52 protein-coding genes and 3 pseudogenes (1 of these 55 running past the window's edge) are annotated in these 57671 nt (G+C 70.4%); 27 read left to right on the top strand and 28 right to left on the bottom strand.

The features are described from left to right. On the top strand, positions 1-455 hold the 3' portion of the coding sequence (locus AC51EU_RS00860; RefSeq protein WP_496264618.1) for a DUF4232 domain-containing protein. Its footprint begins 205 nt before the window's first position; 455 of the gene's 660 nt are visible here — the last part of the coding sequence; its start codon lies beyond the left edge, outside the window; its stop codon occupies positions 453-455. A gap of 257 nt (positions 456-712) precedes the next feature. Next, positions 713-874, top strand: coding sequence for a hypothetical protein (locus tag AC51EU_RS00855; protein ID WP_496264617.1), 162 nt, complete (start codon positions 713-715; stop codon positions 872-874). 682 nt (positions 875-1556) lie between these two features. Here the strand turns inward: AC51EU_RS00855 and AC51EU_RS00850 are convergent. Together AC51EU_RS00850 and AC51EU_RS00845 are read right to left on the bottom strand one after the other, a co-directional pair. Beyond that, positions 1557-2414: an alpha/beta fold hydrolase gene (locus AC51EU_RS00850; RefSeq protein ID WP_496264616.1), complete on the bottom strand. Its 858-nt coding sequence runs from the start codon at positions 2412-2414 to the stop codon at positions 1557-1559. Positions 2415-2696: 282 nt separating this feature from the next. Further along, on the bottom strand, positions 2697-3059 hold the full coding sequence (locus AC51EU_RS00845; protein WP_496264615.1) for a winged helix-turn-helix transcriptional regulator: 363 nt from the start codon (positions 3057-3059) through the stop codon (positions 2697-2699). 62 nt (positions 3060-3121) lie between these two features. Here AC51EU_RS00845 and AC51EU_RS00840 point away from each other — a divergent pair, with 62 nt between their 5' ends. The 3 genes and pseudogenes from AC51EU_RS00840 to AC51EU_RS00830 all read left to right on the top strand — a co-directional run bounded on the left by AC51EU_RS00840 (position 3122) and on the right by AC51EU_RS00830 (position 6913). Next, positions 3122-4726, top strand: coding sequence for an MFS transporter (locus tag AC51EU_RS00840; protein WP_496264614.1), 1605 nt, complete (start codon positions 3122-3124; stop codon positions 4724-4726). A gap of 582 nt (positions 4727-5308) precedes the next feature. Then, a pseudogene (locus AC51EU_RS00835) lies at positions 5309-5410 on the top strand (IS5/IS1182 family transposase); the annotation flags it as partial. Between the two features lie 681 nt (positions 5411-6091). Beyond that, positions 6092-6913, top strand: coding sequence for an alpha/beta fold hydrolase (locus AC51EU_RS00830; protein ID WP_496264613.1), 822 nt, complete (start codon positions 6092-6094; stop codon positions 6911-6913). Between the two features lie 54 nt (positions 6914-6967). On the opposite strand, the gene AC51EU_RS00825 is transcribed toward AC51EU_RS00830, so the two are convergent. After that, positions 6968-8260: a 3-deoxy-7-phosphoheptulonate synthase gene (locus tag AC51EU_RS00825; RefSeq protein ID WP_496264612.1), complete on the bottom strand. Its 1293-nt coding sequence runs from the start codon at positions 8258-8260 to the stop codon at positions 6968-6970. Positions 8261-8660: 400 nt separating this feature from the next. Between AC51EU_RS00825 and AC51EU_RS00820 the strand changes: the two genes are divergently transcribed. Continuing rightward, positions 8661-9476 (top strand): mycofactocin-coupled SDR family oxidoreductase, encoded by an 816-nt coding sequence (locus AC51EU_RS00820; protein WP_496264611.1) that lies wholly within the window; start codon positions 8661-8663, stop codon positions 9474-9476. Here AC51EU_RS00820 and AC51EU_RS00815 read toward each other — a convergent pair. Continuing rightward, entirely contained in the window at positions 9463-10110 is a 648-nt protein-coding gene (locus tag AC51EU_RS00815) for an HAD family hydrolase (protein WP_496264610.1), read from the bottom strand. The two genes, AC51EU_RS00820 and AC51EU_RS00815, sit on opposite strands and share 14 nt — an antisense overlap. Before the next feature lie 57 nt (positions 10111-10167). Between AC51EU_RS00815 and AC51EU_RS00810 the strand changes: the two genes are divergently transcribed. After that, entirely contained in the window at positions 10168-11025 is an 858-nt protein-coding gene (locus AC51EU_RS00810) for a MaoC/PaaZ C-terminal domain-containing protein (protein ID WP_496264609.1), read from the top strand. A 17-nt stretch (positions 11026-11042) separates the two neighbouring features. Here AC51EU_RS00810 and AC51EU_RS00805 read toward each other — a convergent pair whose 3' ends face one another. Beyond that, on the bottom strand, positions 11043-12029 hold the full coding sequence (locus AC51EU_RS00805) for a GDP-L-fucose synthase family protein (protein WP_496264608.1): 987 nt from the start codon (positions 12027-12029) through the stop codon (positions 11043-11045). A gap of 9 nt (positions 12030-12038) precedes the next feature. After that, positions 12039-13343, bottom strand: coding sequence for an acyltransferase domain-containing protein (locus tag AC51EU_RS00800; protein ID WP_496264607.1), 1305 nt, complete (start codon positions 13341-13343; stop codon positions 12039-12041). Between the two features lie 117 nt (positions 13344-13460). Here AC51EU_RS00800 and AC51EU_RS00795 point away from each other — a divergent pair, with 117 nt between their 5' ends. Next, positions 13461-14012 (top strand): AAA family ATPase, encoded by a 552-nt coding sequence (locus tag AC51EU_RS00795; protein ID WP_496264606.1) that lies wholly within the window; start codon positions 13461-13463, stop codon positions 14010-14012. A gap of 63 nt (positions 14013-14075) precedes the next feature. Here AC51EU_RS00795 and AC51EU_RS00790 read toward each other — a convergent pair whose 3' ends face one another. From AC51EU_RS00790 to AC51EU_RS00705, 18 genes are all read right to left on the bottom strand, one after another. Further along, positions 14076-15191, bottom strand: coding sequence for a hypothetical protein (locus AC51EU_RS00790; RefSeq protein WP_496264605.1), 1116 nt, complete (start codon positions 15189-15191; stop codon positions 14076-14078). Positions 15192-15195: 4 nt separating this feature from the next. After that, positions 15196-16443: an MFS transporter gene (locus tag AC51EU_RS00785; RefSeq protein WP_496264604.1), complete on the bottom strand. Its 1248-nt coding sequence runs from the start codon at positions 16441-16443 to the stop codon at positions 15196-15198. 141 nt (positions 16444-16584) lie between these two features. Continuing rightward, positions 16585-17667 carry an inositol-3-phosphate synthase gene (locus tag AC51EU_RS00780; RefSeq protein WP_496264603.1) on the bottom strand — a complete coding sequence of 361 codons (1083 nt, stop codon included), beginning with the start codon at positions 17665-17667 and terminating at the stop codon, positions 16585-16587. A gap of 70 nt (positions 17668-17737) precedes the next feature. Then, positions 17738-18715 carry a Myo-inositol dehydrogenase Hyg17 gene (gene hyg17, locus AC51EU_RS00775; protein WP_496264645.1) on the bottom strand — a complete coding sequence of 326 codons (978 nt, stop codon included), beginning with the start codon at positions 18713-18715 and terminating at the stop codon, positions 17738-17740. A gap of 8 nt (positions 18716-18723) precedes the next feature. Then, a complete protein-coding gene (locus tag AC51EU_RS00770) occupies positions 18724-20019 on the bottom strand; it encodes a glycosyltransferase (RefSeq protein WP_496264602.1) in 1296 nt (431 codons plus the stop codon). A 31-nt stretch (positions 20020-20050) separates the two neighbouring features. Then, a complete protein-coding gene (fabG, locus tag AC51EU_RS00765) occupies positions 20051-20791 on the bottom strand; it encodes a 3-oxoacyl-ACP reductase FabG (protein WP_496264601.1) in 741 nt (246 codons plus the stop codon). After that, complete coding sequence (locus AC51EU_RS00760) at positions 20788-21822, bottom strand: cysteine peptidase family C39 domain-containing protein (protein WP_496264600.1); 1035 nt, start codon at positions 21820-21822, stop codon at positions 20788-20790. Before AC51EU_RS00760 ends, fabG begins: the two co-directional genes overlap by 4 nt. After that, positions 21819-22067 carry an acyl carrier protein gene (locus AC51EU_RS00755; RefSeq protein WP_496264599.1) on the bottom strand — a complete coding sequence of 83 codons (249 nt, stop codon included), beginning with the start codon at positions 22065-22067 and terminating at the stop codon, positions 21819-21821. Before AC51EU_RS00755 ends, AC51EU_RS00760 begins: the two co-directional genes overlap by 4 nt. 120 nt (positions 22068-22187) lie before the next feature. Continuing rightward, a complete protein-coding gene (locus tag AC51EU_RS00750) occupies positions 22188-23537 on the bottom strand; it encodes a class I adenylate-forming enzyme family protein (protein ID WP_496264598.1) in 1350 nt (449 codons plus the stop codon). 2 nt (positions 23538-23539) lie between these two features. Then, positions 23540-24289: a 3-oxoacyl-ACP synthase gene (locus AC51EU_RS00745; protein WP_496264597.1), complete on the bottom strand. Its 750-nt coding sequence runs from the start codon at positions 24287-24289 to the stop codon at positions 23540-23542. Further along, positions 24289-25422, bottom strand: coding sequence for a beta-ketoacyl synthase N-terminal-like domain-containing protein (locus AC51EU_RS00740; protein ID WP_496264596.1), 1134 nt, complete (start codon positions 25420-25422; stop codon positions 24289-24291). Before AC51EU_RS00740 ends, AC51EU_RS00745 begins: the two co-directional genes overlap by 1 nt. Next, positions 25419-25676, bottom strand: a complete 258-nt coding sequence (locus tag AC51EU_RS00735) for an acyl carrier protein (RefSeq protein WP_496264595.1) — start codon at positions 25674-25676, stop codon at positions 25419-25421. The genes AC51EU_RS00740 and AC51EU_RS00735 overlap by 4 nt, the downstream gene beginning before the upstream one ends. A gap of 1 nt (position 25677) precedes the next feature. Further along, complete coding sequence (locus AC51EU_RS00730) at positions 25678-26913, bottom strand: aspartate aminotransferase family protein (RefSeq protein ID WP_496264594.1); 1236 nt, start codon at positions 26911-26913, stop codon at positions 25678-25680. Positions 26914-26977: 64 nt separating this feature from the next. After that, a complete protein-coding gene (locus AC51EU_RS00725) occupies positions 26978-28717 on the bottom strand; it encodes an N-acyl-D-amino-acid deacylase family protein (protein ID WP_496264593.1) in 1740 nt (579 codons plus the stop codon). Positions 28718-28722: 5 nt separating this feature from the next. Next, positions 28723-29460 carry an FkbM family methyltransferase gene (locus tag AC51EU_RS00720; protein WP_496264592.1) on the bottom strand — a complete coding sequence of 246 codons (738 nt, stop codon included), beginning with the start codon at positions 29458-29460 and terminating at the stop codon, positions 28723-28725. Between the two features lie 262 nt (positions 29461-29722). Then, positions 29723-30787 carry a GDP-mannose 4,6-dehydratase gene (gene gmd, locus AC51EU_RS00715; protein WP_496264644.1) on the bottom strand — a complete coding sequence of 355 codons (1065 nt, stop codon included), beginning with the start codon at positions 30785-30787 and terminating at the stop codon, positions 29723-29725. 40 nt (positions 30788-30827) lie between these two features. After that, positions 30828-31337 (bottom strand): hypothetical protein, encoded by a 510-nt coding sequence (locus tag AC51EU_RS00710; protein ID WP_496264591.1) that lies wholly within the window; start codon positions 31335-31337, stop codon positions 30828-30830. Between the two features lie 333 nt (positions 31338-31670). Next, positions 31671-32474 (bottom strand): ParB/RepB/Spo0J family partition protein, encoded by an 804-nt coding sequence (locus tag AC51EU_RS00705; RefSeq protein ID WP_496264643.1) that lies wholly within the window; start codon positions 32472-32474, stop codon positions 31671-31673. Positions 32475-33054: 580 nt separating this feature from the next. On the opposite strand from AC51EU_RS00705, the gene AC51EU_RS00700 reads away from it, so the two are divergent. From AC51EU_RS00700 to AC51EU_RS00680, 5 genes and pseudogenes are all read left to right on the top strand, one after another. Next, positions 33055-34266 (top strand): 4-hydroxybenzoate 3-monooxygenase, encoded by a 1212-nt coding sequence (locus tag AC51EU_RS00700; RefSeq protein ID WP_496264590.1) that lies wholly within the window; start codon positions 33055-33057, stop codon positions 34264-34266. Between the two features lie 389 nt (positions 34267-34655). Continuing rightward, entirely contained in the window at positions 34656-35948 is a 1293-nt protein-coding gene (locus AC51EU_RS00695) for a helix-turn-helix domain-containing protein (protein ID WP_496264589.1), read from the top strand. A gap of 514 nt (positions 35949-36462) precedes the next feature. Continuing rightward, positions 36463-36789, top strand: coding sequence for an MFS transporter (locus AC51EU_RS00690; protein WP_496264588.1), 327 nt, complete (start codon positions 36463-36465; stop codon positions 36787-36789). Between the two features lie 328 nt (positions 36790-37117). Next, positions 37118-37652 (top strand): annotated as a pseudogene (locus AC51EU_RS00685) (AfsR/SARP family transcriptional regulator); the annotation flags it as partial. A 107-nt stretch (positions 37653-37759) separates the two neighbouring features. Next, positions 37760-38365 (top strand): hypothetical protein, encoded by a 606-nt coding sequence (locus tag AC51EU_RS00680; RefSeq protein ID WP_496264587.1) that lies wholly within the window; start codon positions 37760-37762, stop codon positions 38363-38365. Positions 38366-38702: 337 nt separating this feature from the next. Here the strand turns inward: AC51EU_RS00680 and AC51EU_RS00675 are convergent, their stop codons facing one another. Beyond that, the gene (locus AC51EU_RS00675; protein WP_496264586.1) at positions 38703-40277 is read right to left on the bottom strand and encodes an FAD-dependent monooxygenase; all 1575 of its coding nucleotides are present in this window, start codon (positions 40275-40277) and stop codon (positions 38703-38705) included. Between the two features lie 98 nt (positions 40278-40375). Between AC51EU_RS00675 and AC51EU_RS00670 the strand changes: the two genes are divergently transcribed. The 3 genes from AC51EU_RS00670 (at position 40376) to AC51EU_RS00660 (ending at position 43513) form a co-directional block, all read left to right on the top strand. Further along, positions 40376-41041: a TetR/AcrR family transcriptional regulator gene (locus AC51EU_RS00670; RefSeq protein WP_496264585.1), complete on the top strand. Its 666-nt coding sequence runs from the start codon at positions 40376-40378 to the stop codon at positions 41039-41041. Between the two features lie 691 nt (positions 41042-41732). Continuing rightward, positions 41733-42539, top strand: a complete 807-nt coding sequence (locus tag AC51EU_RS00665; protein WP_496264584.1) for a DUF6042 family protein — start codon at positions 41733-41735, stop codon at positions 42537-42539. Positions 42540-43021: 482 nt separating this feature from the next. Then, positions 43022-43513, top strand: coding sequence for a hypothetical protein (locus AC51EU_RS00660; protein ID WP_496264583.1), 492 nt, complete (start codon positions 43022-43024; stop codon positions 43511-43513). Positions 43514-44043: 530 nt separating this feature from the next. Here AC51EU_RS00660 and AC51EU_RS00655 read toward each other — a convergent pair. After that, positions 44044-45072: a helix-turn-helix domain-containing protein gene (locus AC51EU_RS00655; protein WP_496264582.1), complete on the bottom strand. Its 1029-nt coding sequence runs from the start codon at positions 45070-45072 to the stop codon at positions 44044-44046. Positions 45073-45778: 706 nt separating this feature from the next. Here AC51EU_RS00655 and AC51EU_RS00650 point away from each other — a divergent pair. The 9 genes and pseudogenes from AC51EU_RS00650 (at position 45779) to AC51EU_RS00610 (ending at position 52429) form a co-directional block, all read left to right on the top strand. Beyond that, complete coding sequence (locus AC51EU_RS00650; RefSeq protein WP_496264581.1) at positions 45779-47170, top strand: helix-turn-helix domain-containing protein; 1392 nt, start codon at positions 45779-45781, stop codon at positions 47168-47170. Positions 47171-47220: 50 nt separating this feature from the next. Next, complete coding sequence (locus AC51EU_RS00645) at positions 47221-47721, top strand: hypothetical protein (protein ID WP_496264580.1); 501 nt, start codon at positions 47221-47223, stop codon at positions 47719-47721. A 64-nt stretch (positions 47722-47785) separates the two neighbouring features. Continuing rightward, positions 47786-48055, top strand: a pseudogene (locus AC51EU_RS00640) (transposase); the annotation flags it as partial. Positions 48056-48168: 113 nt separating this feature from the next. Then, positions 48169-49797 (top strand): ISAzo13 family transposase, encoded by a 1629-nt coding sequence (locus AC51EU_RS00635; protein ID WP_496264579.1) that lies wholly within the window; start codon positions 48169-48171, stop codon positions 49795-49797. A gap of 241 nt (positions 49798-50038) precedes the next feature. Continuing rightward, positions 50039-50632, top strand: a complete 594-nt coding sequence (locus AC51EU_RS00630) for a nitroreductase family protein (protein WP_496264578.1) — start codon at positions 50039-50041, stop codon at positions 50630-50632. Further along, the gene (locus AC51EU_RS00625) at positions 50589-50951 is read left to right on the top strand and encodes a DUF6092 family protein (RefSeq protein WP_496264577.1); all 363 of its coding nucleotides are present in this window, start codon (positions 50589-50591) and stop codon (positions 50949-50951) included. Before AC51EU_RS00630 ends, AC51EU_RS00625 begins: the two co-directional genes overlap by 44 nt. Positions 50952-50979: 28 nt before the next feature. After that, positions 50980-51711: a tRNA-dependent cyclodipeptide synthase gene (locus AC51EU_RS00620; RefSeq protein WP_496264576.1), complete on the top strand. Its 732-nt coding sequence runs from the start codon at positions 50980-50982 to the stop codon at positions 51709-51711. Between the two features lie 135 nt (positions 51712-51846). After that, positions 51847-52242: a hypothetical protein gene (locus AC51EU_RS00615; protein ID WP_496264575.1), complete on the top strand. Its 396-nt coding sequence runs from the start codon at positions 51847-51849 to the stop codon at positions 52240-52242. 4 nt (positions 52243-52246) lie between these two features. Next, a complete protein-coding gene (locus tag AC51EU_RS00610; RefSeq protein WP_496264574.1) occupies positions 52247-52429 on the top strand; it encodes a hypothetical protein in 183 nt (60 codons plus the stop codon). 135 nt (positions 52430-52564) lie between these two features. On the opposite strand, the gene AC51EU_RS00605 is transcribed toward AC51EU_RS00610, so the two are convergent. Next, positions 52565-52675, bottom strand: coding sequence for a helicase associated domain-containing protein (locus AC51EU_RS00605; RefSeq protein ID WP_496264573.1), 111 nt, complete (start codon positions 52673-52675; stop codon positions 52565-52567). Between the two features lie 271 nt (positions 52676-52946). Between AC51EU_RS00605 and AC51EU_RS00600 the strand changes: the two genes are divergently transcribed. Together AC51EU_RS00600 and AC51EU_RS00595 are read left to right on the top strand one after the other, a co-directional pair. Continuing rightward, positions 52947-55757, top strand: a complete 2811-nt coding sequence (locus AC51EU_RS00600) for a DnaB-like helicase C-terminal domain-containing protein (protein ID WP_496264572.1) — start codon at positions 52947-52949, stop codon at positions 55755-55757. Beyond that, positions 55758-56378, top strand: coding sequence for a hypothetical protein (locus AC51EU_RS00595; RefSeq protein WP_496264571.1), 621 nt, complete (start codon positions 55758-55760; stop codon positions 56376-56378). Positions 56379-56454: 76 nt separating this feature from the next. Here the strand turns inward: AC51EU_RS00595 and AC51EU_RS00590 are convergent, their stop codons facing one another. Then, on the bottom strand, positions 56455-56826 hold the full coding sequence (locus AC51EU_RS00590; protein WP_496264570.1) for a hypothetical protein: 372 nt from the start codon (positions 56824-56826) through the stop codon (positions 56455-56457). Positions 56827-57671 lie beyond the last annotated feature (845 nt).

Raw genomic sequence — 57671 nt, 5'->3', positions numbered from 1 at the left:
AGGTCGCGAGCAAGGGCACGACGGCCGGCGCCGCGCAGTGCCGCGGCGACGAGATGCTGGTCACGGCGGTGCACCGGTTCGCCGGGCAGCAGGGCGACCATCTGCTGGTCACGGCGTCGAACGAGGGAAGCAAGCCGTGCTGGGTCACCTCGTACCCGGCCGTGAAGCTCGGCGACGACATCGACGGCCCCGCGCTGCCGCACTCGAAGAAGGACAACCCGGGCGGCGACAAGCACATCACGCTCCGGCCCGGCGGCAAGGCGTACAGCGCGGTGAACCTCTTCGACTACGGCTCGAAGAACCACACGGCGAAGTCGTTCGCCATCGCGCTGCGCGGCGCGGACGGACACGTCGGTCCCTTCTACTCCGTCGACGCCAAGGGCGACAAGCCGCAGTTCAGGTGGAACGAGGCCGATGTACTGAACTGGAACACCAAGAAGCCGTACGACTTCTGACGGCCGTGAGACGGCGAGTCCGGGACGTGCGGCACGGCGCGTCCCGAACTCCGTCGTCATGACTTCGGTGTGCCGGCAATCGTGTCCGGCTCGTCCGACGAGATGAAGACCCGCTCGTGAACGGCCGGCACTCAGCAGCTGGACAACGGCGACCGGAACCGCCCGCAAACCCCCGGCCCGTACCCACGCACGACGCGCCGCACCGGGACGGCAAGGACACGCTCGGCCCCCGTGAGGCCGATGTGAAGCCCGGCGGCTTGCCGAAGAAGCTGCTCCTGTGGACCGGACTGGCCCTCTGCATCGCCTTCACCGCCTGGGTGGCCTGGGGTCTCCTCCAGCTCGACCACGACATCGACCACCCCCGCGAAGGCGGCTTCTCCGGCTGGCAGTGCGACGCCGACCGCGAGTGCGGTTCCTGACGATCAAGGGCCGGTCACTCCACTGAGCAATGCCCCTCGCCGAAGCGTACGGGCCACCGGGCAGCGACTGAGGCTGCTCATCGCATCCGCCCGCCGGGACGCCGCAAGGGTGAACCGAGTGGCATACCGGCGGTGTCCGCCTGCTGCTGTCCCTGCCCGGCGGACGGGGACGGCAGGGGCTCGGGGGCGACCTGGGCCGTCGGCGGGCTGTCCGTCTGCTTCAACGTCGCGCTGCTCACCGCCGGCTTCTACGACTTCGGCTTCTACGACTACGGGATCGGTGCCGTCCCTGCGTCAAGCAGTACGATGACACCCGCAGAATCCTCCGCAACAAACGAGCGCGAGAGGTATATGCGGCAACGCGGCCTCAAGCGGAGAATCGCCAACGGCGGAGGCAAGCCCATCGCCAACGGCGGCGACCCCAGCCTGGTCAACCTCCGCCCCTGCGCGCAGCCCGCAATCATCGGAAGCAGGCCCGGTGGCCGATCAGTAAGTCTTTTCTCGAACAGGTCCGGGTCTCTGTAGTGCAGGACAGGGCAGTCGGTTTGTTCGACTGAGACCGACTGCCCGGTCAGCCGCCATCGGGCGGCGCCATGTCCGCGCGCTGGGCCCGGCACCGGCAGGCGGTGGACCCCGGCATCTGGTGGGGCAAGGGCCGCGCGGGACGGTATTCGGTACCGGGTCAGCCCCAGAACTCCCGCAGGGCGGCGTTGACGGCCGCGGGCTCCTGGGTGTGCGGGTAGTACCCGGGTACCCGCAGGAGACGACCCCCGAGGGAGTCCGTGAGGGACTCGGCCACGGCCATGAGGGGAGTCCCCACGTGCTCACGGTACGCGGCCGGCGCGTCCTCCCAGGTTCCGCAGATCACCATGACCGGCAGGGCGGCGCCCCGGACCACCTCCAGCGGGATCTCCGCCTCCCAGATGGGCCGCTCCTTCATGGAGGTGGCAACGGCACGCAGCCGGCGCGGCGTGGGCTCGGGCATGGCCATCCCCAATCCCTCGGTGGACGCACGCAGATACTGCTCCGGCGTGACACCGTCCGGGATGCCCGGGGCACCGTCGCGCACCCGGTCGAGGAGGTCGGCGACGACCGGATGGTGCGCGGCCGCGGTGAAGGCAGAGGGCTGGATGAGGGCGAGGGAGCGGACCAGGTCGGGCCGGCGCGCGGCGGCAATGAGCGCGGTGACGGCGCCGTTCCCGTGCCCCACAAGGTGCGCGCCGCCGTGCCCCGCGGCGCAGGCCCCGTCGCCAAGCACCTCCACGACGTCTTCGGCGTCGACATCGAAGTCGCTGCGCACGGTGTCCGGGCTGTCACCGTAACCCCGGCGGTCCATCAGAAGCAGCCGCCGACTGTCCGCGAGGGGCCGCTGCCCGGCAAACCCATACATGGAGTCGCTGCCCCAGGTGAAGATGTTGTGGATGAAGAGGGCGGGGGCAGCAGCGGCCGCCGGGGCCACAGGAGCCCCCGAAACTGTCGGCACCCGGCCTCCCGTGCCCCGATCGCGGTCGTCCCACACGGTCACGCGCACGGCTGCCATAGCCGTCCTCCCGAAGCTGAGGTACATCAACTCCCTTGAGAATAAGTCTCGATACACGGCTGCCGTGTGGATGACTGGCCCTTCACGGGCACACCCGGTCGTTGGGGTGCTCGTTCACCGTGCCTGCCGGTCCTCTAGGGTCGGTTCCACGACACGGACCACGCCGCCGCGTCCGCTCGAACAACACATTCCATCGGAGATTGCCGGATCAGTTCCCTCAATTCCCCCGGGTCGCCGACATGTTTTCGGAATATCGAGCTTTGCGGGAACGCTCCGCACCGTTCAACGGTGCTCTACAAGCCGCATATTTCCTGGCCGGGATACGGGGCAGGACTTGCTGCCGGACCCATGAGCGGCTTCTTTGGAGCCAGCCTCAACCGTGAATCCATCGGTCAGTGTGTACTCGACCCGCGGCGGAACTTCACGGTATACGGTCCGCGTCACCAGGCCGTCAGCCTCCAGTTCCCTCAGCTGACGGGTCGGCATGCGCTGGGTGATGGTCGGCATTGCCCGTCTCAGTTCACCGAAGCGACGTGTTCCCGAGACCAGTTGCTTCAGAATGGCCAGCTTCCAGCGGCCCCCGAGAACCTCCATGGCGAACTCGATGGCACAGTAATCCGGCGCATCATCGATACGGGAACGCACAGCTGACCTGTATTGGTATACGGAATGGTACTAGGGAACATGAAAGACCGTACTTGCAGACCATGTCGGTACGCACGGAAACTGAGAATATGATGAAAAGGGAAGTGTTGGCCCCGGTGCGCGCGTCAAAGAAGGTGCCAGGGAAGCCGCCTGAGAACTCGCCGGGACAACGGTGGCTGGTACTGGCTGTGGTGTCGGGCAGCCTGTTCCTGTGCGGTATCGACCTCACCGTGCTGCACGTCGCCGTACCGAACATGAGCCGGGATCTCCGGCCCAGCGCCGCCCAGTTGCTGTGGATCGTCGACGTGTACTCGCTGGTGCTTGCCGCCCTGCTCGTGACCTGCGGCACGCTGGGGGACCGCATCGGTCGGCGTCGCATGGTTCTGAGTGGTTTCTTCACCTTCGGCCTAGCCTCGGCCGCGTGTGCCTTCTCAACGTCGACCGCACAGCTCATCGCCGCGCGCGCTGCGCTCGGCGCGGGGGCGGCGATGATCATGGCCTCGACGGTCGCGATCATCAGGGTCGTGTTCACGGACGACCGCGAACGGGCTCTCGCCATCGGTGCGTGGACCTCCGCACACAGCGCGGGAGCAACGATCGGACCACTGATCGGCGGGCTGGTCACCGAGAGGTGGGGATGGGGCGCCGTCTTCCTGGTAAACGTCCCCGTGATCGTCGTCATCCTGGCCGTCGGTGTCCGCGTCATCCCGGAGTCGAGGAACCCCGCCCCGCGCCGCTGGGACCTGGCCAGCGTGGTGCTGTCCGTCGCCGGTCTGGCGGGCGTGGTATACGCACTCAAGCAGGCCGGTGAGCACGCGGGGGTGAACACCACGATCCTCGTCGCGGCCATCGGCGGAATCGCACTGCTGTATGCCTTCATCCGCCGTCAGCGACGCCTCGCAGAGCCGCTGCTGGACTTCTCCCTGTTCGGCGAACGCCGCTTCAGCACCGCCACCCTATGTGTCATCGGCTGCTTCGGCAGCTACGTCGCCCTGCTCTTCTTCCTCACCCAATGGCTGCAACAGGTGGGCGGTTACTCGCCACTGCACGCCGGCCTGTCGTTGATGCCCCTGGCCGCCGCCAATGCTGTCGGCGCGATCACCGCGCCCTGGGCGGCGAACCGGTGGGGCAACCGTTGGGCTCTCACCGGCGCGCTCTCCCTCTTCGCCGCCGCTTATGCGGCCATCGCCGCCGTCGGCGACACCGCCCACTACGGCATGCTTCTCCTACCTCTGCTCGGGGCGGGATACGGCGCCGGCATCGTGATGACCCTGGGCGCCGACACCATTATGAGTGCCGCACAGCCCGAACGCTCCGGAGAGGCGGCCGCCATCCAGGAGACGTCCTTCGAACTGGGCGCGGCCCTCGGCGTCGCCGTCCTCGGAGCCGTCCTGGCTGCCGTCTATCGCACCAGCCTGCCCGTGGTACCGGGCCTCGGACCAGACGAACGCGCCACTGCCGAACAATCATTTGTCGCAGCCGAGGATCTCGTGACACGCCTGCCGTCCCGCGCCGCGGACGCCGTGTTGTACGCGGCCCGACAGGCATACGATCGCGGTTTCACGGCCGTGGCGGTGATCGCAGCGGTCGGCCTCGTCGCCACCACGTTCATGGCGGCCATCTTGCTGCGCCCACGTAAGGCGGGGAAAAGCCCTGCCGGGGATTGACGGATGTGCTGGTCAGGCAGGCGCCTCGGCTGCCGAGACAGATGCCGGCATCACAATGCGCCAAGGCGGCGCTGCCCGCGTACGGACCCACCCAGTCGCGATAACGACTTGGGGAGCGATAAGAGTGCCCCGCTGTGTGGGCCCAGGGCCGGGCTGGCCGGCAGATACGGACTCGAAGCCGGCTATCCGCGTCATCGCTCAAGTCGTCGAAGTGGTTGTTTTTGCAGGCGAGTTGGCGTGATCTGGTGATCATCGAAGGCAGCCGTGGCAGCGTGGCTCCCGGTGTGCCCGGGCTGGGGGAGGAGAGCGGGAAGGGGCGCAGGGGCTGGTGCTGATCGTCGTCGCCCTGGTCGTGTTCGTGGTCTGCAGGCGGTGCAGGTACCCCGGCACCTGGGCGCACGCCTTCAGCGCATGGTAAGCGGCCGAGTGCGAGGACCTGGACGCCGCCCGCCGGCAGGTGAAGGGCCTGCGGGTGGCTGCCGGCCGGGAACGGCGTGCTGCCGAGCGGGCCGTCGACAGCGCGGCACGCAAGGAACAGGAGCGGGTCACCGCGGCCCTGCGCAACCCCGGCCTGCCGTCACGCTCACCGGCGGCAACCGCCACGACGTCACCCAACCCCTGCCCCTGTTGGACGCCATCCCACCGATCCGGGGCATGCGTGGACGCCCCCGCCGCAGGCCCCGGCGCCGGGTCCCTGGGATTCGGCGGGCGTTCGACGGTGATGGCGGTCCCGGTCGGGCGTCCTTGCGGCCGGGGTTCCGGGAGCGAGCAGTCGCGTGGGCGGGAGCTGGGCGGTGGTCTTGAAGAGCGGTCTTCGGTCCGGTTACATCTGTTCCTTGAGTTGACCACGACAGGTCCTCGCCCGAGGATACGGGGGACGGAAGTGCTCTGTGAGTGGCGCTTTTCCGAGGCCGGACGGAAGGTGTGGGGGAGCCTGGTGAATGCCCGCGACGTGCGGGCAGTTCCGTCCCTCCCCAGCACGGCATCACGGCAGCGTGGTGTCCCGCCGCGATGGTCCTGTGCCGGGCCTGCAGGGCGTTCGGGGCCGTTGCACGTGTTCGGGTACGGAGGCCCGCTCGCGTCTGCGGCGGGCGGTCTGCGTGGCTGTTTCCAGTCCGGTGGGGTGCCGTGCCTGTTGTCCGGCTGCTGTCGCGGACGCGGCTGTGGCTCAGGCTTCCGCCGCGATGCCGCCCCTGTGGTCGCGGGGTGGCAGGTGCCGGGTGGTGCTGGTCGGCGGGCGGCTGCGTTCCGACTCGACCGCGTCTTCGGCGGCATGCCTGTGAGGAGTTCCTTACCGTCTGCCCGCTCTTTCACTGCCGGCCCGGTGCGCCGGGCGAGGCGTCATACGACCGGAGGGCACCGCATATGACCTCTTCCGCGCTTTTCCCGGCCGCCCTCGCGCGTACCGTGCGCGGCCACGGCCCCGCAGTGGTCCTCGCTCACGGAGCCGGTGGCAGCGCCGCTGCGAACTGGGGCGGTGTTATCAAGGCTCTCAGCGGACGGTTCACCGTCATTGCTCCCGACCTGCCTGGGTCGGGCGGTACGCCGTGTGCCTCCGCACCGCTGTCCCTGGACGGGCTGGCCGACCAGCACGTGGCCGCCGCCGTGCAGGAGGGGCACGAGCATTTCGCCATGGCCGGCTACTCGCTGGGCGCCGCCGTCGCCGTGCGCGCGGCAACCCGGCACCCGCGGCGCGTGACCGCCCTGGCCCTGGTGGCCGGCACGGCCTACGCGGACCAACGGCTTCGGCTGATCGCGCGGTTGTGGCACGGCCTGATCGACCACCCGGCACTCCTGGACATGTGGGGGTTGGTCTCGGGTTTCCGGGAGGAGGAGCTTGACGCTCTTGCCGGGCAGGGCCTGGACGGGGTGCTCGGCCGCATGCCCGTCCGCCGGGCCCCGGGACTGGCCGATCACATCGAGCTGCTCTCACGCGCCGACGTGCGTGAGGACCTGTCCCGTCTCCGAGTTCCCGTTCTGGTGGTCAGCACCAGCGCCGACACGTTCATCCTGCCGAGCCACCACAGGAAGCTGCGTGACGGCATCGCCGGGGCCCGCTTCGGGGAGTTGCGCTCGGGGCACGTGATCACGGCCCAGCGGATGGCGGAACTGGCCGACCAGCTGGATGCTTTCCTGACCGATGTGGCACAGGACCGCCGTCCCCGGGCCGCCGGCACCTCCTCGTGATGTGAGTGGGGGGTTCGTCGTTGGGTGTGGGTGGGTTGGGGTGTGTGGTGGGTGTTATGTGTGGTTGGGTTTGTTGTGGGGGGGTGGGTGGATCAGTTCTGCTGTGATGTGGGCGAGTTCAAGGGATTGTGATCGGTTGAGGCGGGGGTCGCAGGCGGTTTCGTAGCGGTGGTGGAGGTCGGTGGTGGATATGTGTTGTGTGCCGCCGAGGCATTCGGTGACGTCGTTGTCGGTGAGTTCGAGGTGGAGGCCGCCTGGGTGGGTTCCGAGGGTGTGGTGGATTTCGAAGAAGCCGTGTATTTCGTCGATGATGTCGTCGAAGTGGCGGGTTTTGAGTTGTCCGGATTTGATTGTGTTGCCGTGCATCGGGTCGCACTGCCAGATGACGGTGTGTCCGCGGGCGGTGACTTTTTCTATGATTGCGGGCAGTACGTCCCGTATCCGGGTGCTGCCCATCCGGCTGATGAGGGTGAGTCTGCCTGGTTGGTGGTCGGGGTCGAGGCGTGCGGCGTATTCGATGGCTTCTTCCGGGGTGATGGACGGTCCTATTTTGAGTCCGATGGGGTTGGCGAGGAGTTCGGCGAGTGCGATGTGGGCGCCGTCGAGTTGGCGGGCTCGTTCGCCGATCCACAGGAAGTGTGACGAGAGGTCGTAGAGTGCGGGTTTGCCGGGGTTGTGGTGGTGGGCGCGCAGCAAGGCGCTTTCGTAGTCGAGCAGGAGGGCCTCGTGGCTGACGAAGAGTTCGTCGTCGGTGGGGGCTGCTGTGGGGGGTCCGGTGGTGTGCAGGGAGCGGATGACGGCCATGGCGGCGCGGGAGCGGGTGTAGGCGCGGTACATCCGGCCCGGGTCGGGTAAGCGGGCCTCGGCGGTGGCTTCGAGGGCGTTGATGATGTCTCCGCGGTAGCTGGGCAGGCCCAGTGCGTCCACGGGGGCCGAGCGTGGTTTCGCGTACTGCCCGGCCATCCGGCCCACGGTCACCACCGGCGGCCGCCCCCGGTTTGACAGTACTGCGGCCATGCGGGAGAGGGTGCCGGCGGTGGCTGCTACCTCCCGGGCGGTCGTCCGGGCGAAGGTTTCGGCGCAGTCGCCGCCTTGCAGGAGGAACGCGGCGCCGGTCGCCACCGCGGCCAGGCGTGTCCGCAGCCGGTCGACTTCCGTGACGCGTACCACCGGGTCCGCGTCGGCCAGGACGGCCTGCACCCGGCGTACGGCCTGCAGGTCGTGCCACAGCGGTTGCTGTGCCGCGGGTCGGGCGAGGGCCTCGTCCACCGCGGACCTGAGGTGGTGCGGCAGCGGCGAGGGCCGTGCGGTGCCGGGCTGAGGAGCCGCAGGTGCTTGTCTGGTCAAGGGTCCCCCTCGTGCAGCTCAGCATGACGGTGAATTTAAGGAAGTGCGTCGTTGCGGACCAGGCGGGCAGTGCGAATGGACTGAAGCCGCCCGATGGCGGTGCTTGTGTGGCGGACGCGGAATCGACGCCTTGCCCGAATCTCTCACGGTGGCTGTCCCGGGCGAATCCTATGGGCTTTGCCCGGGACGGCAAATGTTTGAATCCGCGGGCGGTCGGGCGCCGTCCGAAGCCGTGGACAACATAACGCGTTCCGATACCGTGGAGCGGTCGCATCACTACGCGGGCCACTGCGGCCATTTCATTCTGACCGAGACGCAGCCGTGCCGCGGCCGGCCGGGCCGGCGCTCGCATTCTGGCGGCGGACGTCCGGGCGCGCAGGCATCGGGAAAGGACCATGCGGTGAGTGCACTGATGCAGGACAAGACCGTTCTGGTGACCGGAGCGGCGCGCGGACAGGGGCGCCAGCACGTCTTGCGGATGGCGGGCGAGGGCGCGGACGTGATCGCCGTCGACCTGTGCGCGGCGCTGCCCGGCGTGGCCTACGCCTCGGCGGAGCGCTCCGACCTTGACGAAACCGTGGCCCTGGCGCAGGCCACCGGGCGGCGGGTCGTCCCGGTGGTCGCCGACGTCCGCGACCTCGCGGCTTTGCGGGACGGGGTGGACCGGGCCGTCGAATCCCTCGGGCGCCTCGACGCGGTGGTCGCCAACGCGGGCATCTGCATCCCCTGTGCCTGGGACCAGGTCACCGAGGACATCTTCCGCGACACGATGGACATCAACGTGCGCGGCACCTGGAACACGGTGATGGCGGCGGCGCCGCACCTGGTGGAGGCGGGCGGCGGCGCCGTCGTGCTGATGAGCTCCTCGGCGGGCCTGAAGGTACAGCCCTTCATGATCCCCTACACCACCAGCAAGTTCGCCGTGCGCGGAATGGCGAAGGCGTTCGCCGCCGAACTCGCCCGGTTCAACATACGCGTCAACAGCGTGCACCCGACCGGCGTCGACACCACGATGGGCAGCCGCCCCATGCTCACCCAGGTCGCCAAGGCGAGCATGGCCGATCCGCGGCTGCGCGGCATGCTGGTGAACATGCTGCCGGTGCAGGGCATCCCGGCGCAGGACGTCGCGGACGCCGTGCTGTTCCTGGTGTCCGACGCCTCCCGGCACATCACCGCGCACGCCCTGGCCGTCGACGCCGGGGTCAGTGAGTTCTGAGCCCGGCCGCCAGGTCCTCGACGGCCGCCCGCAGCCGGGCCCGCAGCACCACCGGAGTGGTGACGTGCAGCGTGTGCATGCCCAGGCGGCGGGCGGCCGCGACGACCGCGGCCCGGTCGTCGACCATCAGTGCCTCGTGCGGAGCGCTCCCGCAGCGCTCCAGCACCGCGGCGAAGTACCCGGCCGACGGCTTGACCCGGCCCACGCGCCACGAGGAGCACAGCCGGCCGAACAGCCCGTAGTGCCCATACCGCTCGTTCTTGAGGTGGTCCCAGTGCTCGGCCTCGTTGTTGGCCAGGGCGAGCGTCAGCTCCGGATGCTCCCGCGCCACCGCCGCCAGTTCCGTGACGTTGGCGCCGTAGCAGCGGACACTGCCGGCGTACAGGCCGTCCGCCCACTCCCCGTCGAACGCCCCCGCCCGGGGACTGCCCGCCTCCTCCAGCAGACCGCGCAGGACATCATGCACATGAAAAGCACCGCTCTCGTAGAGATGCGCCGAGGCCTTGACGCCCCGCAGCAGCCGGTCCGCGTCGGCGGCGTACCGGCGCGCGACATCCGGGACGAAGGACGTCTCCTCCGTGATGTTGTTGAACAAGACCCCACCCGCGTCGACCAGCAATGTCCGGATCACCACGCAACCCCCGTACCGGGTCTCGGTTCCATGAACGGCAGAGCAGAAAGGCGCAACACCATGGCGCTTTACCACGAAATAATTGGACAGTCCTGGCATTCCGGGACCCGTGGCTGGGCATTTCACGACACCGCCCTCTACGCGATCGGCGTCGGCGCCGGCGCACAGGACCCCACCCGCGAGCTGGAGTTCACCACCGGCCACTGCGGCAACGCACCGGCCGCCGTGCTCCCGACCTTCGCGACCACCTTCGCCTCCCCGCAGGACCGGCCCGCCCTCGGCGACTTCGACGTCTCGCAACTGCTGCACACCGAGCAGTCGCTCACCCTGCACGGCCCGCTGCCCACCGAGGGCACGGCCACCACGACCTCCCGGCTCACCACACTCCTGGACCAAGGCCGCAACGCCCTCGCGGTCATCGACTCCTCCTGCACCGACACCCGCACCGGCCGGCCCCTCGCCGACCTGCGCACCGGACTGACCATCCGCCGCGAAGGCGGCTTCGGCGGCGACCGGGGCGAGCGGGAACCGTGGCAGCGCCCGCAGGGCGAGCCCGACCACACCATCGGCTACCGCACCGCCGCCAACCAGGCGCTCCTCTACCGGCTGAGCGGCGACCTCAACCCCCTGCACTGCGACCCCGCGATCGCCGCGCGCCTCGGCTTCGCCCGCCCGCTGCTGCACGGACTGTGCACCTTCGGATACGCCGGCAGGGCGCTGCTGCACTCCCTGTGCGAAGGAGACACCAGCAGGTTCGGGACCATGTCCGCCTCCTTCACCGCACCGGTACTGCCCGGCCAGGACCTCACCGTACGGATCTGGGACCGCGGACGATCGGCATTGTTCGACGTCCGCTCCCGCCACACGGTCGTGGTCGACCGCGGCAGGTTCTGGCGGCGGACGGCCACCACCGGCTGACCGGGCAGGCCGCCCGCTCACCCCGCCACCGGCCGCCGGCCCGCCTCGCCCAGGTGCGCGGCGTGCTCCGCGTACCACCGCACGGTGCTGTGCAGCCCCCGCCCCAGCGTGATGCGCGGCCGCCACCCCGTGGCACGCAGCCGCGAGACGTCCAGGAGCTTGCGCGGCGTCCCGTCCGGCCTGCTCGTGTCCCACACGATCCGGCCGGTGTAGCCGACCGCGTCGGCCACACGCCGCGCCAGGTCCGCGATGGTGAGGTCCTCACCGACCCCGACGTTGACCGGCGACGGATCGTCGTAGCACGCCAGCAGATGCACACACGCCGCCGCCAGGTCGTCGGCATGGATGAACTCCCGCCGGGGCGTGCCCGTACCCCAGACGACGACCTCCTCGGCACCACTGCCGCGCGCCTCGTGGAACCGCCGGATCAGCGCGGGCAGCACATGGGAGCGGGCCGGATGGAAGGTGTCCCCGGGGCCGTAGACGTTCGTCGGCATCGCGCAGATCCACCGGCGGCCGTACTGCCTGCGGTAGGACTGCACCGCGATCACCCCCGCGATCTTCGCGATGGCATAGGCATTGTTGGTCTCCTCCAACGGGCCGGTCAGCAGCGCCGATTCCGGGATCGGCTGCGGACTGTGCTTCGGATAGATGCACGAAGAACCCAGGAACAGCAGCCGGTCCACCCCCGCCGCGTGCGCGGCCGCGAACAGATTCGTCTGGATACGGAGGTTGTCGTCGAGGAACTCCACCGGCTGCGCGTCATTGGCCGCGATGCCGCCGACCCGCGCGGCCGCGTCGACGACCACGTCGGGCCGCACCGAGGAGACACAGGCCAGGGCCGCCCGCTCGTCGGTCAGGTCCACATCCGCGGAACCGATCCCGACGACCGAGGTGAAACCCTCGGCCCTCAGACGGCGGACCACCGCCGAACCCACGAGACCGGACGAGCCCGCGACCAGCACGGTCGCCGAACGCTCCAGGAAAGGGGGAAGGGGGGACATCGTTGCCTCTCATCCTCGGTCGCAGATCGGTTCCCCGCCCGGCCGCGGCACGCCTGGCCGGCCTTCGGGGGCGGGAAGGACAAGGCCCCGGCACTGCAGGGCCCCCAGCGCACGCAGCAGCGCGACCGGCTCCGGCGTCCCGCGGCGCCCGGAGGCGACCACCAGCGGATCGCTGACCCCCTCGGCCCGCAGCGTGTCCCGGGTCGGCCCAACCAGGACCGGATGCGGACCGATCTCCACGAACGCCCGCACACCCCGGCGGGCCAGCACCGCCACCGCCTCGGTGTACCGCACGGGCCGGCGCAGATTACGCGCCCAGTAGTCCCCGGTGGCCAGGCCCGCCGCGTCCGGCGCGGCATCGACCGTCGAGATCCACGTGATGCGCGGCGCCCGCGGAGCCAGACCGGACAGAGCAGCACGCATGCCGGGCAGCACACCGTCGACGAACGGACTGTGCGAGGCCGCGTCGATCCGGATCAGCCGGCACCGCACCCCCTCGGCCTCAAGCCGTGCCACCAGCGCCCGCGTCGCCCCGTCCTCCCCGGTGACCACCGTCTCCCGCGGCGCACTGTGCGCGGCGACGACCACCGTACCCGCAGCCTCCGCACAGCGCCGCCGCGCGGTGTGCCGGTCCAGACCGACCGTCGCCATCACACCGCCGCCCGCCGCCCGCGCGAGCAAAGCGGAGCGCACCGCGACCACCCGGGCCGCCTCGGCCAGCGTGAGCGCACCCGAGACGTGGGCCGCGGCGGCCTCGCCGAGACTGTGCCCCACGACGAACGACGGCCGCACCCCCTGCGACTCCAGCCAGCGCGCCAGGGCGACCTGCACGGCGAAGATGAGCGGCTGCGTCGTCTCGGGCCCGCCGCTGTCCCCCTCTCCCGCGGCCCGCAAAGGCCCGACCACCCCGCCGGGCAGCAGCGCGTCGAGCTCCCGCAGGACCCGCGCGGCGGCCGGCGCCGTATCGAGCAGGGCCCGCCCCATCCCCGGCCACTGGCTGCCGTGGCCCCCGAAACACCACGCGGCCGGTTCGGCGGCGCCGTCGGCCCGGCCCGACACCCACCGGGGACTGGGCACCCCGCCGGCGAACTCCGCCAGCCCCTCGGCCAGACCCGCCGCATCCGCGGCCGCGACGGCCAGACGTTCCGCGCCGGCCCCGGCCGGAAGCCGCGACGGCGCCACCGAATCAGGCCGGGCACCACGGGCCAGCAACTGCGCGGCCGATTCCGCCGCAGCCGTCAACTTCGCGTGATCATTGGCCGAAAACATCAAGAGGCAAGGTTGTGGGGGCGATACTGAACCGCTGATCGGCATAAGAACTTCCTGCTTTCCGGAAAACGGAACGGACAGGTAGTCGGCAGTTGTTACGATCTCCCGCGCCGGCCGCACCGGCCCGCCACCCGGAAATGACGACGAAGGAGTAGAAGAAGCATGCCGGAAACATCCTTTCAGGGCCAGGTCGTCGATACTGAACCGGCCCCTTGCGTATTTCTCGTCATCGGCATTCCGGGCTCCGGGAAAAGCTCGGTGTCGGCCGGGCTGGCCCGCCGGTTCCCCCTCGCCGCGCACATCGAGGGCGACCACCTCCAGGACCTCATCGTGTCGGGGAACCACCTGCCCAAGCCCGTGGAGGACCTCGAGGCCGACCGCCAGCTCCTGCTGCGCGCCCGCAACGGATCGCTGCTGGCACGCAGCTTCCACGCCGCCGGCGTCGTCCCCGTCCTCGACGACGTGGTCGTCAGGCGCGCACACCTGGAGTTCTACCGCGAGCACCTCAAGGACCTGCCACTGCGCCTGATCGTCCTGGCACCGTCGCCCGACGTCGTCTCCCGGCGGCTCGCCGCACGGGACAAGAGCCTCGCGGACGACTGGTCGTTCCTGGACGAGGCGATGCGCAGCGAACTCGGCGGCGAGGGGGAGTGGTTCGACACCTCCGGGATGACCCTGAAGGAAACCATCGACACCATCCTGGCGGCGAACTGATCCGCCTGGGCCGGCGGGCCCGGGTCCGGCACGGGCAGCGGCCCGCGCCGGACCCGCACGCTTTCAGGCGCCGTCGATACGGCGGACAGCGGCCAGCCAGGTACGCATGTGATGGGCGCTGCGGTGCAAGAAGGCCCGTGCCTCCGGCGACCACGCCCGGCCCGTGGCCCGCTCGGCGAAGTCCTGCAGGCCGTGGCTGAGCGAGGCGTAGGCCTCACGGTAGTCACTGCCCTCAAGGCGGAACTCCTGGAGCCACGCGAGGAGTTCGTCCATGAAACGGATCGCCGGCAGCTCGATGGCGAGGTCGTGGAGCAGGTCGTGCTCGTTGCGCTCGTGGTTGACCAGCGGCCCGCCGAACCGCACCGCGTGCCCCAGGTGCTTGGCGCACGCCGCGACGAAGTACCCGCTGAAGATGTCGCCGAAGCGCTCGACCGCGGCCCCGCCGATGGGCTGGCCCATGCGCAGGAAGTAGTACGCGGGCAGCGCGTCGCGGTGCACGGCGGTGTTCTGGGAGTTGACCGGGCACCACGTGTCCGCCGCCAGCACCGCGGCCTCACCGCCATGGGCGGTGACCCGCGGGCGGACCGCGAGCCGGGTCACCGCGTCCACATCGGGGTCGTCGAGCCACAACCCGGCGTTGACACGTACGTCGGCCAGCTCCTGCGCCCGGGTGATGTCGGCCTCCTCCTGCCGGGGGCCGTAGGGGAAACCCCGGGGGAAGACGCGGCAGGGGCTGACGTCCAGCAGGTCGCACGCATTGAACCAGCCGTTCGAGGCCGAGACGACACGGTGCCGGACGGGCCCCCGCAGCACGACCCGGTGCTCGTCGAGGAACGGGCGGGTCACCGGAAAGTTGTCGTCGTCCATGGAGACGGCGAAGGCACTGCCGTTCAGGTACGACAGCAGATAGCCGATGTTGCGGCGGTTGTCGGAGTCGTAGGGGACCAGACCGGGCACACCGAGCTTCGCCAGGAGCCGGTCTTGTTCCTCCACGTCGGGGGAGACGATCGCAGCCCCCCTGCCACGGGCCCGCTCACAGGCCTCGTAGAACGCCCGCGGCGTCTTCCTGTCAGGTATCACCACCAGCCGCGCGCCGTCCTCGGCCAGGGTGCCGGTGAAGTGTTCCAGGAACTCCCCGGAACCGATCGTTGTCATGACGATGTCGATCGTCTCAGGCATGTGGTCACTCCAAAGTGGGGATGTCCCGCCACTTCCGCAGCCGCGAGGACGCGGTGATGAGCGGGGCACTGATCCAGACGAGCATCACGACGGCCAACCCGAGCCGCGGACCGAACAGGGTCCCCAGGCCACCGCCCACCAGCCCACCGACGAAGAGCATGCCGCGGCTGACGAACCGGACGCAGGCGACCGTCCGTTGCAGGAGAGCGGGAGGCGTCAGCAACTGGACGAGCGTGGACTGCCCGACCGTGAAGACGACGTACCCGGCGTGGAACAGCAGGGCGCCGCACAGGAACAACAGCAGGCCGGGGCCCGGCCGGGTCAGCGGAAGGAGCAGACCCGCCGGCGCCAGCACGGCCGCCGGAATCCACACCGAGCGTGCCGTGCCCAGACGCCGGCTGACACGTCCGGCACCCAACGCCCCGACCATGCCGCCGAGGCCGACGGACCCGAGCAGCATGCCCAGGGTGCCGGGCGAGACCCCGACGTCGTTCGAGAGGAAGACGACGACCAGGGCCTCGTACGCGGCGAAACAGCAGTTCCCCACGGCCGAGCCCGCGATCGAGGCAAGGATGACACGCCGGCGGGTGACGAACCTGGCGGCCTCCGCGAGCTCGGCGAGCACGCCCCCGGAACGTTGTGCCGCGGCCGCCTCGGTACGGCCGCGCATGAGCAGGTTGCAGGACAACGACGCCAGGAAGCCCACCGTGTTGAGCAAAGGGGCGTGCTCGGCGCCGAGCACCTGCACGGTGAAACCCGCCAGCGTCGGCCCGAACGCCAACGACATCACCCGCGCCATCTGTAACCGGACGTTGCCTTGGACGAGTTTCTCCTTGGGCAGCAGCCGCGGCGGCATGGAAAGGTACACGATCTCGTAGAACACCGTCGCGCAGCTGACCAGGACGTTCGACAGGTACAGATGCCACAGGGCCAGATGCCCGGTCACCGCAAGGACCGGCACCATCGTCACGATCACCGCGCGACTGGCGTCGGCCAGCAGCAGCACCGTCCGCGGCGGCAACCGGGCACTGTAGACACCGGCCGGCAGGGTCACGATCAGCCACGGCAGATAACCCGCCGCGGTGATCAGAGCCACCTCGCCGACCGACGCCCCGAGACTGTGCGCGGCGAGCAGCGGAAAGGCGAGCACCGTCGACATCCCGCACAACTGGCTGATGCTGCTACCGGTCCACAACAGGCGGAAGTCCCGCGCGCGGACGGAATCGGGCGCCAGGCAGACGGGAGGGGACATGGCAGGCGCTCTCTTCCTCTTGGGTTCCTGTGCCGCATACGTTCTCACTGCGACAACGCATACGAGCATCTCACCGCGCAGACACGCCCATCACCACCGCACGTCCCCAACAGCACTTCCGGTACCGGAAGTTCGCGCACGCTACGGATGCCCGCCGGGTGCGGCGATGAACGCCTCGACCGCGTCGAAGGCCTCCGCGTCGCTGTACTGCTCGGGCGGCGACTTCATGAAGTACGACGACGGGGCGAGCAGCGGCCCGCCGATCCCGCGGTCGAGCGCGATCTTCGACGCCCGCACGGCGTCGATGATGACCCCCGCCGAGTTCGGCGAGTCCCACACCTCGAGCTTGTACTCCAGCGACAACGGGACATCACCGAACGCCCGCCCCTCAAGACGCACATAGGCCCACTTGCGGTCGTCGAGCCACGGCACATGGTCCGACGGCCCGATGTGCACCGAACCCCGGCCCATGGCATGGCCGATCTGCGACGTGACCGACTGCGTCTTCGACGTCTTCTTCGACTCCAGACGCTCACGTTCGAGCATGTTGAGGAAGTCCATGTTGCCACCGACGTTGAGCTGCATGGTGCGGTCGAGATGCACACCACGTTCCTCGAACAGACGCGCCAGCACCCGATGCGTGATCGTGGCGCCCACCTGCGACTTGATGTCATCACCGACGATCGGCACCCCCGCCTCGGTGAACTTCGCCGCCCACCACGGGTCCGAGGCGATGAACACCGGCAGCGCGTTGACGAAGGCCACCTTCGCGTCGATCGCACACCGCGCGTAGAACCGGTCCGCCTCCTCACTGCCGACCGGAAGGTAGGAGACCAGCACGTCGGCCCCGCTCTCGCGCAGCGCCGCGACGACATCGACCGGATCCGCAGCCGACTCGGTGACGGTCTGCCGGTAGTAGCGGCCCAGACCGTCCAAAGTGGGCCCCCGCAGGACCGTGACGCCCGTCGGCGGGACATCGCAGATCTTGATGGTGTTGTTCTCCGACCGGAAGACGGCCGAGGCCAGATCCTGTCCGACCTTCTTGGCGTCCACGTCGAACGCCGCGACGAACTCCAGGTCACGCACGTGATAATCACCGAACTCGACGTGCATCAACCCAGGTACACGAGACGAGGGGTCCGCCCCCGCGTAGTACCGCACTCCCTGCACGAGCGAGGAAGCACAGTTGCCGACACCCGCAACGGCCACACGGATCTTGCCCATGGTTGTCCCTTCGCAGAATCACAGCTCAACAGGTCCGCGCGCGGACCGGCAACGCCCGGCCCGCCCGCGCTCACAACGCCACCGGCACCGACCCCGACGCCGCCGACCGCTCGGCCGCAAGCGCACAGCGCAGCGCGTCGTAGGAGTCGCGCCAGGTACCCGCGGCCGGGTCGGCCGGCCCGCCGGCCGCCCTCGCCAAGAACGCCCGCACCTGCGCGCGGTAGGCGACCGCGAACCGGTCCCAGTACCCCCGGAAACGCGGCGCCGCCCGGCCCGCCCCCGGAGCCCTCGCACGGGACCAACCGTTCTCCCAGTTCCCCTGGTCACCGAGGACCTCGGCACGCACGTCGTACCCCAGGGGCTGCCACCGGCCCGCGGAGAGCACGCCCAGGGTGCCGTCGTCCAGACGGACCAGCGTCGCGACGGTGTCGAAGTCACCGATGTCCGCCAGCTCCGGGCACGACAGCGCCGCGCCGTCGGCCACGACCTGGACGACCTTGCGGCCGGTGAGCCACTGCACCATGTCGAAGTCGTGCAGCATGAGGTCGGTGAAGACCGAACCGCTCTGGCGCAGCCGCGCGATCGGGGGCGGCGAGACATCGTGCGAGACCAGCCGCAGCAGCTGCAGACGGCCCAGCCGCCCCGCCACCGTGCGGGCCCGCAGATCGGCGAACCCCGGGTCGAAGTGCCGCTGGAAACCCACCCACAGCGGAACACCGCGCCGCTCGGCCAGCGTGCCCAGCGCCTCGGTGCGCGGCAGGTCGATGGCGAGCGGCTTCTCGCACAGTGTCGGCACCCCCGCCTCCACCAGCGCCTCGACCAGTTCCGGGTGGGCCGTGGTGCCCGCCGTCACCAGCGCCGCGTCACAGCCGCGCGAGACCAGCTCCTCCACCGAGCCCGCGACACCCGCCGAGGCGGCTTCCCGGGCCAGCTTCTCGGCACGGGCACGGTCCGCGTCCACACAGACCAGCCGGTGCGGCCCGAGCGCGTCCAGGTGGTGGGCGTACATCGCACCGATCTGCCCGCAGCCCACGATGCCGACGCTCAGCGGCGCGGTCACGGCCGCACCCCCCCGGCCACCGCGGCGGCACCATGGCTCAGGCCCACCAGGTCCGCCGACCTGCGGCACTCGCGCAGGCGCTGCCCCCACAGCGCGGCCCGTTCGGTGAACCGGCCGTCGCCCAGGACCTCGGTGATGGCCTGCCGGATGTCACCGACGCGCACGCACGGCTGGTCGGACGGGCCCGAGTACCGGTCCCGGAACACCAGCCGCCCACGCGCGGTGGTCTCACTGCTCCGCAGCAGCACCCCGGACCCGGTACCCTCCACCAGCTGCCTGCCGTTCATCTCCTGCTCCGACATGAACGGCATGACGACCGACGGTTTGCCGTGCGACAACGTGGCCAGCACCGAGGCCGAACCACCGTGGCTGACGACCACGTCGGCCCAGGCCAGCGGCGCGTCCAGACCGGTGAAGCCGGCCATCACGACGTTGTCCGGCACGTTCACAGCACCCTCGAACGCGAAGCCGCCGGAAACGTACACCGACCACGGCCTGCCCGCGCAGGCATCCAGGATGTTCTGCATGGCCCCACGGCCCACGGTGCCGCCGCTGCCGATGGTCACGTACACCCGCGGGCCACCGGCCGGCAGACCGGGGGAGGCATCGGCGGCCCCCACCGGATTCCAGTACATCGGCCCGACATAGTGCAGCCGGCCCCGGTGCGGCGGCCCTTCGAGCGGTTCGAGGCCCGGCAGGCTCGACACCAGCGTGACATCGCCCCACAACAGGTGCTCGGCCCGGGCCACCGGGCCCAGCCCCAGCTCCCGCGAGACCTCGTCCCACACCGGCAGGCTCGACGGATGCGGCAGCAGATCACGCGGCGCCACCGTCGACCACGGCATCCACCCGTTGGCCCGCGGGGTGACGAAGTCCGCATCGGCGAGAGAGACCACAGGGATGCCCCTGGCCCGCGCGGCGAGGGCCGCCGTCGGGCACATGTCGATGACGACCAGCGTGGGCCGGTAGCTCTCCATCAAACGGGCATCCGCCGCGATCCGCTGCCGCACCCGGTCGATCCGGTGGTACGTCGCCGCGACCGCGAACACACGCTCCACATCGGCGAACGGCAGATACGGCGGCATCGGATGCCGCTCGGGCGGACGCGGCGCCCCCGCCTGCGACGCGAGGACCGCGAACCCCGCCTCGCGCACCATGGCATTGATACCGCAGTCCGCGAACGCCACCTCGTCACCCGCCCCGGCCAGCGCCGCGGCCAGAACCAGACAACGCCCGGTGTACGCGGCACCCCCGCCCCAGCCCCAGGGAAAGAACAACACTCGTTCGCTCACACGTCCTCCTGCTCGTTGTCCGTCCTCGCCCTCAGGCCGTCATCCCGCCGTCCACCGCGATCACCTGACCGGAGACGTAGGACGCGGAAGGGGAACACAAGAACGCCACGACCGAGGCGATCTCCTCCGGGCGGGCCGCCCGCCCAAGAGGCGTCCGCCCCACCACCTCCTGCCGCACCCCGGTACGCAAACCGTCGTGAGCGGGCGTGCCGGCGACCAGACCGGGCGCCACGCAGTTGCACGTGATCCCGTAGCGCCCGTACTCCCTCGCCGTCGTCCGCATCAGCCCGTGCAGGCCGGACTTGGAAGCCGCGTAGGCCGCCTGGCCCGGTTGCCCGCGCAGCCCCGCCACCGACGACACCAGGACCACACGCCCGCCCGCGTTCCGAGTCATCGCCCTCACCCCGGCCTGCAAACAGCGGAACGCCCCGCCCAGATTGACGGCGACCTGCTCGCCCCACTCCTCCTCGGACACCGCCAGCAGCAGCCGGTCGCGGTGCACCCCGGCATTGACCACGAGCGTGTCCAGACGACCGAACTCCTCCACGACCCGCTCCACGACCCGCTGACCGCTGCCAGGACGCGACAGGTCCGCCGCCACCGCCAGCGCGCCCGCGCCCGCCGCCCGCAACTCGCCGACCACCGCCGCCGCGGCCTCCTCGTTACGGTGCGCGTGCACCGCCACCGCCTGGCCCTGCCGGGCCAGTTCGCGCGCGACGGCCCGGCCCAGAGGACCTGAGCCCCCGGTCACCAAAGCGGCCCGCCCGCTCATGCCGACGCTTCCCCGGACAGCGGGAAGCAGATGTTCTCGATGTGCGCGAACCGCCCGCGCAGCCGGGCACGGGCCCCGGGATCGGCCCGCCCCTCCCGCCCGCCGGCGGCGCACAGCGCCTCCCGCAGCCGCTCCAGCGAGGCCCGCAGCGGCCGGGCCAGTTCCATGGCACGGCGGTACGCCGCGAGCGGATCGGGCTGCTCATGTGCCGCGATCAAAGCCAGACCCAGCCGCTTGGCGCACACCCGGGCACCCAGCGCCGCGGTCCGCACCGCCGCCATACCGGGCGGCAGGACGGCAGGCCCGTCCGGCCCGGCCAGCGCGTTCGCGTACAGGAACAGCAGCGGCTGGACGTCGCCGAGGACCAGCACGTGCAGCGCCCGGGCCGTCACCAGGCCCAGTCCGCACTCCGTGAGTTCGTCCAGGAGCTCACCAAGAGCACCGACACCCGCCGAGAACAGCGCGGTATCGCGCTGCAACCGCCCGGCGAAGTACTCCTCGGGACCGGACGTGTCGGGCGGGCCGGTCACCGTGACCGTGCCCACCCACGTGAACAGCGCCCGCATCCGCGGCGTCAGGGCCCACTGGAGCCGGAAGTCGTCGTCCGGGGCGGCATCGGTGTTCAAGACAGTCAGGACACCGTCATGAGGCGACCAGTGCGTCGCGAGAACCGCGTGATCGTGGAAGTGGAAGCGGCCCTCGTACACGTCGCCGGGAAGATGGAACCGGTCCGGCAGCACCATCACCGGCTCGCCCGCGGCGACGCGTTCCAGGACGAACGGCACGTTGCGGCTGCCGTCGTCGAACTCGGTGCGGTAGTCCACCCGGCAGCCGTCGAAGTCCTTGGCCAGGTCCCGGCCCACCGGGTCCAGCGGGCCGTTGAGCGCCCGCGCCACCGCGAGCGGTTCCAGACCCCGGAACCGCAGGACGGCCTCGACGCAGCGCAGCACGCAGTTCAGGCCGTCCAGCGCCCGGTCCCGCCACCCCAGCGCCCCCTGCTGGTCGAACCGCGGGGCCGCCGCGCCCGTCACCGCAGCTCTCCGCCCGCGGCCCGCGCACGGGCGGTCAGGCTGTCGGCCAGATGCCCCAGACTCTTGAAGACCGTCCAGTCGGTCTCCTCCTCGTCGTAGGGCACCCCCCACCGCTCCTCGAAACGCGAGAGCACCACGATCAGGTCCAGCGAGTCCATGCCTATCTCGTCGAGCGTGGTGTTCTCGTCCAACTGGTCGGGCAGATGGGGCCGCTCGGCGAGCACGCTCGTGATGAGCTCCAGCACACGCTCACGGTCGCTGCGCGGCGCATTCGTAGCTTCGGTCACTGTTCTTCCCTTCTCCGTTGCCTGTCGCTCTGTCGCCTTACCGAAGGCCGGTGACGTGCCGGCCGGCACTCCCGGCCGTCAGCCGCCGGTCTCCCTCAGCAGCCCCCTGCGGATCTTTCCGCTGCCCGTACGAGGCAGCTCGTCGACCCGACGGATCACCGAAGGCACTTTCACCGCCATGAGCAGCTCGCTGGCCCGGCGCCGCAGCGCGGCCGCGTCGAACTCGTCGGCACCGGCCTCGACGAAGGCCCACACCTGGCTCTCTCCCGAGGGCCCCGGCCGCCCCACCACCGCGCAGTCGTTCACCCACGGCACCGCCCGCAACACGGCCTCCACCTCCGCCGGAGAAACCTTGTTCCCGCCGATGTTGATGAGCAGGTCACTACGACCGGTCAGCCGCAGCCCACCGTCGCCGAGCACCCCGAGGTCACCGGTGGCCACCCACCCCTCGGCATCCGCGAGCGGCACGGCACACCCCGCCTCCATCCGGACCGGGAACAGACCCGGAAACCGGGCCACCACCGGACCGGGCTCACCGCTGCCCGCCCTCAGACCGACCCCGGGCAGCGGACGCCCGCCCCCACCCCCGGCGGGCGCAAGCGTCAGCTGACCGAGCTCGGAGTTGCCGTAATGGTCGTGCACGGCGACACCCGCGTCGTGCCAGGCCGCCACCGCACGGGAAGGAAGGACATCACCCGCACTCACACACCGGCTCCAGGTACACGTACGCGGCACCCCGCTGCGACCCCACCACTCCAGCACCACCGGCACGCTCTGCAGGACGGTGGGCCGGTGCCGCTCGGCCAAAAGCGCGGCCTGCGCGGGCGTCAGCGCCCCGGACGGTACCAGCTGGCACGCCCCCACCGACAGGACGGCCAGCGTGCCCGCCTCGATCGCGTAACTGTGGCCGAGAGGACTGGTGGTCAGCACCACATCGCCGGCATCGAGGCCGAAACCCCGGGCGAAAGCCGCCGAGTTGCGCCAGGTCCCCGACCACTCCCGGCAGACCACCTTCGGCCGGCCGCTGGTTCCCGAGCTCGTCACCGCGAACGCCGGCCCCCCCGTGCCGCCGCGCCCCGCCGGACCGAGCCGGGCCACCACGCCGTCGGCGATGGCCACCCCGGCACCGAAGTCGGCCAGCGCGGCCGAACGTTCCGCCGCCCCGGCACGCTCCTGCAACACCAGCACGGCGGCGTGCAAGGACATCGCCGCGGCGAAGTCGACCACCGAGTCGATCAAGGACGACAGGACGACACCGACCCGGGTGCCCGGCCCGATGCCCGCGTCCTTCAACTCCCGCATCCGCCGCGTGACGTCGTGCTCCAGCGCGGCATAGGTCACCGACCGGCGCCGGTCCACCAGCGCGACGCGCCCGCCGCGGCCGGCACGGCGGTGACCGGCCAGCACATCCACCAGGGTGTCGTCCACGATCAGCCTCCCCAGCGGGCCGTGACACGGTAGCCGTGCCGGCCACCCGCCGCGGTCACCGTGACCGCCCCCGCCGCACCGTCGCCGCACAGCAGCGCGGCCAGCGGGGCGGTCGCGCGCACATCACCCGGACGCGCCGCCGCCGCAGGACACGTCTCGACGGCGCCCAGCCGCGCCAGCACCCGGGCACCACGCCGCCGCGCCCGCGCGGCCGTCTCCAGCACCACGAACACCGCCGACCCCGGCAGCGGGTCACTGCCGCAGGCCCCGGCGGCGGCCGGACTGAGCAACTCGTACGCACCGCACAGCACCGGCGTGTCCGGCACGAGCCGCAGCCTGCGCTGCCCGACCGCCAGGGCCTGCAGACCCGCACCCGCGCCCAGCAACGTGGCGCAGAAGCCACCCAACCGGTGACGCAGGCAGATCAAGGACGTCACACCGTGCGGGTTGAAGTACAAGAAGGACTCCGGCGCCAGCGAAGCACGCGCACCCGCATCCAGACGCTCCCGGATGCTCTCCGCCACGTGCCCCGAGCCGTACAGCGAGCCGACGACGCAAGCGGCCTCACCGGGCTCCTGCTCACCCGCTCCGGCAAGCGCCCGGCCCGCCACCTCGGCGATACGCTCCGGCAGTTCCTGCGTCCACCTGTTCACCTCCCGCCAACCGTCGGCGCCCCGCGCGCCGGCGCGCCACAGGCATTCGGTGTCCACCTGGCCCGAGGCAGCGGAAGTGATCACAAAGGAGTCGTCCATCAGGCCCTCCGGAAGACGAGCGCGGTGTTCATACCGCCCAGGCCACAGGAGACACTGAGCGCCGTGCGCAGCCCCGGCACGCGCCGCGGGCCGTCGTCGAGGACCAGGTCGAGGTCCGCGAACGCCGGATCCACCGGCACGGCACCCCACGTCGGGGTGACCGCGCCGTGCGCCAGGGACAGGACGCAGGCCAGCGCCTCGACGGCACCCGCACCACCTTGCATGTGCCACAGCACGCCCTTGACGCTGTTGACCGGTATCGAAGCCAGACGCGGCCCGAACACCTCCCGCAGCGCCGCGACTTCCGCGTCATCGCCACGGCGGGTTCCCGGGCCGTGGGTGCTGATGAAATCGACGTCCCGCGGTTCGAGAGCCGCGTCGGCCAGGGCGAGCCGGACGGCCCTCTCGATGCCGTCGGCCCCCGGCGCGACGAGGTGGCCGGTGGCATTGGTCAACCCGCACCCGGCCAGCACGGCCAGCGGTTCGCGGGAGCCGGACACGGCACCGCCGAGCGGCGCGAGCCGCAACACCGCCGCGCCCTCGGACAGGCCGATGCCCCGCCGCCGGGTACTGAACGGCCTGCAGCCCTCCGGGCCCAGCGTGCGCAGCGAGTTCAGACCGAGGAAGGCCATGTCGGTCACGGCGTCGGCGCCGCCGGCCACGGCCGCCGGGACGTCACCGACGGCCACCAGGTCACGGGCCACCGCGAGGGCCGAGGCACCCGACGCGGAGGCGGTGACGACGGTGACGGCCTCGCCCCCCAGACCGGTCCGCCCGGCACAGGCCGCGGCCAGGTCACCGGCCAGATTCCCCGGCCTGGCGGGAACCACACCGGGATCGGTGGTCCCCAGGACGAGCGCGGTGTGCTCACGCCCGGCGTCGTCGACACCGTCCAACGCCTCCAGCACCGCCGACTCCGCGAGATCCAGGGTGCGCCACGCGCCGCCAGCACTGCCGTGGCAGGGCACCTGGCCTGCCGCGCCGAGGGTGGCGCCGGCCACATCGAACGCCGTGACGGGCGGACGGTGCGCCTGCCCGGTGGCCAGCGCCTCCCACAGCGCGGACACGCCCACACCACCCGGGCTGCACACGCCCGCCGCGGTGACGGCGACCTCACCTCTCGCCGTGCTCATGGCCTCTCACCCCCGTTGAGGGCCGCGGCGAGCGAGTCGATGCTCGCCGATTCCAGTACAGCGCTGTCCGGCAGCATCACACCCAGCTCCCCTTCCAGCTCCCCGACCACCGTGATCAGCAGCACCGAGTCGACCCCGGCCAGGGTCAGCGGCTCGGTGTCGGCCAGCCACGGCAGCCCCCCTTCTTCCCCCAACCGGTGCGCGAGCTTGGCCCGCACCCGCGCCAGCATCCCCTCATGGGTGTCCACCGCCACGTCACGCCACCTTTGCCACGGCCCCGAACGCCTCGTCGCAGGCGGCCAGCGTCCGGTCGAGGTCGGTGTCGGTGGTGGCGGCACAGATGAACCAGTGATGGGTGGGATGCAGCAGCACACCCCGCCGGGTGGTCTCCCGGAAGAACGTGTCCTGCAACAGCCGCGCGCGGCCCGGTTCGTCAGGAGTGAAGGACAAGAACGGCATCTGCGGCACCCCCCGTACCTCGGCCGGGACGCCGTGGCGCCGCACGAGCGCGTTCAGGCCGCCCTGCAGCCGCTCACCGAGCGTGCGAACCCGTTCGAGCAGGGCCCCGTCGGCCAGTTTGTCGATCGTCGCCACCGCCGCGGCCATCGCCACGGTGTTGGAATAGAACGTGGACGAGATGTGCGTCCTGCCGACCATGGCCATCACATCGGCCCGGCCGGTGAGCGCCGAGACCGCCCAGCCGTTCGCCATCGCCTTGCTGAACGTCGCCAGGTCGGCCCGCACACCGAACAGCTCCTGCGCCCCGCCCAGCGCCACCCGGAAACCCGAGCGCATCTCGTCGAAGACCACCAACGCCCCGTGCTCGTGGGCCAGATCGACCGCGCCCTGGAGGAAGCCGGGCTCGGGACGGTCGAGCTCGAACGGCATCAGGAGCAGACAGGCCACCTGCCCGGCATGACGGCGGAAGACCTCACGCAGGCTGTCGAGGTCGTTGTACCGGAACGTCGCCACCTGCGACCGCACGGCCCCGGGGATCCCGCCGGGACGCTGCGCGGCCCAGTCGTGCCACCCGTTGTAGCCCCAGCGCACGACCCGGTCGCGACCCGTGTACGCGCGGGCCAGACGCACCGCGGCACTGGTCGCGTCCGAGCCGGTCTTGAGCAGGAACACCCGCTCCGCCCCCGGGATGATCCCCATCAGCCGTTCGGCGAGCTCGATGTGCGTCCGCTTGCGGAGCGTGATGGAAAAACCCTCGTCGATCTCCCGCTTCGCGGCCTCGGTGACCTCCGGGTCCACATGGCCGAGGATGATCGTGCCGTAGGCCAGGATGTAGTCGAGGTACTCATTGCCGTCGGCGTCCCAGACCCGGGCGCCCCGGGCCCGCTCGCCGTAGACGGGGTAGGCCCCGTCCACCAGGCGGTCCCGTTCGATGACGTAGTCCTTCTCGGACAGCGTCGCGTCCACGAGCCGGCCACGGGCGAGCAGTTTCATCGAATTGTCGAGCCGGAGCTCTGCGGTCACATCGGTCACGGCCTGGTCTCCTCTGTAGCGTGTCGTCCTCGGTTTGCCCGCTCCCACCACGTGCGGCCCCAGGTCACAGGAGGGCCGGCCCGGACCGCGTGCCGCGGACGAGCTTGCCCGGCAGCGCCCCGGTCGCCGTGCCGTCGCGGAAGGTCACCTCACCCGCGACGACCGTGGCCGCGTAGCCGTCCGCCTTCTGGACCAGGCGCCCGCCGCCCGCCGGAAGGTCGTGGACGAACTCGGGGGCACGCAGACTGAGCCGGTCGAGGTCGATGACGTTGATGTCGGCCCGGTAGCCGGGGCGCAGCAGCCCGCGGTCGCGCAGCCCGTAGAGCCGCGCGGGCTCCCAGGTCTGCTTCTTGACGATGAACTCCAGCGGCAGTCGCGCTCCCCGGCTGCGGTCGCGCACCCAGTGCGTCAGCATCGACGTCGGCGTGCTGGCGTCGCAGATGAGCCGGCAGTGCGCCCCGGCGTCGCTGAGCCCCAGCACCGCCTGCGGGTGCAGCAGCATCTCGCGGATCGGGTCAAGCGTGTACTCCGCGTACCCGAGCAGCGGCCGGAAGATCATCCCGCTCGTGTCCTCGGAGGCGAGGAAGTCGTAGATGAGCGCCTCGGGCGACTGCCCGGTGCGCCGGGCGATGGCGTCGAACGACTGGTCGGCGGCGGGCTCGTAGTCCGGGGCGGTCGACGTCATCGGGAAGTGCCGCTCGTAGCCCTGCGGGAACAGCGCCGAACGGGGGTCGGAGTTCTCCGGGCGCTCGGCGAGGATCTTCTCCCGCAGCGCCGGATCCCGCAGCGCCGCACGCCGCTCGCGCGAGGGCAGATGGGCGATCCGCTTGTAGGAGGGACGCTTGTGGAAGGGGTGGGTGGAGTCCAGGCTGATGATGACGCTGAACGGCCGGCCCGCAACCTGCGGGCGCAGGTCCGCGCCGCCCGCCACCGCGTCCTCGGCGATCTGCAGCAGCTCGCGCCACCCGTCGGGGTCGTTGTCGTTCTGGAACAGCCCGAACGTGACGGGACGGCCGACCGCCGCCGACAGCCGGCGCATCCAGGTGATCTCGCCGAGCGGGTCGTCGACCTTCTCGCCGCCCGCGCCCAGCGGCACCAGCTGGAACACGCCGGTACCCAGCTCGCCGAGCACACCGCCCAGCGCGAACAGCTCGTCCTCGGCGGCGAAGGTACCGGGCACCGGGGCGCCGGTGATGGCGAGGTGGGTGAGGGTGCGCGAGGTGGAGAACCCGATGGCGCCCGCCCGGATGCCCTCACGGACCAGCGCGCACATCCGGCGCAGGTCGTCCCCGGTCGGCGGGGCGTTGTCGGCGCCCCGGTCGCCCATGACGTAGGCGCGCAGCGCGCCGTGCGGGACCTGCGCGGCGACGTCGAGCACCCGTGGGACGCGCTCCACGGCGTCGAGGTACTCGGGGAAGGTCTCCCACTTCCAGGTGATGCCCTCGGACAGCGAGGCGCCGGGGATGTCCTCGACCCCCTCCATGAGGCCGATCAGCCAGTCGTGGCGGTCGGGGTGCGCCGGGGCGAAACCGACCCCGCAGTTACCCATGACCACCGACGTGACCCCGTGCCAGCAGCTCGGGGTGAGCAGGGGGTCCCAGCTGATCTGCCCGTCGAAGTGCGTGTGGATGTCGACGAACCCGGGCGTCACGAGGCAGCCGTCCGCGTCGATCTCGGTCCGGCCGCGCCCGGTGACGCGGCCGACCTTGGTGATCACACCGTGGTCCACCGCGACGTCGGCGGTGCGCGCGGGGATACCGGATCCGTCGCACACCGAGCCCCTGCGAACAATCAGGTCGTGCACTGCGGTCAGGCCTCCTTCTGAGGGGACACGGGCCGCCGGCCCGTCCGCGCGAAGATCAGGTTCTGGTACGCGTAGCGGGTCTGCGGCTTGTGCGGCACGGGGGTTCCGTGGTGCAGCTCCCACGGTTCGTATCCCGCGTCCCGCAGCGTGTCGACCAGCTCGCGGCTCGACGGCGCTCCGGCCACGTCGAGATCCCCCACCTCCAGGGAGATGACGGGCTGCTGGCGGGCGAGCAGGTCGCTCATCCCGGCCAGGACGTGAGCCTCGGCGCTCTCGGCGTCGATCTTGACGAAGTCGACGTCGAGGCCCTCGGCGCGCACATGGTCGTCCAGGCGGACCGCCCCGACGGAGATCGGCTCGGACGGCACCCGCTCGCGCACGACGTCCGGCAGCCGTGCCTCGAACGCCGAGTTGTAGGCGCTGTAGCCCAGTCCGCGGTCGTAGAAGACGAGTTCTTCCCGCTTCGACCAGACCGCCGCGGGCACCACCGAGGCATTGGGGAGGCCGCGGGCGTTCGCCCGCAGCACCGACAGGGTCGAGGGCGTCGGCTCGAAGGCTGTCACGTGCCCGCCACGGCCGACCAGGGCACTGGCCAGCATCGTGTAGTAGCCGATGTGGGCGCCGACGTCGAGCACGGTCGCGCCGGGGCGCAGGTGGGACAGGAGGAAGGCGGTGAGGTCATAGTCCACGAAGCCGTGGCGGTGGATGGAGACGGACACCTCCTCCGGCAGCGAGATCGCCATCCGCTGTCCCCAGAAGGTCTTCGCGGACGAGGGACGGCCCTCGCCGCGGTGCCGTTGTGCGCGCAGCGCACGCGTGCTCGGGTACGACGTTCTGATCGGGTGCCGCAGGCGGTGCGTGAGCCCGCGGAGCCCGGCCGTGTGCGAGCGCCGGTCTAGTTCGGTCCGCCAGGCGGTTCGATCGGATCTGGGCATGGCACAACCTGCTCCGGGTAGGGGGCGCTGGAAGCGGGCCGGGGCGGGCGGCCCCGGCCCGTCGTACGGGTCAGCGGGGGACGACCGGTCTCGGGCGGTCCGGGCGCGCCCGGGAGTCCGCGAAGGGCGCCGTGCCCCACGCGCCCGGGTCGTTCGTCGCGAGCCGGCCCAGCTCGGCGTCCACCATGATCTGGGCCAGGCGGTCCACGCGCGTTCGCGCGGTCCAGCCGAAGTCCTCGCGTGCCTTGGAGGCGTCGCCCACCAGGGCGTCCACCTCCGTCGGGCGCAGGTAGACCTCGTCGTAGCGCACGTGGTCGTACCAGTTGAGGCCGACGTGGGCGAAGCAGTGCTCGGCGAACTCCCGCACAGTGGAGCCGACCCCGGTGGCCAGTACGTAGTCGTCCGGCTGGTCGAGCTGGAGCATGCGCCACATGCCCTCGACGTACTCCGGGGCGTATCCCCAGTCGCGGACGGCGTCGAGGTTGCCGAGGTACACGTGCTTGTCGAGGCCGGCCTTGATGCGCGCCGCCGCGCGGGCGATCTTGCGGGTCACGAACGTCTCTCCCCGCCGCGGTGACTCGTGGTTGAACAAGATGCCGTTCACCGCGAACATGCCGTGCGCTTCCCGGTAGTTGCGCGTCATCCAGTAGCTGTACACCTTCGCCGCGCCGTACGGACTGCGCGGGTGGAAGGCGGTTCGCTCGTCCTGCGGTGGCGGCGTAGCGCCGAACATCTCCGACGACGAGGCCTGGTAGTAGCGGATGTCGCTCCCGGACATGGCGATGGCCTCGAGCAGCCGGGTGGTACCCATCCCGGTGGTGTCACCGGTGTGTTCCGGCTCGTCGAAGCTCACCCGGACATGGGACTGCGCGGCCAGGTGGTAGACCTCGTCCGGCCGGATGCGCATCAGCAGCGTCACGAGGCGGCTCGCGTCACTGATGTCGCCGTAGTGCAGGATCAGACGCCGGCCGGCGTCGTGCGGATCGCGGTAGATGTGGTCGAGCCGCCGGGTGTTGAAGCTCGAACTGCGGCGGACTATGCCATGGACCTCGTAGTCCTTGCCCAAGAGCAGGTCAGCGAGGTAGGAGCCGTCCTGCCCCGTGATTCCGGTGATCAGTGCCCGCTTCACGGTGATCCTCTCGGTGGCAGCGCGTTCCTCCTGGACGGCACGACAGTCAGTCGTCTCTCTCCAGAGGCACGAACCTGGGGTTGAATCGCTCGTGGACGTACACCCGGCCCGCGTCGCCGCAGTCGATGACGTACTCCTTGCTCACGCAGCCGGGCGCCGGCCCCAGCGGCCAGGTGCCGCGTGAGACGGAGAGCAACTCGCGTTCCAGCGCCAGTCCCGTCCGCTTCAGGTAGGGGCCCAGGAGCTCCTCGGGCGGCGGGACGAGGCTGCGGCTGCCCCACTCGGCGACCACGACCCGGTTCACGCTGATGACGTCCTTGCCCGAGGTGAGGATCCGGGACTGGCGGTCGACCACCAGGGCGCCGGGGGCGGCTTTGAGGATGCGGCAGCCGATCCGCCGGACACACGCGGCGGGAACCCGCCGCTGGTGGTCGACCTCGATACGCACCCGTTCGCCCACCAGGGCGTTGAGCAGCACGGTGGTCGACCCGTCCGCGCACACGAGCATGCGCGTCTGCGGCGGGGCCGAGGAGAATTCCTGCAACAGTTCCGTCATATCAGGACCATTGCGTGCCGGGAAATGCCAATGCGTTCGGAGTCATGGCGATCCTGTCACTGGGAATCGTCTTTGTGGTGGCCGAAAAGTAGATGAATGCGCGGACCGCGCGGTGAGACGCCGGCGAAGTCTCCGCAGTGCAAGGTGCAAAGGGAATCGTTCAGTGATCGAATGCCATGAGGCTATGAGCTGCCGAAGGAGCGGGTCAAGCGGTGTCCAAATGCACAACGTTGTGCGGTCGAACACCACGGGCGGCCCTTCGAAGGCGCACCGTGAAGCCGGCCCGGAAAGGCGCGGCGCGCCTTCCGCACGGCAGGACGCGGCGGACGCCGCCTACTGCTGCTCCAGCCTCCTGGCGAACTCGTCCAGGTTGGACATGCACACCCTCATGGCCCGTGCCGCGATCTCGGCGCAGTGCTCGGGGATGCTGCTCACTATCAGCTTGTGATTCTTGTTGATGGCGGCGGTCAAACGCAGCCACTGCACCAGCAGGCGCCCGGCCTCGGTGTGCCGCACGGACGGGTCGCGGGCCAGCAGCTCCAGCGTGCGCTGCTGCTCGGGGCGCGAGGGCCCGTCCTCCCTCCGGGACACGGGCCGGTGCGCCGGAGGCCTGCCGGGGGTGTTCCGGTGAGCGGCGCGCCGGCGCACGTCGTGGGCGGTGGACGGCGAGATCCCGGCCGCGCGCGCGATCTCCCGCAAAGAGGCGTCCGGGTTCTCCCTGAGATACTGTTCCGCGATCCTGCGGTTCTCGTTGGGGTTCAAAGGGCGTGCGCGGCCGTCCATCCCGATGCGTTTTTCTCCCGGTCCGGCCGGCGGGAGCTGGTGCCGGATCCTGGTGACGGTCTGCTGGGCCAGTCCGGTGCACTTCGCAAGGGCCCGGTCGGACATCTCGGGAAAGGCCGAGATGATCCTCCGGGCGGCGGCCCTGCGTTCCTCGCGGGTGAGCGGAAGGCCGTGCGTAGTATTCGACTGGACGGCGAAAAGGAATGCCTCGCTGTCACTGCCGTGGAAATAACGGGCCCGGATGGTGGTGCAGCCACGCTCGACGCTGGCCCGCAGGCGGTGCATGCCGTCGATCACCCGCATGGACTCCTTGTGCACGATGATCGGTTGCAGTTCGTCGTCCAGTTCCACCATGAGCTGCACGTGCTGCAGGTCCTCACCGCGGAGGCGGGGGGAATCGGCGGGCAGCAGCGACGCGATGGGCAGGCAGACGCACCGCTCACTGACACGCCGATGGAGCGGAGTGACGTGATCGGCGCGGTCGTCACGTGGTGTGCCGGGAACTGTCGGCATGATCCCCCCAAGCGGCGATGGCGTGTACGGCTCACTGGCTGTCAGTATGTTCGGCTGAGTGCGCACCCCGGTTCCCGCGACCGTGTTCGCGGCCGCCGGGCGCTTCGCACAAGAGCCGTAGGCCGGTCGGGCTCCCCGGCACAGGCTTCGCCAGCCGTCGGGCGGGGCGCAAGTGGTTGCCCGGTTGTCCGCACAGCGGGCAACCGGGTACGAATCGCCACGCGTGAGGCCCCCGGGCGGCCGGAAACCGCCCGATCTTGTCCACCACGACGGCGGTGACGGACGATGTCCGTGCCCCGTTCCCGGCACCGGCCGGACAGCGGGTGCGTCACCGCCGCTCCGCCTCCTGGACGGGCCGCGGACCGCCGTGCGCCGACCGTATCCCGGGACCGGCCGATCACCGAACCGGAAGGGACGAGCCATGCCGTCACCCCTCACGCGGACCACCGTCGGTATCGTCGGCGCGGGACCTGCGGGCCTCATGCTCTCGCACCTGCTGGCCCGCGCGGGCATCGACTCGACAGTGGTTGACCACCGCACCCGGGCCCAGATCGAGAGCACCCACCGCGCGGGCATCCTCGAAGCGGGCAGCGTCCGTCTCCTGACCGGCAGCGGGGTCTCCGACCGGGTACTGCGCGAGGGGCGGCCGCACGCCGGCATCGAACTGCGTTTCCGCGGCACCAGCCACAGGATCGACTTCCAGCACCTGGTCGGGGAGAACGTATGGCTCTACCCGCAGACCGATGTGTTCACCGACCTCGCCGACGCGCGCGAACGCGACGGGGGCGACGTCCGCTTCGGCGTCACGGGAACCCGGGTGGCCGACCTGACGACACAGCGCCCGGGCATCCTGTTCACCGACGCCGACGGCACGGCGCAAGAGGTGCGCTGCGACATCCTGGTCGGCGCGGACGGGGCACACGGTGTGTGCCGGTCCGCGGTGCCCGAGGCCGCGCGCACACACTTCTACCGCGAGTACCCGTTCGCCTGGTTCGGCGTGCTCGTCGAGGCCCCGCCCAGCGCCGCCGAACTCGTCTACACCCACTCCGAGCGGGGGTTCGCACTCATCAGCCAGCGCACCGAGCGCGTGCAGCGCATGTACTTCCAGTGCGACCCGGACGAGGACCCGCGGGCATGGCCGGACGACCGGATATGGACCGAGCTCCAGACGCGGGTGCGCGGCACGGACGGCTTCACCCTCAAGGAGGGGCCGGTCACGAGCCGTTCGGTCCTGCGGTTCCGCAGCCTGGTGTGCGAGCCCATGCGCTACGGCAGCATGCTGCTGGCCGGAGACGCCGCGCACACCGTCCCGCCCACCGGCGCCAAGGGCCTCAACCTCGCCCTGGCCGATGCGCGGGTACTGGCGGAGGTGGTGCGCAACGCCGTCGGCAAACGCGACCGCACGCTCCTCGACGAGTACGGCCCCCGCGCGCTGCGGCGCGTCTGGCGGGCCCAGCACTTCTCCTACTGGATGACCTCGATGCTCCACCGCGTGCCCGGCTCGGCCGACTTCGACATCCGCCGCCAGCTCGGCGAGCTGGCCTCGGTGGTGGACTCCACCGCCGGGTCGGCCTTCCTCGCCGAGGCCTATACGGGGTGGCCCGATCCGGCGGGGCCCGTGGAGCGCGCATGACCGGGACCGCCCGGCCCCGGGAGCCGGCGCGACGGCCTGCGCGGGCGCCGCTGGCGTCCCGGCTGCCCCACGAACCGCCGGATTCCACGCGACACAACCGCCACCCCATTTGTCCCATTGCGAGCTCCTGCGCGGCGGGGGATCATCCCGTACATGAGTGATCACTCTTGGTATCCGGGTGGCCGGTCCGGCCGATTACCGCGCACGGCGGCCCGCCCGCCGTTGGCCGGCCCCCCGGCTGGTGGCTGCCGCGGCACAGTCACCGCACCGACACGAACCGTTCCGTACCACGACCAGGCGGTGCGCGCCGCAAGCGGCCGGCGCACCGCCCGCCCCGGACGCAGGGGGGCGTGCCGGAGGTGACACGACCCACAGGGAGCGACGGCCAGTTGCTGCAGTGGTACAGGAGGAAGGCCGGACTCTCCTTACCGCGGCTGGCGGAACTGGCGCACTACGACAAGGGCTACCTCTCCAAGGTGGAGAACGGCAGAAAGCCGATGAGCGTCGAGCTGGCGCAGGCCTGCGACGAAGTGCTGGGCGCCGGAGGAGAGTTGACCGAGCGGGCCCTGGCGGCCGCGGGCAGGGCCCGGCCGGGCGGACGGCCGCCGCTGGCCCAGCTCCCCGCCGCCCCATGGGGCTTGTTCGGCCAGGACGACGCCCAGGCCCGGCTGGAGCGGCTGCTGGTGGGCGGGGCCGGTGCCCCGGGCAGGGTGCCCATGGTGTGCGTCGACGGGCTGCCCGGCGTCGGCAAGACGGCCCTGGCCCTGCGGTGCGCCCACGCCGCGGCGCACCGTTTCGCCGACGGGACGCTGTTCGTGAACCTGCACGGTGACGGCCGCGCGGACGGCCCGCTGGACCCCGGGCGCGTCCTGTGCGGATTTCTCAGGGCGCTCGGTGTCCGCTCGGACCGCATCCCCGACGACGAACAGGAACGGGCCGCGATGTACCGGTCCTTGCTGTCGGGCCGGTCCATTCTGGTGGTGCTGGACAACGCCGCGACATCCGCGCAGGTGCAGCCGCTGCTGCCCGGGTCCGACGGCTGCGCGGTGCTGGTGACCAGCCGCTGGCACCTGGCCAGAATGCAGATCTCGCCCGATCCGGCGATGCGCCTGACACTCGGCCCGCTGGCCCCCGAAGACGCGGTGGACCTGCTCCGGTCCGTGATCGGCGCCCGCCGGGCCGGCGCGGAGCCGGCGGCACTGGCCCGTGTGGCCCTGCGGTGCGGCTACCTCCCGCTCGCGCTGCGGACCGCCGCGGTGTGGATGGCCGCGCACCCCCGCGTGAGCATCGCCGACTTCGACCGCCACCTCGAGGCGGACAACAGCTTTCTGGACCTCCTCGACACCGATGACGACGACATGCACGTCATCTTCCGCGGAATCCCGTCGCCGCCCCGGTGGCCCCCGTCGCAGTCACAGCTACGCCTGGAACCGCTCAGCTGTTCCGGCTGCCGGGAACTGCAGGCGAGGCGTGGCAGAGCGCGGCACGCGGTCCAGGTGGGCGCATACGACGGGTCCGAAGTCATCGGAGGGCTCGCCGCTTCCACCCCCGGCGGCCCCTCCGGGGGCGCCCTGCCGGGCCCCCGTCCGCCCGTTGCCCACGGTGATCCCTCGGCAGCCGTCCGGTGCGGCCATGCGCCGACGGCCGGCCACCAAGCGGAGAAACACGCCATGAACGGGTGACATCCGGGGCCGGCCACCGGGGAGAGGGGGCAGGGACGCCGGGCCGCTGCCCCCGACCGGCGGGTGCGCTGTGTGCCGTACGGGCCCTCAAAGGCCCGTTTGCCGCCCCGCCCCGCCCCGCCCCGGGGCCGGTGGGCGAGGCAGCGGCGGGAGGACCGGGTTCAGGGTGGCGGGAGAGACGTGGGACGGGCGGGGGCCCTGCCGGGGAGGCGAACGGGTGTCATCCGGGACGGGGACGGCGGGGGAGCGGTGGCCGGAGGCCGCGCCGCAAGGGACGTGTCCGGAACCGGCCGAGAAGGCCCCCCATCCGCAGGGCAGCCGGAGGCGGGGCCTTGCGCGCCGGCCGGCCGCGACCGGAGCACCCCGCTCGGCCGCCGCCTTCATGACGATTCTCGAAGGCCGGTGGAGAACGCCTCAAGGCGCCACCCGGCCGGCGTCCCGACGCGTCGCTATGGGAGGCGAGCTGTCAGCCGGTGGCGGCAACGCACAACGGACACTCTCGGCCGGAGGGGTGATGAGGAACTCGCAGAAGACGAAGTGGTGGGCGCTCGTCGGCATCATCGTCAGCATTCTCGTGCTCGGCCTCGACCCGGCAGAACTGAACGTCGCACTGCCGACGACGGCAGCGGACATCGGTGCGAGCACAGGCGAGCTCCAGTGGATCGTCGACTCGTACACGGTCGCCTTCGCCGCGTGCATGCTGCCCGCGGGGCTGCTCGGCGATCGCTTCGGCCGACGCAGGCTGCTGGTCACAGGGTTGGGAATCTTCCTGGCCGGCAGTGTCCTGGGCGTGTTCGCCGGCACCCCGGGCATGGTCATCGCGGCCCCTTGTGCTGCGTGAGCGGCGGGCCGAGCACCCGATGCTCGACATGAGCCTCCTCGGCAACCGCTCCTTCGCGTGGAACACGCTGGTGGCCGTTGTCGCGACCCTCGTCGTCACCGGCCTGCTGTTCGTGGTGCCGCAGTACCTGCAGACGGTGCGGGGCAACGACCCGTTCGGCACCGGGCTGCGGCTCGCCCCGATGATGACGGGACTGCTGGTCGTCGCGAGGACGGGACCGAAACTGATGGAGAGGTTCGGCAACCGGACCGTGGCCAGCCTGGGCATGGTGCTGTTCGCCGGCGCCATGCTGCTCGGCACCAGGACCGAGGTCTCCGACGGCTACCGCTACCGGCTGCAGATACCCCCCGACTCCGTCGACGTTCACCAGTACGAGCAACTGATCACCCAGGGCCGCACCGCTTTCGAGGACGGAGACGACCACAAGGCCGCCGACCACTTCCGGCGGGCCCTTGACCTGTGGCGCGGACCCGCGCTTGTCGACGTCCGCGTCGGGCCCGTCCTGGAGATCGAGGTGCTGCGCCTGGAGGAGAGCCGCCTTGGCACCGTCGAACGGCGTATCGACGCCGATCTGCGGCTCGGCCGGCACTTCGAGCTCATCTCCGAACTCACCGAACTGACCGCACGCCACCCTCAGCACGAGGGGCTGCACTCGCAGGCCATGGTCGCCCTGTACCGCTCGGGCCGGCAGGCCGCCGCCCTGGAGGTCTACCGCAGGCTGCGCGCGCCTGATAGAGGGGCTGGGCGTCGACCCCTCACCGCAAGTGCAGCGCCTGCACCAGGCCATTCTCTGCGTCGACCCCCAACTCGACGTCAACGCCGGCTCGCGGCGCACTTCCACCTTCAACCTCTTCGCGGCCTGACACCCCCGTGACGCCCGGAGGGCTTGCTGGTGTGCGGGGTGCCGGCTGGTCCGGGTGCAACAGGTTTGCCGCGAGGCGGAACTGGCGGTTCGACCGGGGTGGTCGGGGTGTGCGAGCTGGGGCTATGTGTTCCGTACGACGGCTTCCACCTCGGCCACCAGCGCGCCCTCAAGGCCGCCGGCAACCTCTCCGCGGCGCGCGCCGCCGCGCTGGCCACCTGCAACATGCCCTGGGCACCCCCAAAGGAGGCCGGCGTGCGTGTCCCGGACATCCGGATCGGCGAGACCCACCAGGTCAAGGTCCCGCAGCGGATCCCGCCCGCCCTGCGCGGCGTCCCGCGCACCCCGGGCGAGCTCCTCGCCCACATGCGCCTGCACGCGCACGCAGGGGACCGCTTCGAGCTCACCGTCACCAACGTTCATCCCGAGAATGCCACCGTCGACGGCGACGAGACCACCACGACCAACCGCACCACCGTGCCGCTCACGCCCGAGCAGGCCGAGCGCCCCGGCCTCCCCGCCGGCCCCACGTACGGGATCGGCGGCGTCGTCACCGACACCGGCGGCAACGACGCCGCGTTCACCGTCGCCTACGCCGGCCTACCCGCCCCTTGGCCGGGCCCGTCCCCATCGCCCCCATCGCCGCCCGCTTCCCCCTCGCGGGCGTACGGCTGCTGGCGGCAGCGCCCGTGCCGCTCGGTCTTCTCCGGGTGAGCGCAGACGACGCCGGTGTGGAACCGGGGGCAAGGTTCGCTCTTCGAGGCGGCTGCGGCACTCCAGCAGGTGGAGCACGGCGCCTTCGCTCCGCGGGAAGGAGTGCGGCGCGCCCGTGCGTGTCCGTAGGCGGGTTGCCGGCGGGGACGGCACGCCCGTCCGCCTCTCGGCCCCCCGCTGCACCGCCGACGTTGTGGAAGCCGCGCCGGCTCCGGCCCAGCCGGTGAGCACCCGGTCATGAGCAGCCGGCCGGCACCGGGCGGACCTGCTGTGGGCACGCCGGCCGTCGCGCGCCCGGCGGCGCGTTCGCGATCGGCCTGCCGCCGTCGGTCCTTCGTCAGTCCCGCTCGGCGAGCACGGCGGCGAAGACTTCGGCGAGGGCCGCGGCCGGCTCTGTCGCGGCGGACCGGCTGCGCCAGGCGACGAACCCGTCCGGACGGACGAGCACCGCGCCGCGCGGGCCGATACCGTGCGCCTCCTCACCGTTCTCCACGTCGATGTCCGTGCCGAGGACGTACGACCGGACGTCGACGCCCCTTTCCGCGCTCAGGTCCCGCGCGGCCTTGGACCACCCCCGGTCCTCGCGGCCGGCCAGGAGGACGAAGGCATCGCCGTACAGGTCGAGGGTGGAACCGCCGTCCGCGGTCGGGCGGTGCGGCGCCCGGGTGCCGGGTTGCGCCCGCAGTTCGACGGCGGGGAGCGGGGTGGTCTCATGGTTGCCGGGGACTGCCGCCGAGGCGTACCGGAACCCCATCGTCACCGCGGAGTGGTCGAGCATCTCCACCTGCGTGCCGCCGGCCATCCGGTCGCCGAACCGGGCGAACGCCTGCCGCATGGCGAGTTCGCCGTAGGGGCGCCGCTCGGTGTCGTACGTGTCGAGCAGCCCGGGGCCGGCCCGTCCGGTGAGGACGGCGGCGAGTTTCCACGCCAGGTTGTGGGTGTCCTGCACTCCGGTGCTCCCGCCGAAGCCGCCGGTGGGCGGCTGGATGCGCGCGGCGTCCCCGGCCAGGAACACCCGGCCCAAGCGGTACGACCGCGCGACCCGGGCGCCGATCGGGAAACCGAGCACGGTGATGTCGGTGCCCGGGATCTGGGGCCGCAGCGACACCTCGACGTCCTCCAGGCCCGATGCGGCCCGCACCATGTCCGCGACGCGCTCGGTGGTGAAGTCCGCCACCGACTCGCGCCGCGGGTCGTACCCGGTGCCGAACAACCATCGTGACCCCGCGTCGCCGTGCGGCATCATCGTGCTGAACGGGCGCGGTTTCTGCAGGTACGCGAGGCCGATCCGGCGGCCGCGCACGGCCGCCGAGAGATCCGCGTCCACGAGCGCGGAGATGGTGTGGAACAGCACTCCCGGTCCGTCGGCCCCGATCCCCAGCCATGCGCGGATCCGGCTCTTCGACCCGTCGGCCGCGATGGCGTAGTCCGCGCGGATCGCTCCCTCGTCGCCGCTCGCGCGGTCCCGGACCGCCACCGTGACGCCGTCGTCGTCCTGGCCGAGGGCGGTCACCTCGGTGAAGTGCCGGATGACGGCGCCGAGTTCGCGGGCACGGTCGCGCAGCAGGCGCTCCAGCCGGTCCTGGTCGATCCCCGTATAGGCCGAGGTGCTGTAGGCGCGGGGCTCGACGAATTCCGCCGGGGTGGCCTCCTGGACCGGTGCGTACTCGTCCGCGAGCGTGTCCGCCCGTACCAGCACGAAGTCGTCGTCCCCGCCGCTGAAGCTCTCCTCGCGGATCGACGGACCGAGCCCGGCCTGACTCAGGACCTCGACGGTCCGCGGGGTGATGCCGCGCAGCCTCGGGTGGGAGAGCAGGCCGGGGTGGCGCTCCACCACCGTGACCCGGATGCCCCGATGGGCGAGGAAGACGGCGGCGCTCAGCCCGGTGAGGGCGCCCCCGATGACAGCCACCTGAGTCCTGTGCTGATGCATGACAACAGAATCAATCATCCAGATGAACGAGTCAACCAGTTGGATGATCAAGTTGTGCGGATGGCAGAATCCCGGCCATGACCAGCAAGAAGAGCGACACCAACGCACGACGGGCAACGCGGCGCGCGCCGGCGGCGCACGAGCGGCAGCGCGACCCGGAGCGCACCAAGGCGGCCATCCTCGACGCCGCGACCGAGGTCTTCTCCGCCAAGGGCTTCGCCGGCGCCCGGGTGTCCGAGATCGCCGCACGCGCCGGCGTGAACCAGCAGCTCATCTCGTACTACTTCGACGGCAAGGAGGGCCTGTACCGGGAGATCGGCCGGCGCTGGCGGGCCTACGAGGCCGAGGAGATCCCCGACGACACGGACCACACCGAGATGATCAAGCGCTATGTGCGGGCCAGCACCGACCCCCGTCTCGGCGGGCGCCTCCTGGCCTGGGACGGACTCGCCGACACCGGCGAGGACGACGAGCACACGACCGAACGCAACGCCCGGCTGCAACACGAGGTGGAACTGATCCGCGCGCGCCAGCGGGCCGGCGAGCTCGACGACAGGTTCGACCCGGCCGCGCTGCTGCTCATCGAGATGAGCGCAGCCAACGCGCTCGCCGTCTACCCCCAGCTCGCCCGCGGCCTGTTCGGCGCGGACGGAAGCTCACCCGAACTGGTCGAGCACTACGCCGGGCAGCTCGCCCAGCTGATCGGCTGCCTGACCCGCGACGGCTCGGCCCACTCGGACTGAACGCCGGGCCGTCCGTGCGGACACCGCCAGGGGAACACCGGCTGCCGGCAAGCCAACGCGGCCGGAGCCCCGTTGGCAGCCCAGGGCATTGATCACCAAGTCGCTGCCGCAACACCCTTGCACAGGGCCACGAGCCCCGGCCCGCCCGCCCGCGGTGAGCCGCTCATCGCGTCCGCCGGTGCCTGCCCCGGCCTGGCCGATCCAGCCGCACAGAGCCTCGGCACGCACTCCGAGACCGGCAGCGAGCTTCTTGCCCCACGGCTTCGGATCCGTAGCGCGATCCCCCCGAACCGCAGGCTCACACCGAACAACTGCTGCGCCGCCGGGCCCAATACCCCGACCACGACCAGCCGGGCCGCGGCCGGACCGTCGCTACCCCGAACCGGTCGGCGGCCCGCCGGGCGGCCTGCTGCTCGACACCACCGGCTCGACGCAGGACGAGGCCGGCACCGGCGTCGCCCTCGCCACCGAGCCGGGGCAGTTCGGCCAGGCGGCCGAGCGATGTACGACCCGCGCCGCGGTCACTCGGCTCGCTTCCACGGGCTCCGGAGAATCAGCCATGACTTCCCGGGCCCGCCCCTGTGAAGTCACCCGATCCCACGACCCCACGACCCCACGTTACGCGTCTCAGTGGCGGCCGCAGTGCGTACGCTGCGAGCGTCTGACCGTTGTTCGAGGAGGAGCTGACCGGATGACCGACAGCCTTTCTGCGCCCGGCCCGCGCCGGGACATGGCGATGCACAACGACTGGTGGGCTTCAGGCTGGGACCACGTCCTGCCCCGCCAGGGGCTCCCGCTGACGATGCTGATCGGGACCGCGAGCCTGTCCGGTTTCACCGGCTCCCTGGACGATCTCCTGCAGGAGACCTTCGGCGGGTACTGGGACATGATCGGCGGCGACCTCGACGGCACGCTCACGTTCTCGTGGCCCGACGAGGAATGGGACTACGAGGACGCCCCGGAGGGACGTGAAGCATCCGAGGCAAACCGCTGGGAGCAGTTCGGCGCCATGCTCACGGCCGCCGGCTACCCCGTGCCCACGACCGTGCGGGACCTGTCCGAGCTCTACCTGACGTGGGGCCTGGCATCCCGCGAAGAGACACCGGACGGCACCCGATGGTCCATGCCCGCCGCACTGCCGCTGCCCGACGACGTGCTGCCTCTGGACGCCGACCTCACCAAACGACTCGACGGGATCCGCCGGACGATGCGCACAGAACCACTCGTCAACACGCTCATCAAGCACCTGGCCAACGACCTGGGCGAGCCGCAGGAGGTGCTCACCTCACTGGACCGCCTCGCGTCTGCCACCGGCCAGGACGCCGACGACGTCCGCATCGCCCTGGCGGAGCTCGTCGAGGCCGGTGACGCCCAGGTACAGCGAGGACAGGAACGGGCCGACACAGAACGACTGGAGGCGCATCAACGCTTCCGACTGGTCATGGACTGGGACCACTTCCACGAGACCCGGATGCACCTGAGCACGACGCGTGACTGAGACCGTCACCGACGCGGCCGGCACCCCGGACGACACCCCCAGCAGAGCCTGCCCGAGAGCGGTCTGACCAAGCGCCCCCGGGACAGGGACGGCACCCTCAACGACAGCGTGTTTCGACCTCAACGAGCCAGGCGCTCGGATGCGGAGCGCAACGAACCCCAACTGTCGAGTCTTATGCTGTTGCCCGGGTAAGTTCTCCATTGAGATGTCTGGAAGCGGTACTCGAACCTGGCCTGATTCACTCCTCATCGAGGGACACCAGGTGAGGCGTCGGGTGAGAAGCATGTGGTGGGGACGCTGGCCCACGTCGATCACACGATCGAGCGGTTGCCGCGCCTGACGCACGATTACACCGAGCACGGGACAATCACGTTCGCAAGTGAGCAAGGGCGACCGTGTGGACATCGTGTTCCAGGAGGTCGCCCCGCTCCCACAGGCGATCCCCGGCTCGTGGCCGACGCCCTCACCCGGCTGCGGCCGCGTTGGAACACACCCTGTACGCGGAGGTCGAGGCCGCTCTCGGGCGGCCCCTGACCGAAGAAGAGGCGAAGGGCGTGGAGATGCCGGCCGCGTGTGACGCCGCCGCCCTCGCCCAGTGGTTCGGCAACCGCAGGCGACGGCAGCTTCCGCCGCTGAACGCCGGCACGCCGCTCGCGCAGAGCATCGAGCGGCTGCAGCCATTCCAGCGCCGCAGCCCCGACGAGCATCCGCTGCGGCTCCTCGCCGTCTACACCAACGTGGCCAAGCACCGCGCTCCCGCTCCCGCTGTCGCGGCGACCCGGCTCGGCGCCGTGCACCCCGACGATCCGCACAGCGACTTGGCCGTCGCCCTTCCTCTCAGACACGGGCCCCAGCCGGGTGACGGACTGCCCTTGCGGGAAGGCGACGTCCTCGCCAGCGCCCCGCGCGGCGCCCGCATCCCCTTCTCCGTGTGGCCGACCGTGTCCCTTCAGCACCCCCACACCGGTATGTGAGCCATCGCCGCCAACGAACTGGAGTTCCTCGAGGATTGGGTGCGCACCGTGGCCATCCCCGTTCTGGTCTCTCCGGATATCCGGCCGGATCGGTGGTCTCGGTGTGGGAAGGGATGAGGCCGCTGGTGGAGGCGGAGCGGGCCAAGCGGGCGGGAAACGCCATGCCGGATCAGAACCGCTGGCAGGAGTACTTCGAGAACCTCTACCACCTGGTGCGGGAGACACCCGCGGACCAGGCCCGTGCGCGGACCGAGCCGTGGAGGCTTCCGCGCCCGTGAAGCCCGGCACGGTGCTGCTTCGGCCGGGAGCATCCGGCCCGGCGCGACCGGCACTGTCCGCCCGGGGAACACCGGGGACCAACTCCGGCCGAGGCGCCGGCGGACCGGCGCCGCCGCGGCGCTACGGAGGAGGACGGCTTCGGACGCGGTACTGCTCTGCGGCCGCCACCGTCCCGGCGGGCGTGCTGGTCGCCGCCCGCAGAATGCTGAAAGCCTCCGTTCCGCACATGCGGCCTGAACGGACCACCGCGGTCAGGCCGTTCCTGGACGCAGCAGTTCCGACATGCGGTTGAGGGCTTCGGCGGTCCGGGCCTCCTGTTCCTCTTTCGTCAGTCTGACGAAGGCCATCTCGGACGCGCACCGCTCACGCAGGTCGTCCCGGTCGAACCAGCGAAGCGGGTGCCGGGGGTCGCCGGGGTCGTAGACGCCCTGCCCGTACACCTCCATGAGGGTCAGGTCGTAGCGCCGGTGGCCATGGCTTTCGTCCGGCGGGAGGAGGCCGCCCACCATGCGGTTCATCCAGTCCTCCCGGATCGCGTGCTTGTCGTCGGGTTCACCGGCGTCGGGGTCGTAGCCGAACACGTCTTCCGCGGCCCGGAGGCCGGGGAACATGTCGAGGACGTCGCTGATCTGGGGCGGGTCGGTGTTCTTGATGACGATCCACAGGGCGTACTCGTCGGCGAGGCACTGCGGACGCGGGACGCGCCCTTCGCCCAGTTCGCCGCCGATGCGCATGATGCGCTCGCCCATGCGCACCAGCCAGTGGTTGTTGACCTGGGTGAGAGCCAGTTCGGGCAGGTCGCACAGCAGGCCGACGTCGCGGATCGTGGCCTCGCCCTTCAGGTAGGCGGCGAACTCGTAGCTGAACGAGGTGTCCAGGTGCAGCCTGCCGTCCCGGGTGGGAGCGAAATCGGAGAAGTCGACCGTGTTGGCCAGGGCCATGGCGTCTGCCGGGGTGAGCGGATCACCGGTGAAAGACCTGTTGAACAACTGCACGACACCGCTGACCTGCTGATCGGTCCCGGCATGCTCTTCGGCGTCCGCAACGCCCTCGGTGCCGGCCAGTTGCTTCAGCGCCGTGACGCTGAGCTTCAGAGCCCGGGCCAGTCCCTGCAGGTTGTCCGCCCGGAACCCGTCCAGCGCGCCGGAGCCGCCCGCGTTGTTCTCGAAGCGCCGCCACGTTGCCAGAGACACATCAGCGCGCCGGGCTGCCTCCTGCTGAGTGAGGTTCAGCTCTGCACGGCGCCTCTTCACCGCGTTGTCCGCCGACTTCTTGGCCATGCGTGCCCCTTCAGGTGTCCGACCGACCCTCCCTATCGATATTAGCACTCATTGAGTACTCATTTAGTGTCGGGGGGATGCTATTTCCTCCGGCGCGATGCGTCTTTCCTGGCGGGTCGATTCAACCCGCAGCGCGGGGATGCGTGAAAAGGCGGCCGCAGGGAAGCCTTCGGGGCTCCCGGGCCAGGGAAGACCGGCTCCCGGCGCCACCCGCCGCCGTTGACCGCGCGGGCTGCCACGGCGGACCGCCCTGCACTGCCCTCCCGGCTTCGGCCGGAGCGCCTGCCCCTCGAACCGCCCGCGGAACCGTCCGCTCGGCGGCAGAACACCGCGTGCGAGAGTGCAGGAGCGAACAGATCTGGCCCGCCCCCGCAACACCCCCCCGTCCACCCCGAGACCACCGGCCCGACCGTCATGCCCGCGCCCGGTACGCCGCCTCCAGGGCCCTGCCCGCCGAGGACCTCACCGCAGTCGCCCCGTTCACCGTTGGACCGGCTCCGGGAGACGGCCGAGCCTCTCCCGGACGTCCTGGACAAAGAGGTTCTCCGGCTGGCCTGCCGGCCGTCGGTCATGTCATCGGCGGGTCCGGAGACTGCGGGTCGGCGGAGCGGCGGACCACGAGCCTGACTGTCCGAGCCGTGGTGCAGGATGAAGGCACGGCGCTCCACGGCTTCGCGGGCAGCCGTACCAAGGTCTGCCGCATCGCATGGGGGCGTTCGTGTTCCAGGGTCATCATCACCGTCACGACGACATCTACCTGGTGATGTCCGCACTGGGGGACGATCCCCAGTGTCTGCCGGTCCTGATCGCTTTGGGGGAGGAACTGCGCAGGGACGTGGCCTTGTCTCTGCGGGAGGTCATCGCGACCGGAGCGTGGCAGGACGATGTGAGGGTCCGCAGATCCGCGGCCCACTGGCGTGAGGAACCCCGTTTCCGGGTCTTCCTCGACGACGGGCTCGAAACGCGCCGCGACCGCGGCCCCAAGCGCGAGCACCTGAATGCTGCTCTGCTGACGTTTCCCGAGACCCGCTCCGCCCTGTACCGGGTGAGTGCGGCGGAGTGCCCGCAGCACTGTCGTACGAGGACCGCTGTCTTCGCCGAGGACCGGCATGCGGATGACTACCGGGAGGCACTGCTCGGCTGGTACGCCGCCATCCAGCACGCGCATACCTGCGTCGTGAGGGCGGTGCGCTGGTTCGTGGAGGCCCAGCCGTCCGACCCCCGCCGGCCCGAGGCATTCACCGACTGGATGACCGGAACCCGGCGCCGACACCGAAGCAGGGCCGTCCAGGAGACGGAGCCGGCCGCCCAGCGCGCCGTGCGGGAACTGATGCTGATGATGCACGCCTGGAGCCCGCACACCTTCGAAGCCATCGACGTGGCCTTCCGGAAGGCGGAGGGAGAAGACGCGCTCCACGCCTGGGGCGGCAGCTTCGAGCCCGCCGGCCGGCCTGAAGCCCAAGAGGCCGCGGACGCACTCGCGAGTGTCCTCTCCCCGCAGGAACGCCGGCAGGTCCGGGACGTCATTGCCGGGATCGAGACTGACGGCGAGTACCGCGACAGCAGCCTCGCGAACGACCACACGCCGGCCTGCACCAGCGACCTGCACTCCACCTACGCCACCGCCGACTCAGGCGAGCGCCAGGACTGCGCCACGGCCCGGGGCCGCGTCTACGAGGAGATCTCCCGGCCCTGGAACGAGGACGCCGACCACGAGGCCGACGCCGCCCGGCTGGCCCGGTTCCTGCTCGGACCCAGTACCGCCCGAACCCAGGCCGTCCTCGCCACAGCCCGCGCCGGCGTCGCGCGGGACACCGCCGAGACGGCGCCACAGATCTGGCACGACAACGCCGAATCCCTCCGGGAAGCCCGCGAGGCCGCAGGACTCGACCTCCATGACGCCGCCGGCCACCTGGACATCAAACCCGCCACACTCCAGCGCTTCGAACAGGCAACCGGCAAGCTCCCCGGACGGCCGGTCTCTCTCGGCTACCTCCAACTCCTCACCCTGTCCTGCGCCCAAGCGGGCCATACCCCTCCCGCCTGCATACCGCAGCCCGTCTCCCAGCCGGTGATCTCCCTGCCAACCACCTTGTAGAGCGCCATCACGCACACCTCCGCCGCCGCTCCATCATGTGAGGAGTCCCCGTGTTCGAACAACAACATCACCGGCCCTGCGGCCGCCCCACCAAGTCCGGCAACCCCTGCCGTGCACAGTTCTCCGGTCCGGGCTTCGCCTGCAAACTCCACACCACCGACCACGAAAAAGCCCTCGTGGAGGCCTATGAGCAGGGCCTTCAGACCGGCCGGGCGCAGGAAAGGGAGCGGAGACAGCGGGCCGAGACCGCGCAGGTCGAACACCTTGAGCACCAGATACGGACCCTGCGGGAAGAACTCGACGCCAAGAACCGCCGCTTCGAAGTCGACGGCCACCAGGCCGTCACCGTCGACGGCTACGGATACCGCTGGAACGGCCCCGGCACGCTCGAGGTCGGCGACCGTGTGCTCCTGCCCGAGAACTACGTCAGCGCCCTGCGCCACGGCCCGGGCCCCTTCCCCGGGACTGTGACCGAACTGGGTACCACCTACACCGGGACCCTCAGCACGATCATCTCCCGGACCCCTGCCACCCCGCGGCAGACCGGCTGACACCACACGCCCACGCCAACCGGTACCCGACGACCAGCGGAGGTTTTCCGTGAAACGCGAGGACGCCGTCGGCAAGACCACGGTGATCGCAGACGGCGGCTACCGCGGCACCGGCCTGGTCATCCCGCACCGCCGCGAACGCGGCCAGGCCGAACTCCAGGACTGGAAAGAAGAGCACAACCGTTCGCACCGCAAAGGTCCGCGCCCGCGTCGAGCACGCCTTCGCCCGCATGAAGACCTGGAAGATCCTCCGCGACTGCCGCCTGAAAGGCGACGGCGTCCACCACGCCAGCTCGGCATCGCCCGCCTCCACAACCTCACCCTCGCTGGATGACCGGGAATCAACACTGGTCAGCCGTCACGCCGTAGATCATTTACGGGACAGGACTAATAGGGCTTGCAGGGAATCAAGGTGTTGCTTCCCGTTCTGGAGCTCGTTGGTGTGGTATGCGTATCCCGGACGAGACTCGTAGCCAACTCTCAGTGAAGTTTGCGGTGTTGTTCCCGCATCTCGACGAGCGGCAGCGTCGGTTGCTGCTGGCTGCCGAGGCCCGTGTCCTGGGGCACGGCGGCGTCCGGGCCGTCGCACTGGCGGCCGCGGTGAGTGAAACGACGGTCCGCAAGGGCGTGCTCGAGCTGGAGGCCGGTGAGGAGCCCCTGGGCCGGGTGCGGCGTCCGGGCGGGGGCCGCAAGCGAGTCGTGGAACTCGATCCGGGACTGCGGCCGGCTCTCTTGGCGCTGGTCGAGCCGGACGAGCGGGGTGATCCGATGTCGCCGCTGCGGTGGACGGTGAAATCGACCCGCGCACTTGCGAGGGCGCTGACCCGGGCCGGCCACCGGGTCAGCGCGGACACCGTCGCCGATCTGCTGCGGGAGGAAGGCTTCAGCCTCCAGGCCAACGCCAAGACGCTCGAGGGCGGCCGGCATGTGGACCGGGACGCACAGTTCCGCTACCTCAACGAGCAGGCCCGCATGCACCGGGACGCCGGCGAGCCGGTCATCAGCGTGGACACCAAGAAGAAGGAGCTCGTCGGCGAGTTCAGGAACGACGGCCGCCAGTGGCGCCCGGCCGGTGATCCGGTGCCGGTGAACATGCACAACTTCGCCGACCCGAAGCTGGGCAAGGCCATCCCCTACGGGATCTACGATCTTGCGGCGAACACCGGCTGGGTCAGCGTCGGCACCGATCACGACACCGCCGCGTTCGCGGTGGAATCGATCCGCCGCTGGTGGAACGGTCAGGGACAGGCCGCCTACCCGCAGGCGACACGGCTGCTGATCACCGCCGACGCGGGCGGCTCCAACGGCTACCGCACCCGGGCCTGGAAACTCGAACTCGCCCGGCTCGCCGCCGAGACGGGCCTGACGATCACCGTCTGTCACTTGCCGCCGGGCACATCGAAGTGGAACAAGATCGAACACCGCCTCTTTTCCCACATCACCATGAACTGGCGGGGCCGCCCGCTGACCAGCCACGAAGTCATCGTCCAGTCCATCTCCGCAACGACCACCCGCACCGGACTGCGCGTCCATGCCGAACTCGACAACAACGTCTACCCGACCGGAGTACAGATCAGGGACGCGGAGATGGCGGCTCTGCCGCTGACCCGGCATGCCTTCCACGGCGACTGGAACTACACCCTGCATCCCCAGCAGGCCCCGGCCGTCCCTGCGGCCGGGGTCCCGCAGACACCAGCGCTGGAGTGGGACGAGTCCCTGCTGTCCGACCCCGCACTGACCGGCATGTCTCCGCAGCAACTGACCGACCTCACGCAGGCACTGACCCCGGACAAGGATGACCGGCGCGGCCGCCCGCCCCGGCTCGACTTCCCCGATCAGGTCCTGGTCACCGTGCTCCACCTGCACCTGGCCCTGGCAGCGGAACCCCTCGCCGTACTCTTCGGCAGCAGCCGCACAGCCGTGCACCGCACGCTCCTGAAGATCAGGAAACTCCTCAAGGCCCACGGAGTCGTCATCCAACCGGTGACCACCCCACCGGCTGCCCTCGTGCCCCTCCAGGCTCGGGTCCTCTCCCAGAGCAGCGATCCCGAAGGGAAGACCAACGCAACGTGTTAATGATCTGCAAGCCCTAAGGGTTCCCTCACCCACCTGTCCTTGCGTGAACGATTGTTAACGTGCTAAACAATCCTCCAGAGATCGAATAGCTCAAGGCCCTGGGATGCCGGATTAGGTACCCATACCTGATGCGCCTCGAGTCTCGCTTGAGTACTCCTGGACGGCACACGAAAAGAATTGGGCACCACGAGCAGAATCCCTCGCCCGGGGAATCCCGAAGGCCCTACCTGAAAGGAAACGCATGTCGAAGAATCCCCAGAAGGATTCACCACCCGGGGAGTTACCGGACGCGCTGCACGTCCTCCGCACCCGCAGCGTCGTCCGCAACTACGCACCCGAGCCGGTCGACGACTCCGTGATCGACCAACTGCTCGACGCCATGCTCGCGGCCCCCTCCGCCTCCAACAAGCAGGCCTGGTCCTTCGTCGTCGTACGTGATCCGGCGGCCGTGCGGCGGCTGCGGGCCTTCTCCCCCGGCATCATCGGGATCCCCGCGTTCTGCGTCCTGGCCTGCGTCGACCAGAGCCTGACGAAGCATCACTCTCCGGCGGCCGCGGAGAACATCCACGCCACCAGCAAGCTCTGTGTGGCCATGGCGGTGGAGAACCTGCTCCTCGCCGCGCACGCCGTCGGCCTGGGCGGATGTCCCGTGCACAGCTTCCGCAAGGACGCGGTCGGCGCGCTGCTCGGCCTTCCCGAGCACATCGAGCCGGTGCTGATCGTACCGATCGGCCGGCCCGCGAGCCCGCCCGCCCCGTCCGAACGCCGCGACAAGAAGGAGGTTGTCAGCCATGAAGTCTGGGGAAACCACTCCGCCACGACCCCGGCCGTCTGAGGTGCCGAACCGGCCGTCCGCCGCGCCGGACCGGCTGCACGAGGACGTCACCCTCCTTGCCGCGTATCTGCTCAGCAGCGCACGGGGGCTTCTCGACGAGCCGCCCGAGTACGGCGTGTACCGCTGCCTCGACGGCGCCCGACGGGCGCTGGAGACCCTGGACCAGAACGGCGTGAGCACCCCGGAACTCAGCGCCGTTCGCCGCCGCCTGGACGACCAGATGTTCAGTCCGATGGGAGGCGATGAGCTGCTTCCCGGAATCCTTGACGACGTATGCATGCGCCTGGTCGACGCCCTGAAGAATATGAAATCCGCGTGAACCGAAGAGGAATGAGAGATTCCCCGGCATGCTGAATACCGTGCCCCTCGGCGACTCCCACGGCATGCAGTCAGAAGCCCTCGGTGAGGAGTCCGAGCGATTATGGAAGATGGGCGAGCACGCCCTCATAGGGATAAGCACAGGCAACAGCTATTTCAGTCAGCACCGACTCACGGCCCTACTGCAGTGGGCCGCGCACTATTTCAAGATGACGGACGTCGTCTATGTGGACACCCACATCGACGCCATGCAGATCGCGGACGGCCGTGACCCCCGCGAGGCCGCCAAGTCGGTGAAGCGCACGCTCAAGGACGTACGCCGCCGCCTCCACCGGGCGACGGAGAGCCTGGGCCCCGAGATCGCCCGCTTCCGCGTCCGGCCCCTCTCCGAGATCCAGGACACCCCCGAGTACCAGGCCGTACGCGCCTGTGTGGACCAGGCCGTCCAGTACGACGAGCCCTTCGCCTCGGTCTGCCGGGACATGGTGCGCGCCGTCGTCGCGAACCGCCCGGACGGCGAGGGGATCTCCGACGTGCACCTTGAGGCAGGCATGAAGTACGTCATGGCCGAGGCGCCGCTGTTCGTGGACTCCCCCGGCGTCTTCGGCGTCGCGACCTCGGTGCTCTGCTACCACATGCTCACCCCGGTCACCGTGCACTTCGCCGGTGGGGGCGCGGGGTACCAGGCCGCCACGGGCCAGGGCTACGTGGTCGTCCGGCCCGGTGAAGGCGAGGAACGGGGCGGGCCGGTTGCCGCTTGAGGTGCCGGTAGCGGTCGATGCGGGTGATGATCTGCGCGAGAGCGTCAGTGGCTGTTCGTCATCTCGCTGTCACCGGGATCTGGCTGCTGAGCGGCCGTAGTTCATTCTTGACCTATGGTCATCGGGGTGTGGTGTGTGACAGACCCCGTTCGCATGACCCGCCCGACGATTGAGGCGCTGCGTCTGCTGCTGGCTGCGCCGGCACACGAGCCGCTGTGGGCGGCGAGGATCAGCGAGCAGGCCAACCTGGGCAAGAGCACGGTCTCGCAGATCCTGACCAGGCTCACCGAGCAGCAGTGGGCCGTGCTGCGCCCGGAGGGCCGCGATGCGGAGACGGCGCTGGCCGCACAGGACGTGCGCAACCAGTGCGGCCCTGCGGAGCCGACGGCGGACGCTCCGATAGCACATCAGGGCCCGGCACGCAGCGACGGGCGAGGCCACGGGCTGCACCACCCGATCCGCTGGCCCCGTTCCGAGACGCTGAGCCCGGACGAGTGCGGACGACGCCGTCCTGGAGGCCGTCGCCGATGAGTGGATGACCGCGCTCAGGGAAGCGCTCGGGGCGCTCCAGGCCCTCAACGGGACCCTCACGAGGGAGTTCCTCGCCCGCAGTGCCGTCGGCCCCGCCTGCAGACAGGAGCACCGGGACATCATGAATGACCTCATGGCCGAGGTATGCGAGATCCTGGGCAAAACCCTGCGTGCCCACAACTACTGACACGTGGCCGCCGATCGGTGGTGACATGTGTGACGAATGACCATGCCACTTTCGTGCAGACCATCACACGCCGCTCCGGCTACAAGCCCAGCACATGACAGTGGGTGGGCACCTCGGGGAGAGGTGCCCACCCACTCACCATGCTAGGGGCCAGACCACCCCAAGACTGGTCAAAATCTCCATCCGGTCCGCCGGCAGCGACGCTTGTCGGGTGCGTTGGTTGGAGATCCACGCGCCGAGTTTCACGGCGCGGGGCTCTGCCGCTCTAGCGTCCCTGTCGGGTCCCTGCTCCCTGTTCCCCAATTTTGTACCTGTCCGCGCGTGTGTACCGCTAGGCTTGCCGTTACAACACCGGGGTGCGGGTGCCCCGCTCGCCGGTGTGCTGCGTCTTGCCCACCGGATGAAGGGTGTTGGGGTGTCCGAGGAGACGGTCCCGCAGGAGGATGTGCCGCCGGGCGGGGCAGCGCGGTCGGGTGATCCTGTACCGTCGGCCGAGGTCGCGTCGTCGGCTGGGCCGGTGCCGTCGACGGTGCACGAGGCGCGCGGGATGCTGCCGCAGCTGGTGAAGGCAACCGGCCAGGGCCTGTCCACGCCGTTGACGCGCAAGGGCGATGGCCGGGAGTACCGAGCCCTGCTGGTCTCGCCGCAGGCGGCCGAGGAAGCCGGCGTCGACCTGACAGCCGCCCCCGCCTGGCCGACGGCCGAGGCCCGCAAGAAGCTCGGCGAGCTCGTCCAGGCGGCTGCCGACGGCTCCCCGCAGGTGCTGCGCCGCCACAAGACGGCGGTCGCCGTCCTGATCCCTGACACCGCCGGGACAAGCCCCGCCGCCGTCCCCGGGCCGGCTGCGGCCGGCCTGCCCGCCGCCGAGCCCGCGGCCCCGGCGGTTCCCGTACCGTCCGGCCCGGCCTCGGTGCCTCACATCGCGCCTTCCACCAGCACTCCGAAGGCCTCCGCCGTGCCCGGTACGGCCCCCGCCGAGACCCCGCAACGGCCTGCGCCTGATGCGGCCTCGGCCCAGGCCGGCGCCCCCGCTGTGCCGAGTGCTGTCGAGCCGATCGGGCCCAACCCACCGGCCGACCCCGCCTCCGCTGCCGCCCCCGCGCCTGCTGCTGCGCCCGATGCCGCCTCGTCGGCCGCAGCCGCACCACCAACACCCCGGCGGCGTCTCGCCCCCCTCGCGGAAGTCCTTGCCGCCTTCCCCACCCCCAGCCCGGCCTCCGACGCCACCGACCGCGACGACGCCGCTCCCACCCTCCCGGGCTTGCCCACTGGTCTGACCGCCCTCGATGAGGCCCTGGGCGGTCTGCAGCCGGGCCGATTCCACCTCGTGGCCGGCGCGCCCGGCGCCGGCAGCTCCCTGTTGGCCGTCGCCGCCGCCCGCACCACCGCCCTCACCCACCACCTGCCTGTCCTGTACGCAGCCTCGGGCCTGACCAGCGCCGACGTCCTCGCCCGCACGATCGCCGCGCACACGCCCGTCGACTACCGCCGTCTCCGCGCCGGAACGCTCACCCCCGACGAGCGCCAGGCTGTCGCCGAAACCTCCCAACTCCTCACCAGCGCACCACTGTTCATCGACGACGGCACCGACCTGACCACCGCCGCGATCGCCTCCACCGTCCCCGACGTCCCCGACCTGGCCCTCCTGGTCGTCGACCGCCTCCAAGCCGTCTACGACCCCCGCCTGCCCCTCTCAGGCCCCACCGCCATCGCCGACGCCGTCCAGGCCCTGGCCCACCTGGCCCGCACCCATCACCTGCCGGTCCTGGCCGCCCTCGACACCGACGACCCGGCCCTGCTCCAGTCCCTCGCTGCCGACCTCACCCTCACCCTGACCAGCGACGGCACCCGCGCCCAAAACGGCACCTGCACCGAACTCGCCGTCATCGAACGCGACTTGGGCCCCCTCGCCACCGTCACCCTGACCGCCGACCTCGCCCACGCCCGCCTCACCGACTACACCCCCTTCGACCCCTACGCCGGCGTCCGAGACCTCACCCCAGCCGAACACGATGCCCTCAAACCCTCCACCGACGACCGCCCCACCACCAGCGCCCCCACATCCCCGCCCACGGCCCCTCAGACGGCCCACAACGCCCCTGCGGCTTCTCAGGGTGTATCAGTGCCTGCGGCCGCGCCTGAGCCCGCCCAGGCCCCGCTCAGCGCCTCCCACACCTCCGCTGAGCCCACCGCCCCCGCACCCCCGCCCGCACAGGCCAGCACCGCCGCTTCGGCCCAGGCGGCGCAGACACCGTCGCCGGCCACCGACGCCGGGCTTGTACCGGCAGCCGGCACGACCGCACCACCCACCAGCGCGCCCACTGCTGCGCCGCGCAGCTCGACCTATGCCGGGCGGGACTACAGCTACTTCACCGAGATGATCACCGACGCCGTTGAACGCGCCCTGGAGGAGCACGGTGGCGACACCGAGGCCGCCACCGAGGCATTGGTGAAACAAGCGATTCCGAACGGGATGGCGCTCTTCGAGGCGACTCGCGTCGGCGGGAATTACGAGCACACCGTCTACCCGGAAACCCTCGAATTCCTGAGAAAGAAAACCAAGGACGGCGTGGACGAGATCTGGGAGGGCCGCCACAAATGGGAAAACACCCAACTCACCGAACGCCTCCAAGGCGGCGCCACCGTCTCCGTCACCGCGCTGGACACCAACGCCTCCTACCTGTCCGCGTTCAAGACACACCTGCCCATCGGCGGCCTGCGGCACGACCCTGACGGCGGCTTCGACCCCAAGCGCTCCGGCATCTACCGCCTCCCGGCCCGCCCCACCTGGGACCACCCCGACCTGCCCGACCCCATCGGCAACCGCCGCGAAGAAGGCCCCGTCCTCCTCGACGGTGCCACCATCCGCCTCCTCATCCGGTGCGCCAAGATGGGCCTGTGCGAGCCCCCGCACATCACCGAATCGTGGACCTCCGGTGCGACCGAGGGTCTGCTGGAGAAATTCCGCCGCGTCCTCACCGAAGCCCGCAACAACGCCATCCAAAACGGCGACGACACCACCCTCGAATACATCAAGGCGATGTACTCCAAGTTCGTCTCGACCATCGGCGAATCCAGCGTCAACCGCGACATCCGCCGACCCGACTGGATGCACATCATCCGCAGCCAAGCCTTCGCCAACCTCTGGTTCAAGGCCCACCGCGCCCACAAGAACGGCCTTACCATCGTCCGCGTACGCGGTACTGACGAACTCCACATCACCGGAGACACTGACTGGCACACCGTGTTCAAGGAAGGCCGTCTCACCACGGAACTGAAAATCAAGGACCAGTACACCCTGCCCCGTTCCAGGAAGAGTGGCCACTAAATGTCGACCGACGGCTGGAAGCAATTCGGCAAATACGGCGCCAACCTCGACCCCGGCAACGTCCACGGAAAAATCGCCCTCGGCCAAGCCCTCGAAGACGCCCTGGAACGCATGATTACCGAGGGCGGCATCAAATCCCCCGTCACCACCCGCCGCGGACGCCTGGCCCGGATGAAGTACCTGACCACCCACAAAGGCGGCCTCCAGGCCCTGGCCGACGCCGGCATCACCGCCAGCCGCGCCACCATCCGCCGCTGGACCCAAGGCACCCAGACGCCCAAGCCGGCCAGCCTCGAAGTCATCGACACCGCCTACTGGAACCTGCGCGCCCACAACGTCATGGCCAACCCTGGCGCCTTCAAACAGCACCTCAACCGCGCCGGCCAGGGCACCAAAATCGAGATCCACCCCATCAACCAGGACGTCGTCATCCCCACCCGCCGCCGCGACAACCTCCGCGTCCGCCGCTTCCAAGTCCGCTACATCTGGGACGAAGCCGTCGACGCCATGGTCACCGGCGACGTCGACAAACTCGAAGAACTCTGGGACGACGTCATCGCCGAACTCGACAGCGACTGGGGCGCCTACACCTACGTCTCCCACATCGGCCTCGGAGCCTGACAGCCCCTCGGCACCTGCCCCCACCCACAGACCACTGAGCCGAAGCGCGACAGCTGTCACCAAGGCAGGCGCGTTGTCACTTCGCGTCAGTGGCTGGCTCTGCGGGGGACTCGCTTCTGGCAACGCCGGTGCAGGCCAGCACCGCGGTGGCGGTGGCGTTGAGGAAGAGCATGAATGTCCAGGGCGTGTCTGCCGCGTCGATGCGCCCGATGCGGAGAGGGCGTTCTGCTGCCTGGAAGAGGAGGTCGACGGTGGCGGCGAGGGCCAGCGTCGACTGGCCGCGCTTTTGGGCGATCCGGAGCCGCGTTCGGTAGGTGTGTGCGAGGCGGTCGGCAGGAACCAGGCCGTCCCAGACGATGAAGGTTCCGCCAGCGATCAACGCGTCGCGTGCAGGTCCACATGCCATGGTCTGCTCGCCGAGCATCCCGACGAGCCCGTCGCGCGTCACACCTCGACCCGGTGACAGGACGGCTGCTGTTTGAGCGTCTGTGACAAGTAGCCTGCCTCCCAGGTGACGACCAGGCCGCTTCGGCCCGGCTCTTTTGTCAGCCTATTCGGCTCCGCCGGTGAGAACTATCGAGCTTCGGCACAACGACGAAGCACCGAAACCCGGCCCGAGCGACGCAACGCCCCGCCCAACCGCACCGCGACCGCCAGCTGCGCCCGGTCCCTCTGGCCCGCTTCGACATAGTTCCTGCAATCCCATCAAGCCCTTCAAACCAAGTAATTCCAAGGGCAGGCTGCCAGCCAGTCACGATGGCAGCCACAGGAGAATTCTTATTCCGCTGTATGCTGAGCTCGCGACAGAGAAGAGAATGGCGGTACAACTTCCACTGTTCGGCGAAATCCTGTATTGTGTAACGCAAGTCGCAGGCAACGAATCTGAGTGGAAGTCAACTCTCTAAAAATAGAAGCCTTTCGGAGGCTCCTCAGAATCCCTCAGAATCCCTCAGAATTCATTCGGTCGCTTGAAGTGGACTAGACCAGATTTAGACGGTACAGTATGACGGAACGTTATCGAAGAACCGGTTGCCAAAGTTGTACCGGTCGTGAGAGATTGAGACCAACAACAGCACAGGGAAAGCGGCCGAGAGGCAAGCCAGCCACAGGCGGCAAAGCCAGAACCTGCAAGAGAAGCCATAAAAAACCAGGTCAGAGGCTTACACAGAGAAGCCGGCGCGACCAGGACGCAACCGCCAAGCACACCTGAGGAAACTGTACCGCGCTCGTGGCGCGTCACCCCCTCCTTCCCAGCCAGCCCGGCGTCGCGGATGCGACGCCACAACGCTCCGT

Source organism: Candidatus Streptomyces philanthi (assembly GCF_059553635.1).
This window is presented reverse-complemented; position numbering and strand designations above follow the sequence as displayed.

Excerpts from the sequence above, each read along its gene's own strand:
- AC51EU_RS00850 (WP_496264616.1), bottom strand. The coding sequence starts at position 2,414 with ATGGCAGCCGTGCGCGTGACCGTGTGGGACGACCGCGATCGGGGCACG.
- AC51EU_RS00840 (WP_496264614.1), top strand. The coding sequence starts at position 3,122 with ATGTCGGTACGCACGGAAACTGAGAATATGATGAAAAGGGAAGTGTTG.
- AC51EU_RS00830 (WP_496264613.1), top strand. The coding sequence starts at position 6,092 with ATGACCTCTTCCGCGCTTTTCCCGGCCGCCCTCGCGCGTACCGTGCGC.
- AC51EU_RS00810 (WP_496264609.1), top strand. The coding sequence starts at position 10,168 with ATGGCGCTTTACCACGAAATAATTGGACAGTCCTGGCATTCCGGGACC.
- AC51EU_RS00805 (WP_496264608.1), bottom strand. The coding sequence starts at position 12,029 with ATGTCCCCCCTTCCCCCTTTCCTGGAGCGTTCGGCGACCGTGCTGGTC.
- AC51EU_RS00800 (WP_496264607.1), bottom strand. The coding sequence starts at position 13,343 with ATGCCGATCAGCGGTTCAGTATCGCCCCCACAACCTTGCCTCTTGATG.
- AC51EU_RS00795 (WP_496264606.1), top strand. The coding sequence starts at position 13,461 with ATGCCGGAAACATCCTTTCAGGGCCAGGTCGTCGATACTGAACCGGCC.
- AC51EU_RS00790 (WP_496264605.1), bottom strand. The coding sequence starts at position 15,191 with ATGCCTGAGACGATCGACATCGTCATGACAACGATCGGTTCCGGGGAG.
- AC51EU_RS00785 (WP_496264604.1), bottom strand. The coding sequence starts at position 16,443 with ATGTCCCCTCCCGTCTGCCTGGCGCCCGATTCCGTCCGCGCGCGGGAC.
- AC51EU_RS00780 (WP_496264603.1), bottom strand. The coding sequence starts at position 17,667 with ATGGGCAAGATCCGTGTGGCCGTTGCGGGTGTCGGCAACTGTGCTTCC.
- fabG (WP_496264601.1), bottom strand. The coding sequence starts at position 20,791 with ATGAGCGGGCGGGCCGCTTTGGTGACCGGGGGCTCAGGTCCTCTGGGC.
- AC51EU_RS00745 (WP_496264597.1), bottom strand. The coding sequence starts at position 24,289 with ATGGACGACTCCTTTGTGATCACTTCCGCTGCCTCGGGCCAGGTGGAC.
- AC51EU_RS00740 (WP_496264596.1), bottom strand. The coding sequence starts at position 25,422 with ATGAGCACGGCGAGAGGTGAGGTCGCCGTCACCGCGGCGGGCGTGTGC.
- AC51EU_RS00720 (WP_496264592.1), bottom strand. The coding sequence starts at position 29,460 with ATGGCGATCTCGCTGCCGGAGGAGGTGTCCGTCTCCATCCACCGCCAC.
- AC51EU_RS00710 (WP_496264591.1), bottom strand. The coding sequence starts at position 31,337 with ATGACGGAACTGTTGCAGGAATTCTCCTCGGCCCCGCCGCAGACGCGC.
- AC51EU_RS00705 (WP_496264643.1), bottom strand. The coding sequence starts at position 32,474 with ATGGTGGAACTGGACGACGAACTGCAACCGATCATCGTGCACAAGGAG.
- AC51EU_RS00700 (WP_496264590.1), top strand. The coding sequence starts at position 33,055 with ATGCCGTCACCCCTCACGCGGACCACCGTCGGTATCGTCGGCGCGGGA.
- AC51EU_RS00690 (WP_496264588.1), top strand. The coding sequence starts at position 36,463 with ATGAGGAACTCGCAGAAGACGAAGTGGTGGGCGCTCGTCGGCATCATC.
- AC51EU_RS00670 (WP_496264585.1), top strand. The coding sequence starts at position 40,376 with ATGACCAGCAAGAAGAGCGACACCAACGCACGACGGGCAACGCGGCGC.
- AC51EU_RS00665 (WP_496264584.1), top strand. The coding sequence starts at position 41,733 with ATGACCGACAGCCTTTCTGCGCCCGGCCCGCGCCGGGACATGGCGATG.
- AC51EU_RS00655 (WP_496264582.1), bottom strand. The coding sequence starts at position 45,072 with ATGGCCAAGAAGTCGGCGGACAACGCGGTGAAGAGGCGCCGTGCAGAG.
- AC51EU_RS00650 (WP_496264581.1), top strand. The coding sequence starts at position 45,779 with ATGGGGGCGTTCGTGTTCCAGGGTCATCATCACCGTCACGACGACATC.
- AC51EU_RS00635 (WP_496264579.1), top strand. The coding sequence starts at position 48,169 with ATGCGTATCCCGGACGAGACTCGTAGCCAACTCTCAGTGAAGTTTGCG.
- AC51EU_RS00630 (WP_496264578.1), top strand. The coding sequence starts at position 50,039 with ATGTCGAAGAATCCCCAGAAGGATTCACCACCCGGGGAGTTACCGGAC.
- AC51EU_RS00625 (WP_496264577.1), top strand. The coding sequence starts at position 50,589 with ATGAAGTCTGGGGAAACCACTCCGCCACGACCCCGGCCGTCTGAGGTG.
- AC51EU_RS00620 (WP_496264576.1), top strand. The coding sequence starts at position 50,980 with ATGCTGAATACCGTGCCCCTCGGCGACTCCCACGGCATGCAGTCAGAA.
- AC51EU_RS00610 (WP_496264574.1), top strand. The coding sequence starts at position 52,247 with ATGACCGCGCTCAGGGAAGCGCTCGGGGCGCTCCAGGCCCTCAACGGG.
- AC51EU_RS00595 (WP_496264571.1), top strand. The coding sequence starts at position 55,758 with ATGTCGACCGACGGCTGGAAGCAATTCGGCAAATACGGCGCCAACCTC.